Origin of the sequence: Caulobacter sp., from assembly GCF_965279145.1 — a bacterium.
In the GTDB taxonomy this organism is placed as follows: Bacteria; Pseudomonadota; Alphaproteobacteria; order Caulobacterales; family Caulobacteraceae; genus Caulobacter.
Map to the genome: position 1 here is coordinate 2,898,779 of NZ_OZ257139.1, position 57,671 is coordinate 2,956,449.

The window sequence follows — 57,671 nt, forward strand, 5'->3', positions numbered from 1 at the left end:
CCCGACGCCATCCGCGCGGGCCTCGCCAGCTTCGGCGGGGTCAAGCGCCGCTTCACCACCACCGGCGTGGCCAATGGCGTCCGCGTGGTCGACGACTATGGCCATCACCCGGTCGAGATCGCCGCCGTGCTCAAGGCCGCCCGCGCCGTCACGCAAGGCAAGGTGATCGCCGTGGTCCAGCCGCACCGCTTCACCCGACTGCGCGACCTGATGACCGAGTTCAGCTCGTGCTTCAACGACGCCGACACCGTCATCGTCGCCGACGTCTACACGGCCGGCGAAGCGCCGATCGAGGGCATCGATCGCGACGCCCTGGTCGAAGGCCTCAAGAAGTTCGGCCACCGCCGGGCCCTGCCGCTGGAAAGCCCCACGGCCCTGCCGCGCTTGATCGCCGCCGAAGCCACCAGCGGCGACCTCGTCGTGCTGCTGGGCGCCGGCGACATCACCACCTGGGCCTATGCCCTGCCGGGTCAGCTGGAAGCGCTGGCGAAGTGACATCCGCCTCGATCCCTCCCTTCTCCCCCTGCGGGAGAAGGTGGCCGCGCAGCGGCCGGATGAGGGGTCGCGTGGCGACGCCGAGAAACCCCTCATCCGTCAGCCTGCGGCTGACACCTTCTCCCGCAAGGGGAGAAGGGGAGACGTATCGATGACCTGGAAAGCCCATCTCCCCGCCGTTCGCGGCAAGCTGCTGTTTGACGAACCGCTGGGCCCGTTCACCTGGTTCCGCGTCGGCGGTCCGGCCGAGGTGCTGTTCCTGCCGGCCGACGCCGACGACCTGCGCGATTTCCTCAAGGCCGTGCCGCCCGAGGTTCCGGTTCAGGCGCTGGGGGTGGGCTCCAATGTCATCGTCCGCGACGGCGGCGTCGAGGGCGTGGTCATCCGCTGCGCCGGGCGGGCGTTTGGCGAGGTCACGGTCGATCTCGAGGAGAACCTGATCATCGCCGGTCCGGCCGCGCTGGACGCCTCGGTCGCCCGGGCCGCGGCCAAGGCCGGCCTGACGGGGCTGGAATTCTATGTCGGCATCCCGGGCACCGTGGGCGGCGCCCTGACCATGAACGCCGGCTGCTATGGCCGCGAGACCAAGGACATCCTGGTCAGCGCCTGGGGCTATGACCGGTCCGGCGAAATGCGGGTCTGGAACAACGAGGACTTCGGCTTCACCTATCGGCACACGGAAGTTCCACCCAACAGCATGTTCTGGGTGCAGGCGATGTTTCGGGGAACGCCCGACGATCCGGCCGACGTGCGCGACCGGATGGCCGAGATCACCGCTCGCCGCGAGACCACGCAGCCGATCCGCGAAAAGACCGGCGGCTCGACGTTCAAGAACCCGCCGGGCCACTCGTCCTGGAAGCTGGTCGACGAGGCCGGCTGGCGCGGCAAGCCGTTTGGCGGGGCGATGTTCTCGCCCCTCCACAGCAACTTCCTGATCAACACCGGCGAGGCCACGGCCGCCGACCTGGAAGGCCTGGGCGACGCGGTGCGCGCCGATGTTCTGAGCAAGACGGGCATCCAGCTGGACTGGGAAATCAAGCGGATCGGCAGAACGGCATAGTTCAGCGCATTGCTGACTTTTCCCGGCCGGCCGCGATGCTATGACAGGCGAAACCCAGGAGAGTCTCCGCGCATGTTCCGTTCCCTGCTGACCGCCGCCGCCGTTGCCGCCCTGATGGCCGGGACCGCCCACGCTCAAGACGTCAAGACGGCCGAGGGCCTGCGCGACAAGGCGCTTCGCGACTATCTGGCCTGGGACATCACCGAGGACCTGACCACCAATATCGGCCCGCGCCTGGTCGGCTCGCCGGCCATGGAGCGCGCCAAGGACTGGGGCGCGGCCAAGTTCAAGGCGCTGGGCTTCACCAACATCAAGGTCGAGGAATTCGCCAAGCCGTCCTGGACGCGCGGCGAGGAGAGCGCCGAGCTGGTCGGCCCTTATCCGATGAAGCTGGCCATCGTGGGCCTGGGCCGCACCCTGCCGACGCCGGCCGGCGGCATCGAGGCCGACGTGGCGCTGTTCAAGACCTATGCCGACATGATCGCCGCGCCGGACGGCGCGCTGAAGGGCAAGATCGTCGTCATCACCCAGCCCATGGTTCGCGCCCAGGACGGCGCCGGCTACGGCGTGGCGGGCATCTCGCGCCGCTCGGGTCCGGTCGAGGCCGCCAAGCGCGGCGCCGCTGCTCTGCTGATCCGGTCGATCTCGACCTCGGACTCGACCGTGCCGCACACCGGCGTCACCGCCAACGGCGAGGGCGTGGTGACCATCCCCGCCGCCGCCCTGGGCGTGCCCGAGGCCGAGCAGCTGGAACGCCTGGCCGCCAAGGGTCCGCTGCGCATCAAGCTGAAGCTGGCCTCGACCTTCGATCCCAAGGACGTGGCCTGGAATATCTCGGGCGAGATCAAGGGCTCTGAAAAGCCCGACGAGGTGATCGTCATAGGCGGCCACCTCGACAGCTGGGATGTCGGCACTGGCGCGCTGGACGACGCCACGGGCGTGGCCATCACGACGGCCGCCGCCAAGCTGATCGGCGACCTGCCCAAGCATCCCAAGCGCACGATCCGCGTGGTGATGTTCGGCTCGGAAGAGAGCGGCGGCTCGGCCGAGGCCTATCTCGACGCCCACAAGGCCGAGGTTCCCAAGATCGTTCTGGCCGGCGAGAGCGACAGCGGCGCCGATCGCATCTACGCCCTGAAGCTGCCTGCGGGCGGCGGCGCCCATCCGCTGGCCGGAACTGCGGCGGGCGTGCTGGCCCCGCTCAAGATCTATCTCGACCGCGAGCCCTCGACCCACGGCGGCGCCGACATCGCCGGGCTGGAAAGCGCGGGCGTGCCGTCGATCAGCCTGGAGCAGGACGCCAGCCGCTACTTCGACTACCACCACACCATGGACGACACCCTCAACAAGGTGGACCCGGTCCAGCTGGCGCAGAACGTCGCGGCGTGGGCCAGCTTCATCTATCTGGTGGCCGACAGCGACATCGACTTCCGGGCGCTGAAGGCGGCGGTCCCGGCGGCGGCGAGCCACTGACCTCACTGTCATCCCGGCTGGGCGCGCTACGCCGCGGCCGGGATGACAAGGAATATTGGCAGGGGCGCTCGGTCTGACTAGGAGTGGCTCATTCCCTCCTTCGTCGAGCCCCTCCATGACCCTGCCTCTCTCCGGCCGCCATATCGCTGTCCTGCTGGGCGGACCGTCTTCGGAACGCGAGGTCAGCCTCGTCTCGGGGCGCGAGTGCGCCGACGCTCTGGAGCGGCTGGGGGCCAGGGTCACCCGCGTCGATCCGGGCAGGGATGTCGCCCAGGTGCTCACCAAGGTCGCGCCGGACATGGTCTTCAACGCCCTGCATGGCGAATGGGGAGAGGACGGCTGCGTCCAGGGCGTGCTTGAGACCCTCAAGCTGCCCTATACCCACTCAGGCGTGCTGGCTTCGGCCCTGGCGATGGACAAGGCCAAGGCCAAGGCCGTGCTGGCCGCGGCGGGCGTCATCGTGCCCGGCGGCGGGCTGTTCAATCGCCACGACGCGGCGCGCGAGCACGTGATGGCGCCGCCCTATGTGGTCAAGCCCAACGCCGAGGGATCGTCGGTCGGCGTGTTCCTGGTCTTCGAGGGCGCCAACCGTCCACCCGAGGAACTGGCCGCGCCGTCCTGGACCTTTGGCGAAGAGGTGATGGTCGAGCCCTACATCCGCGGACTGGAGCTGGCGGTCGCCGTGATGGGTGAGGCAAATGGTCCGAGGGCCCTGGCGGTAACCGATATTCGCTCGTCCACAGGTTTTTACGACTACGAAGCCAAGTACTCCGAGGGGGGTTCTATCCACGTTTTGCCGGCCCCAATCCCCGATGGCGTAAGGGATAGGGCCATGCGCATGGCCGAGCTGGCGCACACAGCTCTTGGTTGCCAAGGTGTAACCCGATCTGACTTCCGTTATGACGACATTAACGACCTTCTGGTCCTTCTAGAGGTCAACACGCAGCCTGGCATGACACCGACTTCGCTCGCCCCCGAGCAAGCCGACCACGTTGGGATTTCGTTTGATCAACTAGTGCTCTGGATGGTGGAGGACGCTTATGCCCGCTGTAGTGCGGGGGGGATCGCCTAAGCCTAGGCGCCCTCGGGCCGAAGCGCCCGCAAGTCCGAAGAAGACGGGTTCGGCTTCGCGCAACGCCGCGCAGCCGGCCGCGAAGTTGCGCGCCGCCAGGGGTGTGGGTTTGTCGCCCGCGTTCGCATTGGGGGTCGCCGGCGCGGCTCTCGGCCTTGGGCTTGTGGTGATGCTCGCGACCGGCCATCGGGCCGAGCGCCTCGTCACGGCTGCGCGCCAGGGCGTGGACAGCGAGTTCGCGACCGCCGGTTTCAAGCTCAGGACCGTACACATCCAAGGCGCCTCCGGGCCGGCCCAGGCCGACATCATGCGCGCTTCGGGCCTTTATCTCGACCAGCCGACCCTGGGCCTGAGCCTGGCCGACATCCGCCAGCGCGTGGAGACGGTGGGCTGGGTCAAGGAAGCCAAGGTCGTGCGGCTGCTGCCCGACGCCGTGGTCATCGCCGTCAAGGAACGCCCCGCGATCGCCGTGTGGCAGAGCGGCGGCCGCATGCGGGTCATCGACGCCGAGGGGCGGGTGATCTCCGAGGCGGACGCCGCGCGTTTCCCGCAGTTGCCGCTGGTGGTGGGGCAGGGCGCCGATCAGGCCGCCGGCGCCATCCTGCCCGCCGTCGCGGCCCGTCCGCGTCTGCGCGATCGGCTCGAAGCGATGGTGCGCGTCGATGATCGCCGCTGGGATCTGCGCCTGAAGGACGGCTCGCTGATCCAGCTACCGGCGATCGACGAAGAATCCGCGCTGATTCAACTGGATCAGTTGGACCAACGCCAACGAATCCTGGATTTGGGGTTTGCGCGTATTGATCTGCGCGACCCCGAGATGGTGGCGATAAGACCCCGCGACGCGGCTCTGCCTGGGCAGACCGTGGCCGGTGGGGCGTGAACGTGATGGTTTTGAGGTGACGATAGCGATGTCGCGAATGGAGGATCGAAAGCAGGCCCGTGATGGCTTGAAGGCGACGCTTGTGCGTCAGCCGGCCTTCGCTGCTGTCGATCTGGGGGCTTCCAAGGTCACGTGCTTCATCATGAAGGCGGACGGGATCCATCGCGACAACCGCACCCTGACCACGGCCGGCGTCGGCTATGTGCAGTCGCGTGGCGTGCGCGGCGGAGCGATCGTCAATCTGGACGAGGCCGCCCAGGCCATCGCCCAGGCCGTTGAACGCGCAGAGACCGTGGCCGGCGTCAACGTACAGGGCGTCAGCGTCTGCACGGCCGGCGGCCAGCTGGCTTCGCATCGCGTCCATACCCAGGTGTCGCTGGGCGCCCGGCCGATCGCCGACGGCGACCTGTCTCGGGCCATCGCCTCGGCCCTGGCGCAGGTCCGAATTCCCGGTCGCAAGCCGATCCACCTACTGCCGATCGCCTGGTCGGTCGACGGGCAGAAGGGCATTCGGGATCCGCGAGCCATGTTCGGCCGCGCCCTGGGCCTGGAGCTGCTGGTCGTCTCGGTCAACGAGAACATCTTTCACACCCTGGCCCACTGCGTTGAACGCGCTCACCTCTCGTTCGAAGGCGTGGTCGCCGCGCCCTTCGCCTCGGCCCTCGCGGCCCTGGAAGAGGACGAGATGGACCTGGGCGCCGTCTGCATCGACATGGGCGGCGGCTCGACCTCGGTGGCGGTGTTCAACAACGGCGCGCTTTGCCACGTCGACAGCCTGGCCGTCGGCGGCGGGCACGTGACTCAGGATATCGCCCGCGGCCTGCAGACCTCGGTCGCCGGCGCGGAGCGCATCAAGACCCTGCACGGCAGCGCCATCGCCTCGGCCAACGAAGATCGTGAAATGATCGAGGCTCCGCCCCGTGGTGACGATCCGGGCGCCGGTCCGGTCATCGCGCCGCGCAGCCTGCTGAAGGGCATCATCCAGCCGCGCGTCGAAGAGACGCTGGAACTGCTGCGCGAGCGCCTGAAGGCTTCGGGCGCGCCGGTCGAGCCGGGTGCGGGCATCGTCCTGACGGGCGGGGCCAGCCAGCTGGCCGGCGTGCGCGAGGTCGCCGTTCGAGTGTTCGACCGTCCAGTCCGCCTGGGGCGTCCGCGTCGGGTGCCGCACCTGGCCGACGCCGCCTCGGGGCCGGCCTTCTGCGCCGCCGCCGGCGTGCTGCATCGTTCGGCCTTCGGTCCTCGCGAAGTTGTCTCGCCCAAGGCCCTGGCCGCGGCAGCCCTGCGCAAGCGTCCGATCGACCCCAACGCTAGCCCGATGGCCAAGGCCGCCGCCTGGTTGCGCGACAACCTTTAACGGTTGTCGCCGCAGCGGCGCTCACCGCGCGTGGCTAAGCTAACAATCCGCCGCCAAATAGATCCCAGCGGCGTTCGGTCGCATCAACTGAGAATTCCCAGCGGAACCCTTGGAGTCCCAAGCGATTCTGTTGATGGAGCGCGATTTATGCTCCGGCGGCGCTCGACGTGTCCCCGACTCATATTATGCAGTTAACCGCCGATTAACGATGGTGGTTGTTTTGTTAACCCGATCGTCGAGGCGTTCCCGGCGATTGATCGCCGGGGTCCTGTTTGACGATTTCGGCGCTTAGGTCGCGAGGGTCCCAATGGCTATTTCTCTTTCCGCGCCACGCACCACTGAACTGAAGCCGCGTATCGTCGTGTTCGGCGTCGGCGGCGCTGGCGGCAACGCCGTCAACAACATGATCGAGGCGGGCCTCGAAGGTGTTGAGTTCGTGGTCGCCAATACGGACGCTCAACAGCTCCAGTTCGCCAAGACCGACCGCCGCATCCAGCTGGGCGTGCAGGTCACCCAGGGCCTCGGCGCAGGCGCGCACCCTGAAGTGGGCATGAGCGCCGCTGAGGAAAGCTTCCCCGAGATCGGCGAGCACCTGGATGGCGCTCATATGGTCTTCATCACCGCCGGCATGGGCGGCGGCACCGGCACCGGCGCCGCGCCGATCATCGCCAAGTGCGCCCGCGAGCGCGGCATCCTGACGGTCGGCGTCGTCACCAAGCCCTTCCACTTCGAAGGCCGTCACCGCATGCGTCTGGCCGACGCCGGCATCGGTGAGCTGCAGCGCTATGTCGACACCCTGATCGTCATTCCGAACCAGAACCTGTTCCGCGTCGCCAACGAGCGCACCACCTTCGCCGAAGCCTTCGGCATGGCCGACCAGGTCCTGCACTCGGGCGTTCGCTCGATCACCGACCTGATGGTCCTGCCGGGCCTGATCAACCTCGACTTCGCCGACGTCCGCACGGTCATGACCGAAATGGGCAAGGCGATGATGGGCACCGGCGAGGGCACCGGCGAAGACCGCGCGCTGATGGCCGCCCAGAACGCCATCGCCAACCCGCTGCTGGACGAAGTCTCGCTGAAGGGCGCCAAGGCCGTGCTGGTCAACGTGACCGGCGGCATGGACATGACCCTGCTGGAAGTCGACGAGGCGGCCAACGCCATCTCCGACCAGGTTGATCCGGAAGCCAACATCATCTTCGGCGCCGCCTTCGACCCGTCGCTGGAAGGCGTGATCCGCGTCTCGGTGGTCGCCACCGGCATGGACGGCGCCTCCATCGCCCAGATCGAACCCAAGCCTGTCGCCCGCAACACCACGGCGGCGCCGCTGATCGCTGAAACCGCCCGTCCCGCGCCGCAGCCCGAGCCTGCCCAGCGCGTGTCCTCGCGCTACGAAGCTCGTCCGATGGACCGTCCCTCGGCCCAGCCGACCTCTTACGCGCCCGAGCCCGCCTATGAGCCCGAGCCTCAGATCGTCGCCGAAGAGCCGCAGGCCGATCTCTACTACCAGGAGCCCGCCGTCGCCGAGGTGCAGCAGCCAGAGCCGCGCATCACGCAACCCGCGCCGCGCACCGTCACGCGCATCGTCGATCCGCTGGTCGAGGAAGCCGATGACGCGCCGCTCTACACCGAGCAGCACTATGATGACCGCCGGCCGCAAAAGTCCGGTGGCTGGATGAGCCTGTTTGGCGGTGGCCGCCAACGTTACGACCAGCAACCCGCGCAACAGCCGCAGGCTCGCACGACGTCCAGCGCCCGCCCCGCCATGCAGCCGCTGGAATCGCAGCAGATCGACGAAGGCGAGGATCTGGAGATACCCTCGTTCCTGCGTCGCCTGGCGAACTGAAAAGCTCGATAGGCTCGTGAACTTCGAAACGCCCCGGAGGAAACTCCGGGGCGTTTTGCGTTGATCCTCACTGAAGGGGACGGATTGCTATATCGTGCCAATATCGCCTGAGAACCGGTCACGATGAAGCTCACCCGCGCCGATCGCAAGATTCTGCAGATCCTCCAGGAGGACGGCAAGATCTCCAATGTCGACCTCGCCGAACGGGTCGGGCTGTCACCCAGCCCCTGCCTGCGACGGGTAAAGCAACTGGAGGCGTCGGGCCTGATCTCCGGCTATGTGGCCCTGCTGGATCGCCGCAAGGCCAGCCTGGATCTGCTGGCCTATGTCGAGGTGCAGGTCGATCGTCACAGCGAAACCGCCGCCGAAGCCTTCAAGGAAGCCGTGTTGCGCGAACCCCTGGTGGTCGGCTGCTACGCCATGACCGGCGGCTACGACTATCTGCTGCGCGTCGTGGCGCCCAATCTGGACGCCTATGCCGACTTCACCATGAAACGCCTGCTAAAGATGCCCGCCGTCAAAGGCATCCAGTCGAGCTTCGTGCTGGATACGATCAAGGACTCGCCCGCCCTGCCGCTGGACTACATCGACTGACCGAACAGGTAGGTGGCGTCGCGTGCGAGGTCGATATTGGCATAATGTGACGGCGATGGGGGTTCTCTCGGTCATCATCGACAGGTTCTGACTTTCCTCTCACGCTAACCTGACCGCTGTTCATTCGAGGAGCGGTATTCATGCTGGTTGTGGACCAAAAGCCCCTCGCGTCCGCGATGCCGTCGCCCGTCCGCGCCGCGCTGGAGACCGTCCAGGCCTACAAGGCCGGCATGACCCTGGCCGAAGCGGGGCGTCGCGCGGGCCGCAGCGATCTGTCGAAACTGGCGAGCAACGAGAACCTGCTGGGCGCCAGCCCCACGGTGGCTGACGCCGTCCAGGCCGCGCTGGCGTCGCCGGAAATCTACCCCGACCCCTACTGCGAGACCCTGCGCGACGCCCTGGGCTTGCATCTGGCGGTCGATCCGGCGCGCATCGTGGTGTCGCCTGGGTCCGAAGCCCTGATCGACTACCTGTTCCGCGCTGTGATCTCCCCGGGCGAGACGATCCTGTTGTCGACCCCGACCTTCCCGGCCTACGAGATCTTCGCCAAATGCGCCGAGGCGGCCATCGTCGATGTGCCGCGCCTGGCCAATTTCGACCTCGACGTCGAGGCCTTCAAGGTCGAGGCGGCCAAGGGCCCGAAGCTTCTCGTGCTGTGCACGCCCAACAATCCGACCGGTAACGCCCTGACAGGCATCGATATCGGTGAAATCCTGGCCGTCACCCCGCGCTCGACGATGGTCTTCATCGATGAGGCCTACCGCGAGTATCACGAGGCGTTCAACACCTTCGCCCTGCTGGAGGCCTGGGGCGGGCCCTGGGTGTCGGCGCGGACCTTCTCCAAGGCCTATGGCCTGGCCGGCATGCGCGTGGGCTATGGGATCGCCTCGTCGGCCGAGCTGGTCGGCTATCTGGATCGCCTGCGCCCCCCCTTCAATGTCACGGCCATTTCGCAGGCCGCGGCTCTGGCTGTCCTGGCGGATGTCGAGCATCTTGAGCGCACCGTCGCGCTGACCATCGCCGAACGAGGTCGGGTCGAGGCGGCGCTGGACGTTCTGGGCGTCGAGCGCACCAGCAGCCAGGCCAATTTCGTCTTCCTGCGCTCGCCGGCCGGGCCTCAGGCGACGACGGAGCGTTTGCTTCGGGACGGGCTTATCATTCGTCCGACGCCCGTCGCCGGCGGATGGGTTCGCATCACCATCGGCCGTCCGGCCGACAATGACCGCCTGATCGCCGCCCTGCCGGCGGCGCTCGCTCGCTGAGTTCTGGGAGTTTCTCGATGTCCATGACCGCCCAAAACCCGCTCGGCCTCGACGGCTTCGAGTTTGTCGAGTTCACCAGCCCCGATCCCGCCGCCATGAAGGCGCTGTTCGAGGCGCTGGGCTTCGTGCCCGCCAGCACCCATCCGACCAAGGCCGTGACCCGCTACAAGCAGGGCCGCATCAACCTGCTGGTCAATGAGGAGGCTACCGGCCAGGTCGCCGAATTCCGCGCCGCCCACGGGCCCTCGGCCAATGGCATGGCCTTCCGCGTCGGTGACGTCGAAGCTGCCTATGCGGAAGCCCTGAAGCGCGGCGCGGTCGCCGCCGACGCCGGCAAGACCGTGCTGGGCGAGGGCGCGCGGGTGCTGGAGGGCATCGGCGGCTCGATGCTATATCTGGTCGAGCGCCATGGCGATCTGGGCACGATCTATGACAGCTGGGACCAAGTGCCCGGCGCGGCCCTGGCCGAGGCCAAGAACAATGTCGGCCTGGATCTGCTGGATCACCTGACCCACAACGTCAAGCGCGGCCAGATGCGCACCTGGTCGACCTTCTATCGCGATGTCTTCGGCTTCGAGGAGCAGAAGTATTTCGACATCAAGGGTCAGGCGACCGGCCTGTTCAGCCAGGCGATGATCGCGCCCGACAAGGCCATCCGCATCCCGCTGAACGAGAGCCAGGACGACCAGAGCCAGATCGAGGAGTTCATTCGCCAGTACAATGGCGAAGGCATCCAGCACCTGGCCCTGACCACGCCCGATATCTACGAGACCGTCGAGAAGCTGCGCGCCCGGGGCGTCAAGCTGCAGGACACTATCGAGACCTATTACGAGCTGGTCGACAAGCGCGTGCCGGGCCACGGCGAGGATCTGGAGCGTCTGAAGAAGAACCGCATCCTGCTGGACGGCAATGTCGGCGAGGAAGGCCTGCTGCTGCAGATCTTCACCGAGAACCTGTTTGGCCCGATCTTCTTCGAGATCATCCAGCGCAAGGGCAATGAGGGCTTCGGTAACGGCAACTTCCAGGCCCTGTTCGAGAGCATCGAGCTGGACCAGATCCGCCGCGGCGTGATCACGGTCGAGGCCTGATCAAGGCTGGTGGACGGGAGCCCGTTTCCCGTCCCACAATCCCGCTCTCCCCGGCGAAAGCCGGGGCCCAGGTGAAACCCACGAACCGCTCCGGATGAATCTGGATCCCGGCTTTCGCCGGGAAGAGCGGAGGTGGGGGAGGATGCACGTGACCGATAGCGACGCGCTCAGGTACCAATCCGGCTTCGGCAATCACTTCGCCACCGAGGCCGTCCCTGGCGCCCTGCCGGTGGGGCAGAACTCGCCGCAGCAGGTTCCGTTCGGCCTCTATGCCGAGCAACTGTCGGGCACGGCCTTCACCGCGCCCCGTCATGAGAACCGCAGGAGCTGGCTCTATCGCCTGCGGCCCAGCGCCGGCCATGGCCGCTACGAGCCCTACGCTCAACCGACCCTGGCCAGCGGACCGTTCGACGGACCGATAACGCCCAATCGCCTGCGCTGGGACCCGATCGGGGTTCCGGTTACGCCGACGGACTTCGTCGACGGTCTTCGGACCCTGGCCGGCAATGGCGATGTGGCCACCCAGGCCGGGATCGGTATCCACCTCTATCTCGCCAACACGTCCATGAAGGACCGGGTGTTCCAGAACGCCGACGGCGAACTGCTGATCGTGCCGCAGCAGGGCGTGTTGACGATTGTCACCGAACTGGGCGTTCTGACCGCCGGTCCGGGCGAGATCGCCCTGATCCCGCGCGGCGTGCGGTTCCGGGTGGAGGTCTCGGGTCCCTCGCGCGGCTATGTCTGCGAGAACTATGGCGCGGCCTTCAAGCTGCCGGACCTGGGACCGATCGGCTCCAACGGCCTGGCCAATCCGCGCGATTTCCTGACCCCCGTCGCCGCCTTTGAGGATGTCGAGGCCCCGACCCAGGTGATCCAGAAATTCCAGGGCGGCCTGTGGTCGTCGCAATGGGATCACAGCCCGCTGGACGTGGTGGCCTGGCACGGCAACTTCGCGCCCTGCAAATACGACCTGAGCCGGTTCAACACGATCAACACGGTCAGTTTCGACCATCCCGATCCGTCGATCTTCACCGTGCTGACCTCGCCCAGCGAGATCCCGGGCACGGCCAATTGCGACTTCGTGATCTTTCCGCCGCGCTGGATGGTGGCCGAGCACACGTTCCGACCTCCATGGTTCCATCGCAATGTGATGAGCGAGTTCATGGGCCTGGTCACCGGCGCCTATGACGCCAAGGCCGGCGGCTTCTCGCCGGGCGGCGCCAGCCTGCACAACGCCATGAGCGATCACGGCCCCGATCTGGCCAGTTGGCGGGGGGCGACCGAGGCCGAGCTGAAGCCCCACAAGATCGAGAACACCCTGGCCTTCATGTTCGAAAGTCGATGGGTGATCCGCCCCACGCGATTTGCTCTGGAGCATTGCGCGCTTCAGGCGGACTATGACGCCTGCTGGTCGGGCTTCCCCAAGGCCGTCCTGCCTTAACGATAACGATAAAGAGGAAGCGCCCATGAAGCTCGCGTCTCTCAAAGGCGGCCGGGACGGCCGGCTGGTGGTGGTCTCCAACGACCTGGCCTGGTTCACCGACGCGGCGACTATCGCCCCGACGATGCAGGCGGCGATGGATGACTGGGGACATTGCGAGCCTCTGTTGCGCGGCCTGGCCGAAAGCCTGGAGCACGGCGCGGTGCCCAAGGAGCGCTTCCACGAGCATGACGCCGCCAGTCCGCTGCCCAGGGCCTATCAGTGGCTGGACGGCTCGGCCTATGTGAACCACGTGCAGCTGGTCCGCCAGGCGCGGGGCGCCGAGATGCCCGAAACCTTCTGGACCGATCCGCTGATGTACCAGGGCGCGTCCGACGGCTTCCTGTCGCCGCGCGAGGACATCCCGCTGGCCGACTCCGCCTGGGGCTGCGACCTGGAAGGCGAGATCGCGGTCATCGTCGGCGACGTGCCGCTGGGCGCGACCCGGGACGAGGCCCTGGCCGAGATCCGCCTGGTCATGCTGTGCAACGATGTCTCCCTGCGCAACCTGATCCCGGCCGAGCTGGCTAAGGGCTTTGGCTTCGTTCAGTCCAAGCCCGCCAGCGCCTTTTCGCCGGTCGCCGTGACGCCGGCCCTGCTGGGCGACGCCTGGAAGGACGGCAAGCTGCACGGCGCCCTGCTGGTCGGGCTGGACGGCGAGGACTTCGGCAAGGCCGACGCCGGGGTCGACATGACCTTCGACTTCGGAACCCTGGTGGCCCACGCCGCCAAGACCCGCGCCCTGTCGGCCGGCACGATCGTCGGCTCGGGCACGGTGTCCAACCGCGGCGCCGATGGCGGACCGGGGCGAGCGATCGCCGACGGCGGCGTCGGCTATTCGTGCCTGGCCGAGCTGCGCACGGTCGAGACGATCCTGCACGGGACGGCCAAGACGCCGTTCCTGCTGCCGGGCGACACCGTCCGCATCGAGATGAAGGACGCCAAGGGGCATTCGATCTTCGGGGCCATCGAGCAGACGGTCGAGCGGATTTGAGCGACGAGACGATCCCCGCCGGCCCCGTCGGTCTTGCTGGACGGGTCTGGACGACGCCGGCGGGGGTGACGCTTGGGCCTCTGGAGCTGATCGCCGAAGGCGGCGCCCGCAACTTCGTGCTGCAGATCGGCGACAATCGCTTTCATGGGTTCGTGGTGCGGCGGGGCGAGCAGGCCTTCGGCTATGTCGACCGCTGTCCGCACGCCGGCCTGCCCCTGGCGCAGAAGCTGGACCAGTACCTGACCCCGGACGGCGACCTGATCGCCTGCTCGTGGCACGGGGCGATGTTCACGGTGGAGGAGGGCGTCTGCGTCGGCGGGCCCTGCGTGGGACGCCGCCTGACGCCCTGGCCCGTCGAGGTTCGCGAGGGGCGGATCCTAACCGCATAGCTCAAGGCGCTTGTCATCCCGGCCGCAGCGAAGCGGAGAGCCGGGACCCAGGGGCAATCGCATCGCGGCGGCCCCTGGGTCCCGGATAGCCTCTGCGAGGCTTCCGGGATGACAAGTTGTATCAAGCCTGGGCCACCGCCCGTTCCTTCATGTGCTTGACCATGCCGATCGCGGCCAGGCCGTAGTGCAGGCCGGCCCAGGCGTAGAAGCACAGCGAGACGATGATCCCCTGCTGGCTGGAATGGGCCAGCACGGTGCGACAGTGGGCCACCGCCTCGGCCGGCGAGCCCTTGGGCGCGACGCCGCCGGGGCAGCTGGCCGCGAAGCTGGCGCCGTCATGGGCCCCGAACGATCCGACCAGGGTCGAGACCAGGCCGCCGGCATTGGGGTTGTTGAAGTTGAACTGGGCCAGGTGGTCGATCAGCCAGCCGGTGAAGACCGGTCCGCCGCCCAGGGCGATCAGGTTCAGGAAGAAGAACAGGATGGCCGTGGCCGTGGCGCGGCGACGGGGATCGACCGAGTTCTGAACCACGCCGAAGGTCGGGGCCAGATAGACATAGTGGAAGATGCCCGGGACCAGCAGGATCAGGGCCGTGGCCTCCCAGCTGGTCTGCAGATAGGCGGCGATATAGATCGGGGTGCAGATCAGCAGGCCGATGGCGGGCGTCAGGGCGTACCATTTGGCGCTCTTCTTGCCGGCCCAGTCGCTGAGAAAGCCGCCGACCAGTGTGCCGACGCCGGCAGAGAAGCCGCCGATCAGGCCGGTGATCAGGCCCACCTGGGCCAGGCCCAGGCCGAAATTGCGGACGAAATAGGAGGGCACGAAGGCGCCGGATCCATAGGAGCCGAATGAGGCGATGGTGACGCCCAGCACCATGTGCAGAACGGGCCACTTGCCAAACAGGATCTTGATGACCGCGCCGATCTCGCGAAACTCGCTGGTCAGGGAGAAGGGCGGCTTGGGCGGCTCGACCACCAGGTCCTCGGCCTCCAGCGGATGCTCCTTGGCCTCGGAATGGCCGCGCGGCGGCTCCTTGATCACCAGCTTGACGATCACGGCCAGCAGGATGCCGGGCAGGCCGACGATCACGAAGGCGACGCGCCAGGAAAACTCCTGGGCCAGCCAGCCGCCGGCCACCGCGCCGAACATCGTGCCCAGGGGAATGCCGAACGAGTAGATCGACAGGGCCGTGGCCCGCTGCTTGGGCGCATAATAGTCGCTGATCAGCGAATGGCTGGGGGGCGAGCAGCCCGCCTCGCCGATGCCGACGCCAAAGCGGTAGGCGGCCAGTTGCACGAAGCTGGCGGCGCTGCCGCACAGGGCGGTGAAGCCCGACCAGATCACCAGCGAGACCGAGATGATGGTCACCCGGTTCCAGCGCTCGGCCATCCGGGCGATGGGGATGCCCAGCAGGGTGTAGAGAAGGGCGAAATACAGCCCGCCCAGCAGGCCCAGCTGGGTGTCGGTCAGCTTGAGGTCGACCTTGATGGCCTGACCAATGGTGGCGATGATCGTCCGGTCGATGAAGTTGAAGGTGTAGGTGGCGAGCAGCAGCCCCAGCACCGAGGCCTTGTAGCCGTTCGAATACAGCGGTTTGACCCCGCCGGACGCAATCGCGTCAGCCATCCTGACTCTCCCTTCAAACATTTGTTCTAATTCTTGAGGGGACTGTAGACGTAAGGGAAGTCGGAGCGCCAGAGGGGAAATTCCAGGCTCAGCCACTGGCCCCCTACGGGCTGCTGCGCAGCCGTCTTCCCCCGGAGGGGGAAGATGAACCGCGCTGACCCCATCTTCCCCCTCCGGGGGAAGACGACCGCGAAGCGGTCAGTAGGGGGCAAGTGTCAGCGACCTCGCGCCGAAGCTGCGATGGTGATGGGAAGGGTCGCGGAGCGTCCGGGCCTCGCCCGGAATGTGTGAGTTCTAAGTACCGTTTCGACGAAGACAGACGCTCCGCGTGATCGTTATCCCTCTGGCCGGGGCGCGCGGGTCTCGTTCAACCCTTCACCCCCATCCGGGAGCTCCTCCTCGCGACGGACCCAGCCTTGGGCTGCAGCCACGCCGATTCCGGAGGACCCGGAACGTACCTTCGGACGGGCGGGGACCTCCGACGAGAGTTCCCCGATAGGCGGATTTACGTCCCCCGCCTTCCTTTAAGCCCAGCCCGGTCCCGCTCACGCGACTCCGGTGGCCCCGCTCGATCACCCCTGACAGCCGCCTCTGGTCGCCGGCCGGACGCCCTTCCCGTGCTGTCAGGTGAGACTGATTATGCGGGCGGTTTGAACGCGGAGGATTGGCGCGATCGTTTTATTTTTAGCGCGTTGATTTCACTAAGGTCTGCCTCGAAAGGCATGGGGATAGAGCGCCGTCTATCCCCGTGGTCCCTGGCGATCAGGCCACCATGTCCTCGCGGATCGTCTTGCGCGCCTGCCAGAACAGCGCGAACGACACCAGGCCCAGCATGGCCGAGATGATCAGGGCCCAGCGCACGCCCTCGGCCTCGCCCAGGCCGACCGGGCCGGCCAGCACGTCGCTCAGGGCGCCGACGGCGACGGGGCCAAGGCCCAGGCCGATCAGGTTGATGACGAACAGCAGGACGGCCGCGGCCGTGGCGCGCATGTGGGGTTCGACGATGCTCTGGGCCGTGGCGTAGACCGGGCCGTACCACAGCGTTCCGAGCAGCAGCGGCACGGCCAGCAGGAACAGGGCCGGCATGATGGTCGGCAGGTTGATGGACACGATGTAGAACGGGATGCCCAGCAGCGAGGCGATCGCCGGCACCACGACATAGGCGCGCAGGTCCCGCGCCCCCAGCCTGTCGGCCAGCAGGCCGCCCAGCCAGGCGCCGATGACGCCGGCCGTGCCGCCGATCAGGCCCAGGGCCAGGCCCAGGAAACCCGCCGACTTCAGGCCGAACACCGCCGCCAGGCTGGCCAGTTCGGCGGTGTGGTTGCGGAAGAAGAACGAGGCCGCGAACGGCGCCTGGCCATAGCCGATGAAGGCCTTGATCGAGGCGGCCAGGGCCACCAGCCAGAAGGTCTTCTTGGCGGCCAGGACCGCCAGGGCCGCGCCGAAGCTGATCTGCTGGGCGGTGCGGGCGGCGATGTCGGCGGCCAGCTGCCGGCGCGGCTCGATCAGGGTGAAGGCGGCGACCAGGGCGAAGATGACGCCGGGGGCGCCGGCCACCATGAACGCCACGCGCCAGCCATAGGCGTCGGCGACGAGCCCGCCCATGGCCATGCCGGCCAGGGTGCCTAGCGGCGTGCCGATCGAATAGAAGGCGATCGAGCTGGCCCGCTTTTCCTTGGGCACATAGTCCATGATCAGCGAGTGGGCGGGCGGGGTGCAGCCGGCCTCGCCGACGCCGACGCCGATGCGGGCCAGGATCAGCTGCCAGAAGTTCTGGGCGAAGCCGCAAAGCAGGGTGAAGGCGCTCCACGCCGCCACCGAGGCGCCGATGATGAACGGCCGGTTCTTGCGCTCGGCCAGCCGGGCGATCGGAATGCCCAGCACGGTGTAGAAGATGGCGAAGGCCAGGCCGCTCATCATGCCCAGTTGCCAGTCGGCCAGCCCCAGGTCGCGCTTGATCGGCTCGGCCAGGATGTTGACCACCTGCCGGTCCAGGAAGTTCAGGGTGTAGATGATCAGCAGCACCCACAGGGCGTAGCGGCGATAGGCCGTCGATACAGGATTGATGACCGGCGACGGGGTGACCGTTTCCGCCATGAGCGCTCTCCCTCGAACAGTTGTTCTAATTGTTGTGGCGACTTTAGGCGCACGCTAAGCGGGATGACCACCCCATCCGTCCTGGAAGGTTCGCCCATGGAACTGATCATCGGCACCAAGCTCTGGTCCACCTGGTCGATGCGCCCGTGGCTGGCGCTGAAGCGCGCGCGGGCCCCGTTCACCGAAACCCTGGTCGAACTGCGTCAGGCCGAGATCACCGCGGCCGAACTGGCCAGGCGCTCGCCCAGCGCTCTTGTGCCCGCCCTGAAGGACGGCGACCTGGTGATCTGGGACTCGCTGGCGATCTGCGAGTACCTGGCAGAGACCTTTCCCGACGCCAGGCTGTGGCCCGAGGACCCGGCCCTGCGCGCCCTGGGCCGTTCGGCGGCGTCGGAAATGCACGCGGGCTTCCAGGCGCTGCGCGGCGAATGCCCGATGGCGCTGGACGAGACGCCTCGCCAGGTCGAGCTGTCAGAGGCCACGCAAAAGAACGTGCGCCGCATCACCACGCTGTGGAACGACCTGCTGACCCGTTCCGGCGGTCCGTTCCTGCTGGGCGACTGGTCGATCGCCGACGCCTTCTACACGCCGGTGGCGACACGGTTCCGGACCTATGGGGTCGCCTTGTCGGACTATGGCGACGCCGGAGCGGCCCAGGCCTATGGCGAGCGGTTGCTCAGGACGCCGGAATATCTGGAGTGGGAGCGGGACGCGCTGGCGTAGACGTTCTCATGGAGAACGGGTGGCGACGACGATCTTCCACAGGCTGTGTTCCGGCGGTCACTCGCCTTCTGGCGGCTTTGCTGCCAAGCTACGCGCCTGCGCCTTAAAACCTTTGGCGCGGAGGCGTATGGGGGCGTGCGTGGACGACGTAGAGAGCATTCGGGCGGGGTTCTGGCGCCGGATTTTAGGATTCCTGATCGACGGCATCGTGCTCGGCTTAACCGGCATCGCACTGGGGACCTCGCTCTACGATGAACTGGCCAACCTGGCGGGGCCGACGCGTCTCATCGGTCTGGCGATTGGCGCGGTCTATTTCGGCGTTACGACCAGTGCCATCGGCGGCTCGCGCACCTTGGGCATGAGGGTGACCGGCCTGAAGGTCGTGTCGGTCAAAGGTGGTCCACTGAGCCTCCCAACAGCGCTGTGGCGGGCGATCCTGCTTCAGGCGCCGTTCATGCTGAATGGCATGATCGTCAGCCTCACCGATCCGGTCTGGCTGAAACTCTACGGGGTGGTGGTTGGGACGATCGTCTTCGGTGCCGGCCTGGCGCAGATTCTTCTGCTGTTTTTCAACCGCGCTTCGGGGCGTCTGGTGCACGACCTGCTTTCGGGCGCCGCTGTGGTTCGCGTGGAAGCGAGGACCGCGCCCGAGCGCGACGCGCGGGGCGCGATGGTGGCGGCCGGCCTTGCCGTGTTCGTGTCCTTCGCGGCGATGGCGGGCCTTACGCAATACGGGTCCAAGTTTCTGCCCGAACCGCTGACGACGATGAGCGCTTCCAGAGAGGCCGTCATGACGGTGCCGACCGTGCTGGGGGCTTGGGTGCAGGACAATACGATGACCAATCTTTCAGGCGCCGGCCGTCAGACGACGCGCACGCTGATCGTCACCGCCAAGTTGCGAACCTGGCCAGACGAACCACAGGCCTTGGCCGATCAGGTCGGGGCTGCGGCCCTGTCGCGATACAAGCTAGCCCCGGGCCAGCGGGTGAGGGTTGTTCTCAGTCGGGGCTACGACATCGGGATCGCACAGGCGTCCAACAGCCGGACATTGGACTATCAGCCACCTGCGGCGAGGCCTTCGACCTAGCGATTGCAGGAGCGCTAACCCCACCGGCCCCGTTCACAATTAACCGGGATTCACCACGCCTCGCGACCCGGCCTTAACCAAGCGCCGCCATTGTGTTCCGAAACGGGATAGGAATGGACATGGCGCAGCACGTCGAGACCCTGGTGATCGGAGCAGGCCCCGCGGGCCTCACCACCGCTTACACCCTGGCCAAGGCCGGGCGGGGCGTGACGGTGCTGGAGATGGACCCGGTGTATGTCGGCGGCATCAGCCGCACGGTCGACTACAAGGGCTTCAAGTTCGACATCGGCGGTCACCGGTTCTTCTCGAAGAGCAAGGAGGTCGTCGACCTCTGGAACGAGATCCTGCCCGACGACTTCATCGACCGGCCCCGCCTGTCGCGCATCTATTACCGCGAGAAGTTCTACGCCTATCCGCTGAAGGCCTTCGAGGCCTTGGGCAATCTGGGCGTCTGGACCGCGACCAAGTGCATGGCCTCGTTCGGCTGGGCCAAGTTCAAGCCGATCAAGGCGCCGACCACCTTCCACCAATGGGTGCGCAACCAGTTCGGCGAGAAGCTGTTCTCGATCTTCTTCAAGACCTACACCGAGAAGGTGTGGGGCATGAGCTGCGACGAGATCTCGGCCGACTGGGCCAGCCAGCGCATCAAGGGCCTGGACCTGGCCGCCGCCATCATCGACGGCGTCAAGCGCTCGCTGGGCATCCGTCCCAAGGTCGGGGCCGAGGGCGCGCCGAAGACCCTGATCGAAAGCTTCCGCTATCCCCGCAAGGGCCCCGGCATGATGTGGGAGGCCTGCGCCGAGAAGATCACCGCCCTGGGCGGCGTGATCCACATGGGCCGCAAGGTCGATGGCCTGCACTATGACAAGATCGCCAAGCTGTGGACCGTCAGCGTCACCAGCAGCGACGGCAAGACCGAGATCTACACCGCCGACGATGTGGTCTCCTCGGCCCCGCTGCGGGAGCTGATGCAGGCGGTGTCGCCCACCCCGCTCAGCCTGTTCCACGCCGGCGAGCTGATGTACCGCGACTTCATCACCGTGGTGCTGATGGGCAAGCCGCAGAAGGAACTGCCCGACAACTGGATCTATATCCACGACCCGTCGGTGAAGGTGGGCCGGGTGCAGAACTTCCGCTCGTGGTCGCCCGAGATGATCCCGGACGGCGTCTCGACGTGCCTGGGCCTGGAATATTTCTGCTTCGAGGGCGACGGGCTGTGGACCTCGAGCGACGAGGACCTGGTGGCCCAGGCCAAGCGCGAGATCGCCAAGATCGGCCTGATGAACCCCGACGAGGTCTATGACGCCTGCGTGGTGCGCCAGCACAAGGCTTACCCCGTCTATGACGACGCCTATGCCGAGCACATCAAGATGATCCGCCTGGACCTGAAGATGCACTTCCCGGGCCTGCATCTGGTCGGCCGCAACGGCATGCACAAGTACAACAACCAGGACCACGCCATGATGACCGGCCTGCTGACGGCCGAGAACATCGTCGCCGGCGAGACCCTGCACGACGTCTGGGACGTGAACGAAGACGCCGAATATGGCGAAGCCGGCGTCTCGGGCGCCCGCGAGGCCCTGAGCAGCGTCCGCGCCGTGCCTCAGAAGGTCGCCGCCTGAGCATGAGCCTGGTCCTCGATCTCTGGCGCCGCCTGCCGGTGGGGCTGCGGGAGCTGGGCCTGTACGGCCTGGCCAGCGCCGCCGCCCTGGCGGTGGACTGGGGTCTGCTGGTGGTGCTGACCGACCTGGGCGTCGACTATCGCATCGCCACCGCCGTCGGCTTCTCCGCCGGCATCGCGGTGACCTATCTGCTGAGCATTTCGGTGGTGTTCCGTCATCGGCCGGTCGCCGATCGCCGGCGCGAGTTCGTCGGCTTTCTCGGCGTCGGGCTGGCCGGTCTGGTCCTGACCCAGGTTCTGATGATCCTGTGGGTCGAGCGCCTGGGCCTGGAGCCGGGCCTGGCCAAGATCCCGACGGCGGGGATTGTCTTCATCTTCAATTTCACGGTCCGCCGGGCGCTGCTGTTCCGCGCGCCCGAGGCCGACAACGCCGCGCCTTGATCGCCCGGCTGCGCGCGGGGCTGGAGCGGCTGGGGCAGGGGCCCTGGCTGGCGCTCGTCGCCACGGCGGCGCTGTTCGCCCTCAGCCGCGCCTATCAGGGCGTTCGCCACGACGCCCGCCTCTATGTCGGCGACGCCTTGGCCAAGCTTGATCCCGCCGGAGTCGGCCGCGACCTGATGTTCGTGCATGACGGCCAGTTCGGGTTCAGCCTCTATACCCCGCTGCTGGGGCGACTGGTCGGCGCTCTGGGGCTGGCCAACGCCTCGCTGATCACCGTCGCCGCCACCTTGCTCCTGTGGTTCGCGGGGCTGGTCCTGCTGACCCGCGCCCTGACCGCCGGTCGCTCGCCCGCGGTGCGCTGGGCGGTGCTGGTCTTCGTGATCGCCCTGCCGCCGTTCTATGGCCCGCTCAACGTCATCAGCTTCGGCGAGCCCTTCGCCGTGCCCCGGGGGCTGGCCGAGGCCGCAGGCCTGGCCGGCATGGCGGCCTATCTGTCGGGCCGGCGGATCACCGCCCTGGCCCTGTTCGCGGTGGGGATGCTGTTCCATCCGATCATGGGCCTGTGCGGTCTGGCCGCCGTCTATCTGGCCCTGTGCCTGGAGGATCGCCGCTGGCTGATCCCAGGCCTGGCCGGCGGCGTCGCGGTGCTGGCGGCGGCCGCCCTGGGCCTGCCGGTCGCGGGACGCCTGCTGACGGTGATGGACCCGACCTGGCGTCATCTGGTCGAGGCGCGCAGCCCGATCCTGTTTCCCGCGCTGTGGCCCCTGCAGACCTGGACCCGGCTGGCCGTCCACGCCGCCACCCTGGCGATCGGCGCCAGCCTGCTGCAAGGCCGCGCCCGCACCCTGGCCCTGGGCGCGCTGGCGGCCGGACTGATCGGCGTCGTCGCCGTGGCGGTGCTGGGCGACAAGCTCTCGCTGCTGCTGATCCTGCAGGTCCAGCCCTGGCGGATGCTGGAGCCGGTGGCCCTGCTGGCCGCCGCGTGCATGGCCCTGTGCGTGATCGACCTGCCGCGACGCGGACCGGCCGGACTGCTGGCCCTGGCGGCCCTGGTCATCGGATGGCTGTTCATGAACCGGGGCGTGACGGGGATCACCGCCGCCGGCGCCGCTCTGGCCCTGGCCTGGCTGGACGTCCGCGTCGCCTGGAGCGCGCCCGGGCGGGTTCGGATGGCGGCGCTGGTCGTTCTGGGCCTGACGGTGCTTGTCTACGCGATCCTGCAGGGCGCCGCCCTGGCCGCCGCCCTGGCCGCCATGCCGCCGGCCTGGCCGTTCAGCCTGGGCCTGGTCTGGAACAGCGGTCTGCCCGGCCTGCTGGCCGCGCTCGTCGTGGGCGTCTGGGTCGCCCGAGGCTGGGCGAGGCCCAGGCCCCCCGTACTGCTGGGACTGGCCGTGGTGCTGGTCGGCCTGGCGGTCGGCCTATGGGACGATCGACCCGCCTATGTGCGTTTCCGCGACCAGGGCGGCGATCCGGCGCTGCGGTCGATCATCGCCTCGCGTCCGGGGGAGGTGCTGTGGCTGGCGGGCGACATGGAGCCCTGGGTCCTGGCCGGCCGTCCCAGCTGGGCCAGCAAGATGCAGGGTGCGGGCGTCGTCTTTTCCCGCGATCTGGCCGTCTCGCTGCAGGCCCGCGTCGAGCGGCTGGCCAAGGCCGGTCTGGTGGGAGGCGACTGGGCCGAGCCTCTGACCGTCGATGATTCGCGGCCGCCTTTCCCTACGGCGCAACGCCTGGGCCGCTTCTGCGCGTCCGACGACGCGCCGGCCTGGATCGTCGCGCCGATCACCGATCCGGCGCCGCTGGATCCGGCGCTCCACGCGAAGACCTGGGCGCCGCCGACCCCCTATGTCCTGGAACTGGTGGGCCATGACGGCGGGGGCTGGCTGACCGCGTCGCGCTACGCCGTGATACCCTGCGGCGGCGCGGGCCGGGGTTCCTGAGCCTCGAGATCGTGCGGCGAGCGCAGGGATCTCGCCCCGGCGCAGACGGCGTGCACGAACAGGTCGATCAAACCGATCACGGCCGCGACCGCGAAAATTCCCGATACAAGGATGATCACAGGCGTCATTTCAGCTCTCCCCAGCTGAAGGAATGAACCCTGCGAGAGACAGTTCGGTTCCGGTCTGGTAGCGCTATCAGAGGGCGCAACTTCGAGCTTCCTATTGACAACGTTGTCACGGATCGAAGGAATGCGCACGCTCGGTGAAGACAGAGCCCGCGAAGACGGACAGGGAGTGGAAGAATGACAGGCAAGGGTTTCGGCGCGCCTCGGGGCGGGGCGTCTGTGAACGGTGAAGCGAGGGCCGCGCGATGAGCGACGCCGCCACGCCCGCCAAGAAGACCGGCGGCTTTGGACTGGCCGTGGTCTATGTGACCTGCCTGTTCTTCATCTGGGCCCTGGTCACCAACCTGCTGGATCCGTTGCTGAAGACCATGAAGACGGTCTTCACCCTGACCCCGGTCGAAGCCAACCTGACGGGCTTCGCCTTCTTCATCGCCTATGGCGTGATGTCGCTGCCCTCGGCGGCGTTCCTGTCCAAGATCGGCTACGCCAGATCGGTGATGGTGGGCCTGGGCGGTATCGTCGCCGGCTGTTTCATCGCCATCCTGGCGGCCAAGCTGCACACCTTCGGCATCTTCCTGGTCGGCCTGTTCGTGATGGCCTCGGGCGTCACCCTGCTGCAGGTGGCCGCCAACCCGCTGATCGCCTCGATGGGCAAGCCGGAGGATTCGTCCTTCCGCCTGAACCTGTCGCAGGCCTTCAACTCGCTGGGCGCGGCCTGCGGCCTGTGGTTCGGCGCCAATTTCCTGCTCAAGGGCGACATCTTCAAGCATGACGTCGTGATCACCGACGCCCTGCGCGAACAGGCCCTGGGCTTTGTGTCCAACGTCTATCTGGCGATCGGCCTGGGCCTGGCCCTGTTCATCGTCGCGATCTATCTGGTCCGCCACAAGATCACCGAAGCCGCTCCCAAGACCGGCCACTTTGTCAGCCCGTTCTCGGCCCTGACGTCGAAGTGGGCCAATCTGGGCGCGATCGGCATCTTCCTCTATGTCGGCGCCGAAGTGGCGATCTCGCTGAACCTGCTGCTGTTCATCGAGCAGAGCCACGTGCTGAACATCCCGGCCGAACAGGCTGGCAAGCTGACGACCTTCTACATGGTCTTCGCCATGATCGGCCGCTTCGCCGGCTCGGCCCTGCTGAAGGCGGTGAAGGACTATCTGCTGCTGACGGTCGTGGCCCTGGGCGCCATCGCCCTGTGCCTGGTGGTGATCCTGACCAAGGACATGAACCCGAGCGCCCACACCGGCGTCGTCAACCTGCTGATCGCCCAGGCTCCGCTGACCAGTGGCCTGATCCCGGCCTTCGCGGCGCTGCTGATCGGCCTGTTCAACTCGATCATGTTCCCGACCATCTTCACCCTGACCCTGCAACGGTCCTCGGCGCCCACCTCGGCGACCTCGGGCCTGCTGTGCATGGCCATCGTGGGCGGCGCGTTCCTGCCGCTGATCTTCGGCGCGATCGAACAGGCGACGGGCTCGAAGGCCCTGGCCTTCGCCGCGCCGCTGCTTTGCTACGTCTATGTCCTGTGGTTCTCGTTCGCCGCCAAGTCGGCGCCCGTGCACGAAATCACCGAAGACGTGGTCTCGGCCCACTAGACCAAGGCCCGCCGGCGCGCTCAGGGCGCGTCGGCGGGGGACTTGGGGGTTCGGCGAGAGGCCGTGTCCGGGCTGGGGGCATCAGCTTTCCTAAACCCCACATCGGAAAAACCATGCTGGCAAATCCCACCTAGCCGCACGACATTAGCGTCCAGAACAGATTTCAGGATCGATCATGGCCGCCGCGACTTCCAAGAACCGCTTCATCAGCGGGTTCGGCTTCCAGGTGCTCATCGCCATGGTGATCGGCCTTGGGCTGGGGCTGCTGGCCCGCGAGCTGGGGCCGGAAAAAGGGCAGGGCGGTTTCGTGCTGGCCGAGACCCTGCGCCAGATCGGCTCGATCTTCGTCCAGCTGCTGCGCACCCTGGTGCCGCCGCTGGTCTTCACCGCCATCGTGGCCAGCATCGCCAATCTGGCTGAACTGCAGAACGCCGCGCGGCTGGTCTGGCGCACGCTGTTCTGGTTCGCCCTCACCGCCCTGATCGCCGTCCTGATCGGCATCACCCTGGGGCTGGTCCTTCAACCCGGCCTGCACACCACCGTCGCCGCCGCCGAGGCCCACGCGCCCAAGACCAATGGCTCGTGGCTCGACTTCCTGACGGGCCTGGTGCCATCCAACATCCTGGGCCTGAACGCCTCGACCTCGATCAATGACGCCGGCGCGGCCAAGACCTCGCTGTCGTTCAACGTGCTGCAGATCCTGGTGATCTCGCTGGTCACGGGCGTCGCGGCCCTGAAGGCCGGTGAGGCGGGCAAGGGCTTCCTGGCCTTCAACGCCTCGGCCCTGGTGGTGGTGCGCAAGGTGCTGTCGTGGGTGATCCGCCTGACGCCGATCGGCACCATCGGTCTGCTGGGCAACGCCGTGGCGCAATATGGCTGGACCACCCTGGGCCAGCTGGGCGCCTTCACCGGCGCGATCTATGTCGGTCTCGCCCTGGTGCTGTTCGTGGTCTATCCCACCCTGCTGGCGCTGAACGGCCTGAACCCGGTGAAGTTCTTCGCCGGCGCCTGGCCCGCGATCCAGCTGGGCTTCGTCTCGCGCTCCTCGGTCGGCACCCTGCCGGTGACCGAGGCGGTGACCGAGCACAGCCTGGGCGTGCCGCGCGCCTATTCGGCTTTCGCCGTGCCGCTGGGCGCGACCACCAAGATGGACGGCTGCGCGGCCATCTATCCGGCCATCTCGGCGATCTTCGTGGCCCAGTTCTTCGGCCTGCACCTTGGCCTGACCGACTATTTCCTGATCGTCTTCGTCTCGGTGATCGGCTCCGCCGCAACCGCCGGACTGACCGGCGCGACGGTGATGCTGACCCTGACCCTGTCGACGCTTGGCCTGCCGCTGGAAGGCGTGGGCCTGCTGCTGGCTATCGACCCGATCCTCGACATGGGCCGCACGGCGGTGAACGTCGCCGGCCAGGCCTTGGTGCCGACCATCGTCGCCAAGCGCGAGGGCATTCTCGACCTGGACGCCTATAACGCCGGACGTACGCCGGCCGATGCGCTGGCGACGGCGGCGGAATAGCTGCCGTTCCAGAATAGATCTCCGTTCTCCCCGGCGAAGGCCGGGGGCCAGATTCAGCCAGAGCGTCTGGGGATGACGCGCCTTTGACCTAGTCAGGATAGCCAGGCTCTCTGGGTTCGATCTGGGTCCCGGCCTTCGCCGGGAAAACGGAGAGGGATTGCGGGGACGCGAGTTCCCGCCCCGACAAACCCCACAAGCGAGCCCGGTTGCGTGTGTCGCCTTTAGCGGCGAGGTTGCGCGCCTCCAGGCGCGTAAAGGGAATCGATGGTGTCGAAGGCGAGTGAAGACGGCCGGTCAGGGCCGAGCCGTCGGTCCATGCTCGCCAGTGTGGCGGCTTTCGCGGGTTTCGCGGTCACGTCGCCCGCCGGCGCCGTCAACCGGGCCTCCGACCGGATCGAAGGCCTGCTCGCCGCCATGACTCTCGAGGAAAAGGCCGGGCAGCTCAGCTGTTTCGCCGACATGATCCGTCCGCCGATCGCGGACATGAACCCGCTGGTCAATATCCGCAACGCCCAGACCCTGATCGCCGAGATCAAGGCCGGACGTATCGGCGTGCTGATGAATGGCGTGGGCACGGCCGGCGCGTTGGAGGCCCAGAAGGCGGCGGTCGAGGGCTCGCGCCTGAAGATCCCCCTGATCTTCGCCGCCGACGTCGTCCACGGCTTCCGCACTGTGTTTCCGATCCCGCTGGGCGAGAGCGCCAGTTTCGATCCGCATCTGGCCGAGCGCACCGCGCGTGGCGCGGCCTCGGAGGCCAGCGCCTCGGGCCTGCACTGGACCTTCGCGCCCATGGTCGATGTGGCCCGCGACCAGCGCTGGGGTCGGGTGGCCGAAGGGGCCGGCGAGGACGTCTATCTGGGCGAGGTGCTGGCCGCCGCCCGGGTGCGCGGCTTCCAGGGCAAGGACCTGAAGGACGAGGACAGCATGCTGGCCACGCCCAAGCACTTCGCCGCCTATGGCGCGGTGACGGCGGGGCTGGAATACAACTCGGTCGAGATCTCCGACGCCACCCTGCGCGAGGTGCACCTGCCGCCGTTCCAGGCCGCCTTCGCCGCCGGGGCCCTGACCACCATGTCGGCCTTCAACGACATCAACGGCGTGCCCGCCACCGCCAACCGGCGCCTGCTGAACGACATCCTGCGCGGGGAGTGGGGCTTCAAGGGGGTGGTGATCTCCGACTACACCGCCGACCAGGAACTGGTGGCCCATGGCTACGCCCAGGACGATCGCGACGCCGCGCGTCTGGCGATCCTGGCCGGCGTCGACATCAGCATGCAGAGCGGCCTCTATATCCGCTACCTGCCCGAACTGGTGGGCTCGGGCGCCGTGCCGATGGCGGTGGTCGACGCCTCGGTGCGCCGGGTGCTGGCGTTGAAGGAAGCGCTGGGTCTGTTCGACAATCCCTATCGCTCGATCAACGACAAGGTCGAGGCGATGCGGACGGCGACGCCCGCCCTGCGCGCGCTGAGTCGCGAGGCCGGCGGCCGCTCGATCGTGCTGCTGCGCAACGAGGGCGCGATCCTGCCGTTGCCGCGCGCCGGCAAGCGGCTGGCCCTGATCGGCCCGTTCGCCGACGACCGCGACAATGTGCTGGGCGCCTGGGGCGGCTTCTTCGCCGACCGAAGCCTGAACGTCGATCTGGCCAGCGGCCTCCGCGCCGCCATGGCCGATCCGGCCAGCCTGATCGTCGAGCGCGGCTGCGAGGTCGAGACCACCATCGCCGGCGGCTTCGAGCGCGCCGTGGCGGCGGCCCAGGCCGCCGATATCGTGCTGCTGGCCGTGGGCGAGAGCCAGGACATGACGGGCGAGGCCAAGTCGCGCACCGACATCGGCATTCCGCCCGTGCAGCAACGCCTGGCCGAAGCCATCGCCGCCACCGGCAAGCCCGTCGTGGTGCTGCTGCGGCACGGACGCGCCATCGCCCTGGAAGGCGTCGTGCGCGACGCTCGCGCGATCCTGGCCACCTGGTTCCTGGGCAGCGAGATGGGCAACGCCGTCGCCGACGTGGTGTTCGGCGCGGTCAATCCGTCGGCCCGCCTGCCGGTCAGCTTCCCGCAGGAGAGCGGCCAGGAGCCGTTCTTCTACAACGGCCGCAGCACCGGCCGGCCCGCGCCGACCGATCCCAACGCCCAGGAGTACAAGTCCCGCTGGCGCTCGATCCGCAACGAGGCGCTGTACCCGTTCGGGTTTGGGCTCGGCTATACCAGCTTCGCGCTCAGCGACCTGAAGCTGAGCGCGGCCCAGCTGGGCTGGGGCGACACGCTGCATGTGACGGTCCGGGTGACCAATACCGGCTTGGTCCACGGCGAACACGTGGTCCAGCTGTATGTCCGCGACCGCGTGGCCAGCCGCACCCGTCCGGTGCGCGAGCTCAAGGGTTTCCAGCGCGTGTCGCTGGCCCCCGGCGCCAGCCGCGAGGTCAGGTTCGAGCTTCGCCGCGAGAACCTGATGTTCGTCGGCGAAGGCGACCGCTGGACGGTGGAGCCGGGCATGTTCGATGTCTGGGCGGCCAACTCGTCGGTCGATGGCCTGCAGGGCGCTTTCGAGCTGCTGAAAGGGTAGGGCCGCTCGAAGCGCTTCCAGACTTTCGAGGATTGGCGTTCTGAAACGCCAGATATCGGGCGGCGACCAACGGGCAACAAGCCAGACACGCCCCCGCCACCCAGCCCCTTTAGGCCTTCGACGGTTCTCGTGAAGGTCTCTTTATGCTGCGCAAGCTCCTCGTCGCCACGGCCGCCGCCGCCCCCATGCTCGCCTGCGCGGGCGCCGCCGTGGCGGAGGTGGAGGTCACCAGCAGCACGCGCACCACGGCCATCACCACGGCGTCGCCCAACGGCGGGACGGCCGATAATGTGAAGATCACCGCCGACGGGGTGATCACGCTCAGCGTCACGGGTCCGATCGTCACGCTCAACAGCGACAACACGATCACCAACAATGGCGGCTTGGCCAGCGTGGACCAGTCCGACTCGGTCGGCGTCCTGGTGCTGGGCGGCTACAAGGGCACGGTTCTCAACAGCGGCTCGATCAGCCTGACCGAGGACTACACCTATGCCGACGACGACGAGGACGGCGACAACGACGGACCGTGGGCCAAGGGCACGGGCCGTTACGGCATCCGGGTGACAGGCCCTGAAACCTTCACCGGCGACATCACCAGCGACTCGTCGGGCTCGATCTATATCGAGGGCGTCAATTCGGCCGGCGTCAGCCTGGAAACCGCTCTGGTCGGCAACCTGACCACGGCGGGCAGCGTCACGGTGGTGGGCGACAACAGCTATGGCGTCCACGTGGCCGGCGGCGTGACGGGCAAGGTCACGGTCGAGGGCTCGGTGGCGGTCACCGGCGGCGGTTCCACCGGCGTGGCGATCGACGCGCCCATCGACGGCGCCTTCGTCATCCAAGGCTCGGTCTCGGCCCTCGGCTATCGCTACACCAGCCGGATCACCGACCCCGACGACCGGGCCCTGCTGGACGCCGACGACACGCTGGAGAGCGGCTCGGCCGTGCGGGTGACCGCCAATGTCAGCGGCGGCGTCCTGCTGGACACCGCGCCCACCGACACCAATGACGACACCAGCGACGACGAGGACGGCGACGGCGTCACCGACAGCAGCGAGGGCACGGCCTCGGTCACCGTCTATGGCGGGGCCCCGGCCCTGAAGATCGGTTCGGAAAGCAACACCGTCACGCTGGGCGCGGTCGGGACGGGCGACAACGCCTATGGCCTGATCATCAAGGGCTCGGTCGGGGCCTATGGCTCGCTGGACAACATCCCCGCCACGGCCGTGCAGCTCGGCGGCGACGCCGGCTACGCCACCTTGGTCACCGGCGGCGTCCGCAATGACAGCGCCCTGTCGGCCAGCGCCTACGAGGCCCAGGCGACCGCCCTGCGCCTGAAGGCCGGCGCCATCGCCGACACGCTGTGGAACACCGGCTCGCTCGTCGCCTACACCACGTCGGAGGGCGACTATTCGGCCCGCGCCCTGGCGATCGAGGCGGGCGCGTCGATGACCAGCCTGCTCAACGCCGGGACCATGACCGCCACGGTGGCCGGCGAAAAGGGGTCGGCCTACGCCATCCTCGACAACAGCGGCGGCCTGACCAGAATCGTCAACAACGGCTCGATCGCCGCCTATGTCTCGGCCACCGACGACGACTACGACCTGGATGACGACAATACCGACGCCGCCGACGAGACCGTGACCGGCAAGGCCATCGCCATCGACGTCAGCAAGAACACCACCGGCGTGACCATCACCCAGGCCGGCGTCGATGATGGCGACGACGGCGATGACGATGTGGCCGACACCGACACGGACGGCGACGGGGTCGATGACGGCGACGAGCCCTCCATCGTCGGCAAGGTGCTGTTCGGTTCGGGCAATGACAGCTTCAAGATTCTCAATGGCGCCATGGTCGGCGACATCGACTTCGGGGTCGGGGTCGACAGCCTGGTCATAGACGGCGGAGCCACGGTGCTGACCAAGCTGTCCGACAGCGACGGCCTGCTCAGCGTCTCCGTCGGCTCGGGCACGCTGGGTCTGACCAACACCGGCGACATCAAGGCCACCAGCCTGACCCTCGGCTCCAGCGCCAAGCTGATCTTCAGCGTCGATCCGGACGCGGGCACGGCCACGCGGTTCGTCGTCGACACGGCCACGATCGCGTCGGGGGCCAATCTGGGCCTGGTGCTCAACAATCTGCTGACCGACGCCGCCACCTATGAGGTGATCAAGGCCGGTTCGCTGACGGCGGGAACGATCAGCCAGGACCTGCTGGGCGACGCGCCCTATCTCTATGTCGCCAGCGCCTATAAGGGCGGCGACAGCGTGTATGTGGACGTCCGCCGGCGCACGGCGGTCGAGGCCGGCATGACCGCCAGCCAGGGCTCGGCCTATGATGCGGTGTTCGCGGCGCTGGGCCAGAACAGCGACATCGCCGGAACGTTTCTGAGCCAGAACACCCGCGACGGCTTCTACAACCTCTACAACCAGATGCTGCCCAGCCAGGGCGAGGGGCTGTTTTCGGCCCTGCAGTCGGTGAACCAGCAGATCTCGGCCGCCACGGCCATCCGTCCGGATCTGGGCGAGCGCTACGGTCCTGACAGCGTCTGGGTGCAACAGATCAACACCCTGGTGCACCGCGAGGACGGCGAGACCCTGGGGTCCGACACCCAGGCCCTGGGTTTCGTCGCCGGCTACGAGGCGATGGGCGAGGCGGGCGGAGCGCTGGGCGTCACCCTGGCCGTGGTCGCCATCGAGGAACACGACACCTACGCCAAGGTTGGTGAGCAGACATCGTCATCGTTCGTTCAGGGCGGAGTCTACTGGCGGCGGTCGATCGGCGGCTGGCGGATCAATCTGGGCGGCGGCGGCGGCTATGGCTGGCTGGCCGGCGACCGCAGCTTCATCAGCGAGGACGCCGACAGCGACGGGACGGCCGACGTGATCGTCAAGAATACCGCCCACTGGGCCGGCGCGACCGCCAACGCCTTCGCGGGCCTGGCCTATGAGCAGCGCCTGGGCCGTTTCTACGCCCGTCCCGAGGCGCGGGTGGACTACACCTATTTCAGCGAGGGCAAGCGGAGCGAGAGCGGGGGAGGCGACGGCTTCGACCTGATCGTCAACGCCCGTCGGTTCAGCAATCTCAGCGGCGACGCAGGCGTCGTCTTCGGCGCCCAGTTCGGTCAGGACGTCTGGTGGCGGCCCGAGGTGCGGGTCGGCTATCGCCAGACCCTGGCCGGCGATGTGGGCGACACCGTCGCTCACTTCCGGGGCGGAACGCCCTTCACGATGTCGGCGCTCAATGACAAGCAGGGCGCGGTCACCCTGGGCTTCGCCATCCGGGCCGGCTCCTCGATGTCGTACCTGGCGCTGGAGGGCGGGGCCGAGGCCGCGCGCAAGCAGACCCGATACAACATGCGTCTTTCCGGAAGGGCCATGTTCTAGGGACAGGGAAGCCAGGCCGCGCGCCACATTCCAGCCATTGTTTCAAGCGCGTTTCATTACAAACCCGGCGGAAATGAAATCCCGGCGCCAAGCGTGACTGTTATCCAGGATATCTCCTCGGTATCAAAAGCGTTTCACCCCGTGCGACAAAGAATTCTTCTGCTCGATCCTGATCAAGAGGCGCGCTCATCGCTGGGTGATCTGCTGTCACGGCATGAATACGAAGTGGTCGTGGCCTCGTCTGGTCGGCAAATGGATCGGATACTCAGCGAGATCGAGGTCGACATTGTCGTGCTCGACATCATGCTGCCCGACGAGGGCGGCCTGTCCGTCTGCGGACGGCTGCGTAACCGCACCCCGTCCCCGGGTGTGGTGGTGGTCAGCGCCTTCGCCGAGGAGAGCGACATCGTGGTGGGCCTGGAGATCGGCGCCGACGACTATGTGGCCAAGCCCTACCGGCCGCGCGAACTGCTGGCCCGCATCCGCTCGGTGCTGCGGAGACGCCGAGACTGCGGCCGTGCGGGGCGGGACGACGACCGCTCGACCGTCTACCGCTTCAACGGCTGGCGGCTCAGCGTCGCGACGCATCAGCTGTTCGACCCCTATGGCGGCGCCGTCGATCTTTCGTCGGCCGAGTTCACATTGCTGTGGACGCTGGTCTCCCGCCCCCAGCAGATCCTGACCCGCGCCCAGCTGATGCAGGGTCCCCGGGGGGGCGAGGCTCGCGCCGGCGCGCAACAGATCAACGTCACCATGAGCCGCCTGAGGTCGAAGCTGAGCCATGTCGAGGGCGGGCCCCAACTGATCCGTACAGTGCGCTATGAGGGCTATCTCTTCGCCGCCGCCGTCGAGCGCGTGTCGGCGGACTGAGCAGGATCGGCTTTGACTGAATTTGGCCCATATCTTCGCTCCGGGCCGAATCACTCCATCTGACAAAACTACGCCGAGCGGCGACGGCAGGCGGATTTTGAAGTCCTGGCGGGTTCTCGTCACAGGCGAAAACTTGCGCGGGGTTCGGATCATCGCGACGAAGGTCAAGATTTTAAGTTATTCTATTACAGTCGCTTAGCGATGTGCGCGCGGGCGCGGGTCCGGGCTGTCAAGTAGTGTCTCAACCGTCGAGCCGCTGCGTCGGGATGTCCCGTTGAAACCTCTTGGAAAGAAAATAAGGTTATCGGGAACTGAACCGTAAAAGGTTGAGTCGCGTCCGCGTATCTGGGGCGTTCCCAATATCAACTGCGTTGAGTGACGCGCGATCCGCGCGAGCCCTTGGCTAGGACATTTGAATGTCGATCTCGAGCCTCTCCGCCGCTCAAATCTCGGCCCTTCCGGCCAGCGCGATCCAGGCGCTGAGCACCACCGAGATCCAGTCGCTCAGCTCGACCCAGATCGGGGCGATCAGCACCAGCGGCATCGAGGTCCTCAGCTCGACCCAGGTCGGCGCGCTCACGGCCACCCAGGTCAAGGCGCTCGCGACCACCCAGATCCCGAAATTCGCGCCCAACGTCGTCTTCGATGTCAGCCAGCTTACAACCCTCAGTGGGCAGCAGGTCGCGGCCCTGACCTCGACCCAGATAGCGGCGCTCGACACCTCCCACATCCAGGTTCTCAGCGCGACGCAGGTCAGCGTGCTGTCGGCCACCAGTTTCTCGTCTCTGAACTCCACTCAGGTCGGTACGCTGTCCACAACCCAGATCAAGGGCGTCAGCGCCACCCAGATCAAGGGTCTGACCAGCACGGACGTCGGCGAGTTGACGGCGGCGCAGGTTGGCGCGCTGTCGGCCGCCCAGCTGGGCATCTTTACCGCGGGGCAGGTGTCGGACCTGAACTCGACCCAGGTCGGCGGCCTGACCACCGGCCAGATCAGCAGCCTTAGCGCCACCCAGCTGAAGGGTCTGTCGACGACGGACATCGGCGAGCTGTCGGCCACCCAGGTCGGCGCGCTGAGCTCGGTCCAGCTGGCCAACCTGTCGGCGACCAACATCTCGGCGCTCAACTCGACCCAGACGGCGGCTCTGACAGTGACGCAGGTCAAGGGCCTGACGACGACCCAGCTGCAAGGTCTGTCGACGACGGACATGGGCGAGCTGACCTCGACCCAGGTCGGCGCTCTGACCACGGCTCAGCTGACCGCGCTGTCGGCGACCAACATCTCGGCGCTGAACCAGACCCAGATCTCGGCCCTGGCCGGCACCCAGGTGGCGGCGCTGAGCTCGACCCAGCTGAAGGGTCTGTCGACCACCGACATCGGCGAACTGTCCTCGACCCAGGTCGGCGCTCTGGCGGTCGCCCAGATCGGCGCTCTGTCGGTGACGAACGTGCAATCGCTGTCGACCACCCAGGTCGGCGCGCTGAGCGCCTCGCAGATCGGAGCGCTGTCGACGACGAACTTCGCGGCGCTGAACAGCACCCAGGTCGGCGCGCTGAGCAGCACGCAGATCAAGGGCGTGACGACGGCTCAACTGCAGGGTCTGAGCACCACGGACGTGGGTGAGCTGACCTCGACCCAGGTCGGCGCTCTGACCACGGCCCAGCTGACCGCGCTGTCGGCGACCAACATCTCGGCGCTCAACTCGACCCAGACGGCGGCTCTGGCCGGCACGCAGGTCGCGGCCCTGACGGCCACCCAGCTGAAGGGTCTGTCGACGACGGACATCGGCGAGCTGTCGGCCACCCAGGTCGGCGCGCTGACCACGGCGCAGCTGACCAACCTGTCGGCGACCAACATCTCGGCGCTGTCGAGCACCCAGACGGCGGCTCTGACGGTGACCCAGGTCAAGGGCCTGACGGCGACCCAGCTGCAAGGCCTGTCGACGACGGACATGGGCGAGCTGACCTCGACCCAGGTCGGCGCCCTGACCACGGCCCAGCTGACCGCGCTGTCGGCGACCAACATCTCGGCGTTGAACCAGACCCAGATCTCGGCCCTGGCCGGCACCCAGGTGGCGGCGCTGAGCTCGACCCAGCTGAAGGGCCTGTCGACCACCGACATCGGCGAACTGTCCTCGACCCAGGTCGGCGCTCTGGCGGTCGCCCAGATCGGCGCTCTGTCGGTGACGAACGTGCAATCGCTGTCGACCACCCAGGTGGGTGCGCTGAGCGCCTCGCAGATCGGGGCGCTGTCGACGACGAACTTCTCGGCGCTGAACAGCACCCAGGTCGGCGCGCTGAGCAGCACGCAGATCAAGGGTGTGACGACGGCTCAACTGCAGGGTCTGAGCACCACGGACGTGGGTGAGCTGACCTCGACCCAGGTCGGCGCTCTGACCACGGCGCAGCTGACCGCGCTGTCGGCGACCAACATCTCGGCGCTCAACTCGACCCAGACGGCGGCTCTGGCCGGCACGCAGGTCGCGGCCCTGACAGCCACCCAGCTGAAGGGTCTGTCGACGACGGACATCGGCGAGCTGTCGACCACCCAGATCGGCGCGCTGACCACGGCGCAGCTGACCAACCTGTCGGCGACCAACATCTCGGCGCTGTCGAGCACCCAGACGGCGGCTCTGACGGTGACCCAGGTCAAGGGTCTGACGGCGACCCAGCTGCAAGGCCTGTCGACGACGGACATGGGCGAGCTGACCTCGACCCAGGTCGGCGCTCTGACCACGGCCCAACTGACGAACCTGTCGGCGACCAACATCTCGGCGCTGAACCAGACCCAGATCTCGGCCCTGGCCGGCACCCAGGTGGCGGCGCTGAGCTCGACCCAGCTGAAGGGTCTGTCGACCACCGACATCGGTGAACTGTCCTCGACCCAGGTCGGCGCTCTGGCGGTCGCCCAGATCGGCGCTCTGTCGGTGACGAACGTGCAGTCGCTGTCGACCACCCAGGTGGGTGCGCTGAGCGCCTCGCAGATCGGGGCGCTGTCGACGACGAACTTCTCGGCGCTGAACAGCACCCAGGTCGGCGCGCTGAGCAGCACGCAGATCAAGGGCGTGACGACGGCTCAACTGCAGGGTCTGAGCACCACGGACGTGGGTGAGCTGACCTCGACCCAGGTCGGCGCTCTGACCACGGCGCAGCTGACCGCGCTGTCGGCGACCAACATCTCGGCGCTCAACTCGACCCAGACGGCGGCTCTGGCCAGCACCCAGGTCGCGGCCCTGACGGCGACCCAGCTGAAGGGTCTGTCGACGACGGACATCGGCGAGCTGTCGACCACCCAGATCGGCGCGCTGACCACGGCGCAGCTGACCAACCTGTCGGCGACCAACATCTCGGCGCTGTCGAGCACCCAGACGGCGGCTCTGACGGTGACCCAGGTCAAGGGCCTGACGGCGACCCAGCTGCAAGGTCTGTCGACGACGGACATGGGCGAGCTGACCTCGACCCAGGTCGGCGCTCTGACCACGGCCCAGCTGACGAACCTGTCGGCGACCAACATCTCGGCGCTGAACCAGACCCAGATCTCGGCCCTGGCCGGCACCCAGGTGGCGGCGCTGAGCTCGACCCAGCTGAAGGGCCTGTCGACCACCGACATCGGTGAACTGTCCTCGACCCAGGTCGGCGCTCTGGCGGTCGCCCAGATCGGCGCTCTGTCGGTGACGAACGTGCAATCGCTGTCGACCACCCAGGTCGGCGCGCTGAGCGCGTCGCAGATCGGGGCGCTGTCGACGACGAACTTCGCGGCGCTGAACAGCACCCAGGTCGGCGCGCTGAACAGCACGCAGATCAAGGGCGTGACGACGGCTCAACTGCAGGGTCTGAGCACCACGGACGTGGGTGAACTGACCTCGACCCAGGTCGGCGCTCTGACCACGGCCCAGCTGACCGCGCTGTCGGCGACCAACATCTCGGCGCTCAACTCGACCCAGACGGCGGCTCTGGCCAGCACGCAGGTCGCGGCCCTGACGGCCACCCAGCTGAAGGGTCTGTCGACCACGGATATCGGCGAACTGTCGGCCACCCAGGTCGGCGCTCTGACCACGGCGCAGCTGACCAACCTGTCGGCGACCAATATCTCGGCGCTGTCGAGCACCCAGACGGCGGCTCTGACGGTGACGCAGGTCAAGGGCCTGACGGCGACCCAGCTGCAAGGCCTGTCGACGACGGACATGGGCGAGCTGACCTCGACCCAGGTCGGCGCTCTGACCACGGCTCAGCTGACCGCGCTGTCGGCGACCAACATCTCGGCGCTGAACCAGACCCAGGTCTCGGCCCTGGCCGGCACCCAGGTGGCGGCGCTGAGCTCGACCCAGCTGAAGGGTCTGTCGACGACGGACATCGGCGAGCTGTCGGCCACCCAGGTCGGCGCTCTGGCGGTCGCCCAGATCGGCGCATTGTCGGTGACGAACGTGCAGTCGCTGTCGACCACCCAGGTCGGCGCGCTGAGCGCGTCGCAGATCGGGGCGCTGTCGACGACGAACTTCGCGGCGCTGAACAGCACCCAGGTCGGCGCGCTGAACAGCACGCAGATCAAGGGCGTGACGACGGCTCAACTCCAGGGTCTGAGCACCACGGACGTGGGTGAACTGACCTCGACCCAGGTCGGCGCTCTGACCACGGCCCAGCTGACCGCGCTGTCGGCGACCAACATCTCGGCGCTCAACTCGACCCAGACGGCGGCTCTGGCCGGCACGCAGGTCGCGGCCCTGACGGCGACCCAGCTGAAGGGTCTGTCGACGACGGACATCGGCGAGCTGTCGGCCACCCAGGTCGGCGCTCTGACCACGGCGCAGCTGACCAACCTGTCGGCGACCAACATCTCGGCGCTTTCGAGCACCCAGACGGCGGCTCTGACGGTGACCCAGGTCAAGGGCCTGACGGCGACCCAGCTGCAAGGCCTGTCGACGACGGACATGGGCGAGCTGACCTCGACCCAGGTCGGCGCTCTGACCACGGCCCAGCTGACCGCGCTGTCGGCGACCAACATCTCGGCGCTGAACCAGACCCAGGTCTCGGCCCTGGCCGGCACCCAGGTGGCGGCGCTGAGCTCGACCCAGCTGAAGGGCCTGTCGACCACCGACATCGGCGAACTGTCCTCGACCCAGGTCGGCGCTCTGAGCACCTCGCAGATCGGGGCCTTCGCCACCACGGCCCTACAGGCCCTGACCACGACGCAGGTTGGCGGATTAAGCGCTTCGCAGATTGGGGCGCTGTCGACGACCGGCTTTTCGGCTCTGACCAGCACCCAGGTCGGCGCGCTGAACAGCACGCAGATCAAGGGCGTGACGACGGCTCAACTGCAGAGCCTGAGCACCACGGACGTGGGTGAACTGACCTCGACCCAGGTCGGCGCGCTGAGCACGGCGCAACTGACGGTGCTGTCGGCGACCAATATCTCGGCGTTGACCTCGACCCAGACGGCGGGGCTCAACACGACCCAGGTCAAGGGCCTGACGGCCACCCAGATCAAGGGCCTGTCGACCACCGATCTCGGCGAGTTGTTGAGCACGCAGGTCGCTGCACTGACGTCCAGTCAGGTGCAGGCTCTGACAACAACCGTCATCGGCGGCCTCAGCACGACCCAGGTCGGCTTGCTGCAGGGCACCCAACTGGCCTCGCTCACAACGACCCAGCTGGACAGCCTGTCGACGACCAATATCGCGGCCATGACCACCACCCAGGCCAACGCTCTGACCCCAACGCAGGTGCAGAGCCTGTCGGGTCCTCAAGTGGTGGCCTATCTCGGCGCCTCCTAGTAACAGTCTGGCCGGTGCCCTGGGGTAATCCCCGCGGCGCCGGCTTCAAGGCCTTCGGTCGCCGGCGATTTCTAAGCCTCGTGCAACGTGCGAACATCGCGCTGAGCGAGTCGGACCCGGTCCGGCTCGACCCACGCGCTTGAGAAGACCATGGCCGACAACGACGCGCTCGCCGTACTCCAGAAGATCACCTCCGAGGGGCTTTCGCTCGGCGACCTGATCAACGCCGCGGGCGGCTATATGGGCGCCGGCGATCTGGGGCTGGCCGAGCAGATCTACAAGATCTGGATCCAGTTCAATCCCGCGCATCCGCAGCTGTGCATCGCCCATTTCAATCTGGCGAGCCTGCAGTCGCAAATCGGTGACAACGCCTCGGCCATCGCCAATCTGGAGCGGGCGATCGCGCTGGATGCTGATTTCCAGCCGGCTTACGTCAATCTAGGCGGACTTCAGGAGCGGGCCGGCGGGCTGGAGCAGGCGATCGCCACCTGGAGCGAAGGCGCCAATCGGCCGATGCCGATCACCGGGGGGCGCGCCAGCTACGCCTTCACGGCGATGAAGCAGATCGCCCGCGCCCTGCTGGAAGCCCACCAGCAAAGCCGGGCCGAAGCCGCCCTCTGGCGCTGCGCCGACATCGACCCCACCCAGATGGACGCTATCGGCCAGCTGGTCGCCGTGCGCCTGAGCCAGTGCAAGTGGCCGCCCCTGCAGCCGTGGGACCGCGTGGACCGCCGCACCCTTCTGCTGGGCGCCAACCCGCTGTCGATGGCGGCCTATTCCGACGATCCGCTGCTGCAGCTGGGCGCCGCCAGCCGCTTCACCGAGCGCGAGGGCAGCTGTAAGGCCGAGGCCATCGTCGCCGAGCGCCGGGACGCCGACATCGACCTCAACGGCCGTCGCCTGCGGGTGGGCTATGTCTCGTCCGACCTGCGCGATCACGCGGTCGGCTACCTTATGGCCGAACTGTTCGAGCTGCACGACAAGGCGCGGGTCGAGGTCTTCGCCTATTACTGCGGACCGGCCGCCAATGACGCGCTGAACGCCCGCACCCAGGCCGCCGTCGAGCACTATGCCGACATTCGCGGCCTCAGCGATGACGACGCCGCGCGCCTGATCGCCAATGACCGGATCGACATCCTGATCGACGTCAACGGTCACACGCGCGACTCCCGCACGCCGGTCTTCGCGCGCCGACCGGCCCCGATCCTGGTCAACTGGCTGGGCTATCCCGGCACGATGGGCAGCCCTTATCACCACTACATCATCGGCGATCCGTGGATCATCCCGCCGCAGAACGAGCGCTTCTATTCCGAGGCCGTGCGGCGCATCCCCTGCTACCAGCCCAACGACCGGCGGCGCGTGGTTTCGGACGTTGTTCCCACCCGCGCCGACGCGGGCCTGCCGGACGACGCCTTCGTGTTCTGCTGCTTCAACGGCGCGCAGAAGATCACGCCTTTCACCTTCGACCGCTGGATGCAGATCCTGGAGCGCACGCCGGGCAGCGTGCTGTGGCTGCTGGACACCCATGCCGAGACCAACGCCCGCCTGCGCGAGCACGCCCAGGCCCGGGGGATCGACCCCGACCGCCTGGTGTTCGCGCCCAAGCAGCCCAATCCGTTCCATCTGGCGCGCTATCCGCTGGCCGACCTCTTCCTCGACACCGCGCCCTATGGCGCCCACACCACGGCGTCGGACGCCCTGTGGATGAGCGTGCCGGTGTTGACCCTGTCGGGCCGCAGCTTCGCTTCACGGGTGTGCGGCAGCCTGGTCAGCGCCGCGGGCGCGCCGGAACTGGTCTGCGAAACCGCCGAGGACTATGTCGAACGCGCCGTGGCCCTGGGCGCGGATCGCGCCGCCGCCGCCGCCCTTCGCGACAAGCTGCGGGCCGCGCGCGACACCTGCGTGCTGTTCGACATGGACCTGCTGGTGCGCAGCGTCGAGGACCTACTGCACGAGATGGTCGCCGAGTATCAGGCCGGCCAGCGGCCCACGCCCGACCTGACCAATCTGGAGGCCTATCTCGAGGTCGGCATCGGTCTGGACGTCGATGAGCGCGAGATGCTGACCCAGAGCGATTTCGAGAGCCTCTACAAGGCCGCCCTGACCCGCCGACATCTGACCCGCCCGTTGCGGCCCGATGATCGCCTCTGGACCGATCAGGACGTCGCGGCGGCGCAAGGGCGGGGCGCATGATCCGCGACAGCCTCGAGGCCTTGCGGCGCGAGGGTTATGCGCCCCGGTCCATGCTGGACGTCGGCGCCCATGTCGGCCATTTCACCCGCCAGTTTCTGGGCGTCTTTCCAGACAGCGCCCCGACCCTGGTCGAGCCCAACCCGCATTGCCAGCAAGACCTGGCGCGCCTGCCGTTCGAGCGGCATCCGTTGGCGGCCTCGAACACCGGCGGCAAGGGCGAGTTCTTCCTCAGCCGCGACTGGCTGCAATCGACGGGCGCCTCGCTGTATCGCGAGAACACCGAATATTTCGACGACGCCACCGTGCTGCGTCACGAGGTCGACAAGGCCAGGATCGACGACCTGTTCGCGGGCCGCCGGTTCGATTTCGTCAAGATCGACACCCAGGGCTCGGAAGTCGACGTGCTGGTGGGCGGTCAGGCGGTGCTGTCGCAGGCCGACTTCATTCTGATCAAGGTCTCGCTGATCGACTACAATACCGGCGGCGCCCTGGCCGAGGACGTCTTCGCGCAGATGGCCAGGATGGGCTTCCGGTGCTCCGACGTGGTCGAGTTCAACCGCATGCCGCAACTGCGCGACAACGCCCTGCTGCAGATCGCCGTTCTGTTCGAGCGCGCCGATCGCCTGCGCCGGCCCGAGACGCCGACGCCGGGCGCGCGCGTGGAAGAAACCTTCGCCCTGGCCGAGCGATTGCGCGGCGAGGGCAGGGCCGATGACGCCGCCCTGCTGTTCGAGCACCTGGCCAGCGAGGCCGCCAATCCCTTCGCGGCGCTGGTGGGCCTGTCCCGTTCGCATCTGGCCGCCGGGCGGGTGCTGGAGGCGCTGCGCGCCCTGGCCAGGGCCAAGACCTTCAGTTCCGACCTGGTCGCGATGTGGCCGCTGATCCGGGAGCAGACCGCGCTGGGCTCCGAGGCGTTCAACGCGCATCTGGCCCAGAACGAGATCGCCCTGGCCGAGCCCTATGCCTCGGTCATGTCCGAGCTGATGCCCGGCGGGGTCCAGATGATCGGGGCGGCGATGGGCTGCAACCTGACCCTGGACCGCACGGACGAGGCGCGGCGGTTCGCGCGGATGCTGGTCGCCGTGGATCCGGGCCATGTGGCGGCCCTGACGGTGCTGGCCGACGAGGCCCGGGCCGCGGGCGAGATCGAGGCCGAGATCCGCTATCGCACCGACCTGGCGATGTCGCCCGACGCCTCTATCCACCCGCTGGTGCGCCTGCGCGACTTCCATGAGGCCATGAGCCTGCTGCTGTGTCGACCGTTGTCGGACGCCGATCTTGACGTGTTGGCCAGCCTGGCCGCGCGCGTGGCTGAACTGGCCGCCGCCGACCTGCCCGTGGACAGCGAATGGGTCGCCTGGGTTCAGCACTATCGGGCCTTGCTGGGCGCGCTGGACATCGAGGCCATTCGGGGCCCCACGCCGACGCCCGAGCCTGATCCCGCGCCGCGTTACCTGACCGCGACAGGGCAGGCGCTGGACGACGCCGGCCTGCAGGCCCTGGCCGATCGCCTCGGCGTCCAGACCGTGTTCTTCGCCGCCGCCGACGAGAAATATGTCGACCAGTACGGCCGCTGGTACGCGCTGTCGGTGCTGCGCCACAGCGATGTATCCTGCCTGGTGGTGATCCACGTGATCGGCGGCGGTGAACGTCTGGCCCAGGCTGTGCGGACGGTGGGCGTCCATGACGAGCGGCTGATCTTCGTGGGCGACGACTTCGACGTCTCGACGGTAACGACCCGTTGCTATGACGCGCCGCCCAAGGGGCTGATCGCCCTGCCGGTGGCCCACTTCCAATCCGTGCGCTTCCAGCGCCTGGGGGGGCTTCTGAGCGCCCTGCGGCGGCCGGTCTTTGTGTCGGACATCGACCTGCTGCTGCAGCGCGGGGTCAGCGACCTGCTGGAGCAGTGGTCGGGGGCCGATGTGGTGTTCAACGAGAATGTCGCCAACACCGCCGCCGGCTCGCGCCTGACCGCCAACCTGCTGCTGGTCAATCCGACCGACAACGCCGCCCTGCTGCTGCGCTGGTTGCGCGTCTATCTCGACGATCGCCTGGGCCGCGAGACCGTGACGCGCTGGATTGACCAGGTGGCCCTGCTGCTGGGTCGCCACCACCTGCTGCGGCACGCGCCCGACGCGGTGCTGGGCTGTTTCGACACCACCAGCGACATCAACAACGTGATGTTCGGCAGCTATCAGGAGCACCCGTTCCGCTTCCTGTCGCTCTATCACGGCTTCGACACGTCCAGCCTTGAAAACGACCCCCGGGTGCTGGGCGCGGAGCCTAACCCCTAGAGCCTTTTCCGACCTGATGGCTTCATGAGGTCGGTCGAAAAGGGCTCTAAATCAAAAGTTTAGAGCATTTTTCGATCCGATAACCGTTTCACACTTATCGGAAAATGCTCTAGCGAGCGTTCAGGGCGTGACCCGCGTTCCGCTGGCGCCCGCCAGGACGCTGGCAACCTCGTCGAGCGCGCCGATCAGCGCGTCGCGACCCGTGGCCAGGGCGAACTGCCGGGCGGCCCGGACCTTTGGGCCCATCGAGCCCTCGGCGTAGTCGTGTTCCGAGCCGTCACTGGCGCGGATCTCCGCCAGCCGCGCGGCCCCGGGACCGCCCCAGTCGCGGTAGACGCCATCCACGTCCGTGAGGATGACAAGCCGGTCGGCGTCCAGATGGATGGCCAGCAAGGCCGCGACCAGATCCTTGTCGATGACGGCCTCGACCCCTCGCAGGTACCCGTTCGCGTCAAGCGTCACGGGAATGCCGCCGCCGCCGCCGCAGATCACCAGCGTTCCAGCGCTCATCAGGCTCTCGATGGTGTCCTGCTCGATCACCTGCTTCGGGACCGGCGAGGGGACCACCCGCCGCTGTCCCGCGCCGTCGGCGGCGAACGACCAGCCGTGCGCGTCGGCGAGGGCGAGGGTCTGGTCGGGGGGGTAGACGGGCCCGATCGGCTTGGTCGGGCGCTGGAAGGCCGGATCATCCGCATCGACCTGCGTCTGGGTCAGCAGGGCGGCCACCGCGCGCTCGGGGCGAGCGTTGCGCAGTTCCTGGGCCAGCACATAGCCGATCATGCCCTGCGACTCCGCGCCCAGCATGTCGAGCGGATAGGCCGGCGCGGCGTCATAGGCCTCCGCCTGCAGGGCGAGAAGACCGATCTGCGGGCCATTGCCGTGGACGAGGACGGTCTGGATCCCGTCGCAGGCCGCCGCGAGGCCGGCCGCGGCACGCGTGACATTGCGGCGCTGGTTCTCGGCCGAGGCGATCTCGCCGCGCCGCAGCAGGGCGTTGCCGCCAAGGGCGATGACCTGACGCATCAGCCCGGCCGCGCGGTCGCCGCCGGTCCACGCCCCAGCGGCTCCTGCTGGGTGATGCAGTGGATGTTGCCGCCGCCCAGCAGGATCTCCCGGGCCGGTACGGCGAGGATGCGGCGGGTCGGGAACAGCTGGGCCAGCAGCTCCAGGGCCGGGCCGTCCTGCGGATCGTCGAAGCTGGGGGCCACCACCACCGTGTTGGCGATGTAGAAGTTGACGTAGGAGGCGGCCATCCGATCTCCGGGCTCGCGCGGCAGGGTGCCCGCCACGTGGTCAACGCCGGCGGCCTCCTCGGGAGTGATCACCACGGGCTTCGGCTGCACCAGCTTGTGGACGCGCAGAGGGCGGCCCCGGGCGTCGCGATAGCGGGAGAGGCGCTCCAGAGCGGCGGTCGAGCGGGGGTATTGCGGGTCGGTCGGGTCGTCGGTCCAGGTCAGGATCACCTCGCCGGGAGCGACGAAGCGGCACATGTTGTCGACATGGCCGTCGGTCTCGTCGAGATAGACGCCGTGCTCCAGCCACAGCACCGCCTCGACGCCGAGATAGTCGCGCAGCAGCTGTTCGATCTCGATCCGGGTCTTGTCAGGATTGCGGTTGGGATTGAGCAGGCACTCCTCGGTGACCAGCACGGCGCCTTCGCCATCGACATCGATCGAGCCGCCTTCCAGAATGAAGTCGGGCGCGTAGCGATCGTCGCGCTCCAGCTCGATGACCTTCTCGCCGACCAGGTCGTCCTGGTCCCAAGGGAAGTAGAGGCCGCCCGCCAGGCCGCCCCAGGCGTTGAACTTCCAGTCGACGCCGCGCACCGCGCCCTGGTCGTTGACCAGGAAGGTGGGGCCGCAGTCGCGGATCCAGCTGTCATTGCTGGTCATTTCCACCACGCGCACGGTCGGGTCCAGCATGGCGCGGGCGACCAGATACTGGGCCGGCGAAACACAGACCGTCACCGGCTCGCCCTGGGCGATGGCGGCGGCGACGGCGGCGAAGGCGTGTTGAGCCGGCTTGGCCCCGCCGCGCCAGTTGTCCGACCGTTCGGGCCACAGCATCCAGCAGCCGATGTGCGGCTCCCATTCGGCGGGCATGCGAAAGCCGTCGGCGCGCGGGGTGGTGTCGAGGATCTTGGACATGATGGACCTTTAAGTCGGCGACGGCGGGGCGGGTGCGGTCAGTGCGGCGCGCTGGACGGCGCTCCGCTGCGGTTGGCCTTCATCACGCCGATGACGATCTCGCCCAGCGTCAGGGTCAGAGCGACGCCGGCCAGGATCGGGCCGGTCTTGCTCCAGTCCACCGCAACGCCGGGGACCCAGAGGAAGAACAGGATCGCCTGCAGGATGAACAGGGTGCAGACCACCGCCATGATCCCGGCGCCGACCGCGCCGCCCGGCACGCGATACGGGCGCGGGGTCGCCGCGTCGCGTCCCCGCAGGCGCAGGAAGGCTGGGAACAGCACCAGATAGGGCAGCAGGAAGATCACCGAGCTGAAGGCGAACAGCGACCAGAACAGGTCCTCGGCGCTGCGCGCGAACAGACCGTAGGCGACAATCACCAGGGTGGAGACGATGCCGGTGAGGATATAGGCCCCGATCGGGGTCTGGTTGGACTTGTGCAGAAGCCCGAACACCGCCGGCAGCTCGCCGTCGGCCGCCGCCGCCTGGGCCGCGCGATTGGCCCCCATCGACCAGGTGACGAGATTGGCCAGGATGGTGAACACCGCGCCGACGCCGATCACGGTGATGATCAGGTTCAACCCGGGAGCGCCGGCCAGCAGCGAGCGCAGGGTGTCGAGCAGGCCCTCGATCAGGCCGATGTCCTTGACCGGCAGGGCGACAAGGATGCCGAAGGTGGCCAGCAGATAGAAGCCGGAGATCAAGAGGCCGGCGGTGATCACCGCGATCGGCACGTCGCGGCCGGGGTTGCGCATCTCCTCGCCGGCGCCGGAGACCAGCTCAAAGCCCATGAAGTTGTAGACGATGACCGGCAGGAAGGCCAAGCCGGCGCCCCATTGCGGGATCAGCTTGGGCCAGGACAGGTCGTTGGCCGGCCCGCGGGCGATCAGCACATAGACGCCCGCCCCGCCGATCAGCAGCATGATCGCGGCCTTGATGACCGCGCCCACATTGGGCACCCACTTGGCGGTCGACAGGCTGGTGACGCCGATCAGGACGGTGAGCCAGGTCGCCCCCACGCCGATGGCGATCTTGCTCCACAGGCTCATCTCGACGCCGGCGATCTGGGCGATCAGGCCGGCTAGCAGGATGTAGCCGGACGGCATCCACAGGGCCACGTTCACCCAGTAGTACCAGGTGGTCCGCGCCGCCCAGCGATCGCCGAAGGCCCGCCGGATCCAGTGCTGGATGCCGCCCTCGCCGGGATAGGCCGAGCCCAGTTCGGCGGTGATCAGGCCGTAGGGAATGAAGAACAGCACGAAGGTGATCACCCACCACGACAGGGCCGAGGCGCCGATCGCGGCCGAGGCGGCCAGGGTGTCGATGACCAGGATGGCGCAGACGGTGAACAGGGTCACGTCGAACAGGCCCATGACCCGCTTGAAACGCGGCTTGGGGCTGGGCGCGGCGGCGGGCGTGGAAACGACCTCGGACATGGCGCTAGACCTTTTCCTGGACGGCCGGTGAGGGCGTCTCGGTGAGGGGGTGGTGTTTCAGGAAATCGGCGATGCGGCCGGCGTGCCATTGCGACAGCTCGGGCGAACGCGGCGTCAGATGCGGGCCGATGAAGGCGACAAGGATGGCCTTTTCGGCGTGAAGCCGGTTCTCGGACTGGTCGTAGATGATGGCGCGCGGTCCATCCATCACCGCGTCGGTCACCTCGACCCCGCGCGAGGCGGGCAGGCAGTGCATGAACCTGGCGTGGGCCGGTGCGTGGGCCAGCAGCGCCTCGTTGATCTGATAGCGCGGCATGAAGGCGGCGGTCCGATCGGGAATCTCGGCCTCCTGGCCGACCCACCACCAGAGGTCGGTATAGACGAAGTCCGCCTGCGCGACGGCGGCGGGCGGGTCCTCGCTGACCGTGAAGGTTCCGCCGGAGACAGCGCAATTGGCCCGCGCGATGGCCTGCCAGGCCTCCGGCGCCTGATAGCGCTTGGGCGCGCAATGGGTGAAGTTCATGCCCATCCGTGTGCAGATCATCATCAGCGACGAGCAGACATTGGTGGCGTCGCCCACGAAGGTGACGTGCAGGTCTTCCAGCGCCTTGTCCTTGGGCCGGTGCTCCAGCATGGTGAAGACGTCGCACAGGACCTGGGTCGGGTGATTGTAGTCTGTCAGGCCGTTGATGACCGGCACGGTGGCGTAGCGCGCCAGTTCGGTGACGGTGGCGTGCTTGAGCGTGCGCGCCTCGATGGCGTCGACCATGCGGCTGATGACCCGGGCGGTGTCCTTAAGGCTCTCGCGGACGCCCAGATGGATCTCTCCAGGCTTCAGATACAGGGCGTGACCGCCCAGCTTGGTCATCGCCACCTCGAAGGAGATGCGGGTTCGGGTCGAGGGCTCCTCGAAAATCATTCCCAGCGAGGCCCCCGCCAGCAGGGGGGGCAGGGCCCGCTGCCGGTCGGCGGCCTTGAGCAGACCGGTAAGCTCCAGCAACGACATGAGCTCGGCCTTGGTGAAGTCCTGCGTGTCAATGAAATGGCGCATGCGGGGTCCCCGGCGGGTCTTCTGAACCCAACCTTAGGTGGGGATGACAGACCTCGACGTGATAAAGATCAAGAACCTCCTCTTTTCAGACGGTCATAGTCGCCGTGGATCCGGACGGACGCCAGGCGGGTGTGGCTGGACAGCGGTGGCGAGGCGGCGAGCGATGCGAGTGATCTGGGCCAAGGGATGCCTGCGGGACGCGAGCCCGGTGCTGGAGCGGCGCCCGTCATGACGCCGCCGACGACGAGCCCATCCCCCCTGGGACCGGCGTCCCCCCAGCGCGCAGCTTGGCGGGGTTCGGTTCTTGGACGAGGCCTGGCGGCCGCGCAGCGCCTGGCGGTCTCGGATCTGTTCAAGGTGCTGTTCGCCGTCGGCGTGTTCGTCGGCGCGGTCTGGCTGCTGCGGCGACAGTTGCGCACCTCGTCGCTGACGGCGATCGAGGCGGCCTTTCGATCGACGCCGCCCTGGGCCCTGGCCGTGGCCGCGGCCGCGACCTTACTCAGCTACCTGTGCCTGGCCGCCTCGGAAAGCTGGGCGCTGGACTGCGTCCGGCGAAGATTGGCGACCTGGCGAATCCTGCTGGTGACCTTCGTGTCCTACACGCTGTCCAATGGTCTGGGGCTCAGCCTGGCCACGGGGGGAGCGGCGCGCCTGCGGTTCTATCGCGCCTGGGGACTGGGCGGGTCGGAGATCGCCGCCGTCACCCTGCTGGCGGGAACGGCGGTGACGCTCAGCGGCGCGGTGACGGCGGGCCTGGCCCTGCTGACGGTGCGCGACCTGCCGGCCGGCTTCTACGCCTTGGCCGCCCTGCTGATGGCGCCGGCCTGGCTGTGGTTGGGACGTCTGCCCCGCTGGGGGCGGCTGACGCCAAAGGTCGAACTGACCAACCCGCCTCTCAAGCGGCGCCTCGTCGCCCTGGCCGGCGGGGTTCTGGACTGGGGCCTCTCAGGTCTGGCCCTGTTCGTTCTCCTGCCCAGCGCCACGCCCGACCAGTTTCCCGGATTTCTCGCGGTCTTCATTCTGGGCAGCGTCGTCAGCGCCGCTTCGGGGGTGCCCGGCGGCGTCGGCGTGTTCGAAGCCGTCGTTCTGACGCTCAGCCATCGCTTCGCGACCCCGCACGAGACCGTCGCCGCCCTGATCCTCTATAGGCTGATCTACACCATCGGCCCCCTGAGCCTGACCGCCCTGGGACTGGCCGCGCACCAGGGACATCAGTGGACAAGGACCCGAGGCGGCGATCGCCTGCACTCGACTGTCCAGGCCCTGGCCCCACCCGTGATGGCCGGACTGGTGTTCGCGGTGGGCGCGGTCCTGATCCTCGCCGCCGCCAACCTGCCGCTGCATTTGCTGACCGCGCCGCGGCTGCTGCCGGAATTCCCCGCCTCGGGCCTGTTTTCGAGCCTGTTGGGCGCGGTGCTGTTGATCGCGGCGGTCGCGCTGTGGCGGCGGCTGGAGGGGGCCTATTTTCTGACTTTGTTGTTGCTGGTCGGCGGCGCCGGGTTCGAGATCTGGCGTGGGTTTGGGCTGTTCAGCGCCGCGCCGCTGTTGGGCCTGGCGGCGGTGCTGGCGCCCTGCCGCTTCGCCTTCCACCGCCGCTCGGCGGCGTTCCGCGACGCCGCGTCCGCCCCCTGGCTGATCGCCTGCGGCCTGTGCGGCCTCTCGGCCCTGGTGCTGGCCCTGTCGGTTCGATACGGCGACAGCAGCGCCAGAGCCAGTTGGTGGACTCTGCTCAAGGTGTCGAACGCCGGTCCGCTGGGAGTGGCCGGGGGACTTTCATCGTTGGGGCTGCTCTTCGGGCTGGGGCGTCTGCTCGGCCCCAGCCGGCGCCCCGTCGCCCTCGCCGACGCGGCGCAAAGGGCGCGAGCTCTGGCGATCATCCAGTCAGCCAAGACCGTAGCCACGGACGCCTATCTGGCCCTGCTCGGCGACAAGGCGCTTGTGTTCACGCCATCGGGCCAGAGTTTCGTGATGTTCGGCGTGGTCGGCGCGCACTGGATCGCGATGAGCGACCCCGTGGGGCCGGAGCAGGATCGGGCGGCGGCCATAGACGCGTTTGTCGACGCCGCCGCCGAGGCCCAGGCGCAGACGGCGTTCTACGCCCTGAGCGAGGACTCGCTGGCCGACATGATCGATGCCGGCTTCCTGATCACCAAGGTGGGCGAGAGCGCCTTCGTTCCGCTCGTCGATTTCGATCTCGTCGGCAAGGCCCGTCAGGACCTGCGCTATGCGGTGAACCACGCCGAGAAGGCCGGCCTGAGCTTCGCGGTGTTGCCGCCGGACGATCCCGACACCCCTTGGTCGGCGCTTGAGGCGGTGTCGGACGCCTGGCTGGCGATCCACGCGGGCGGCGAACTGAGCTTCAGTCTCGGCCGTTTCGACCGCGACTATCTGCGCCATTTTCCGATCGCCGTGCTGCGGGGGGAGGAGGGCGTGATGGCCTTCGCCAACCTGCTGCTGACGCCTGATCGGCGCTGCGTCGCCGCCGATCTCATGCGCCATCGGCCCGACGCCCCGCACGGGGCGATGGATGCCCTGTTCGTCCAGATCATGATCTGGGGGCGAGACCAGGGCTATGGCGAATTCGAGCTTGGCATGGCGCCGCTGTCGGGCCTGGAGATCACCTCGGTGGCGCCCCTGTCGCGACGGCTGGAGGCCTGGGTCTACGGCTCGGCCGAGCGCCTCTACGGCTTCAAGGGCCTGCGGGCCTACAAGCAGAAGTTCGCGCCGACTTGGCGGCCGGTGTTCCTGGCCACCTCGGCGGGGATGGGGCCGGTGGCGGGCCTCGCCGATGTCGGCCTGCTGACCCGCGGCGGACGCAGACGCGCCTAGCGGCGTGGCCTGGCCGGGTGGACTGGCCCACCCAGCCGGCCGATGGCCGCGGTCTTGAGGCCTTCGGCGCAGACCAGATAGATGGCGACAAGGGCCGCCAGGGCCAGGGAAAGGCCAAGGGGCGGCGTCTGAAACCCGAACCAGGCGCCCGCCGGCGTGAACGGCAGGACCATCGCGACCGCCAGGGCGGCCAGTGAGGACATCGCCAGCAAGGGGCGGGGCAGATCGCGCCAGGGGCGGCCGTTGGTGCGGATGATGAAGATCACCAGAATCTGGGTGGCCATGGATTCCAGGAACCACGCCGTGCGGAACTCCGGCGGCGAGGCGTGGAAGAGAGCGATCAGGCCGGCGAAGGTGAGGAGGTCGAACAGGGAGGACAGCGGCCCCATCACCGCCGCGAACCGGATCAGGGCGCGCATGTCCCAGACCTGGGGCCGCGCCACCGCCTCGGGGCGAACCGAGTCGAAGGGGATCCCGATCTCCGAGATATCGTAGAGCAGATTGTTGAGCAGGATCTGGGTCGGCAGCATCGGCAGGAAGGGCAGGAACAGGGAGGCGACGGCCATGGAAAGCATGTTGCCGAAGTTGGACGAGGCGCCCATGCGCACATATTTCAGGATGTTGGCGAAGGTGCGCCGGCCCTCCTCGACGCCGTCGGCCACGACCTCCAGGTCCGAGGCCAGCAGGATCATGTCGGCCGCCGCCTGGGCGACGCCTGTGGCTCCCGACACCGACAGCCCGACATGCGCCGCCTTCAGGGCCGGGGCGTCGTTGACCCCGTCACCCAGATAGCCGACCACCTCGCCGCGGGCCTGCAGCGCCCTGATCAGCCGGGCCTTCTGGTCGGGCGTCAGCCGGCCATAGGCGTCAACGGACTGGGCCTGCACCGCCAGGGCGTCGTCGCTCAGGGCCGTGATGTCGGCCCCCGACAGCACCCTGTCCACGTTCAGCCCGACCAGCGCCGCCAGACGCTTGACGACCACGGGGTCATCGCCCGACAGAATCTTCAGCCGGATCCCGGCGGCGGCCAGGCGGGCGATCGCCGCGGGGGCGGTGGCCTTGGGCGGATCGGCGAAGGCGCAGAAGCCCTCGAACACCAGTCCGGTCTCGTCGGCGGAGTCCAGGCTGGCCTGGGTCGCGGGGCAGGATTTCGAGGCGATCGCGATCGCACGCAGGCCCTGGCCGGCCAGGATCCGCACCCGCTGCAGTTGCGCGTCCCGCTGGGAGGCGTCCATCGGCGCCAGGGCGTGGCTGTCGCGCGCGGAGACGCACAGGGCCAGCACGGCCTCCGGCGCGCCCTTGGTGATCAGCAACCGGCCCTCGGCGCCGTCCGCCAGCACCGAGCCCAGGCGGCGATTGAAGTCGAACGGGTGGCGGGCGGCCAATGTCCAGCCCGTGATCGCCTCGGGCGCGCAGTTGGCGAGCGCCGCGTCCATCGCTCCGCGATCACCGGCCAGGCTCGCGGCGATCGCGCCCAGCATCGAAGGGCGCGGATCATCGGCGCCTGAAGGTCCCAGGCTCTTGGCCAGGCTGATCTCGGCCGAGGTCAAGGTGCCGGTCTTGTCGGTGCAGAGGACGGTCATGGCGCCCAGGTCGTGGATGGAGGCCAGCCGCTTGACGATCACCTTGCGCGCGGCCATCCGCACCGCCCCGCGTGACAGCGTCACCGTGGTGATCATCGGCAGAAGTTCGGGAGTCAGGCCGACGGCGAGGGCGACGGCGAACAGCAGCGACTGCAGGACCGGGCGGCCAAACAGCACGTGGGCGGTCAGCACGATGAGCACCAGCGCGATGGTCATGCGGGCGGTCAGCAGGCCGAAAGCCCGCAGATCGCGCTCGAAGGGCGAGGGGGCGGTCGGCTCGTCGAGGGCGGCGGCTCCGGCGCCGAACAATGTGGCGGGCCCGGTGGCGGCCACCAGGGCCACGGCCTCTCCGGTCAAGGCGACGGCGCCTCTGAACAGCGCGTTGGACGCCTCGCTCGCGGTCAGCGCCAAGACCGAACCCGGGCGCTTCTCGACCGGATAGGGCTCGCCGGTCAGCGCCGCCTCGTTGGCGGTGAAGGCGGCGCTCTCCAGGACCAGGGCGTCCGCCGGGATGATGTCTCCAGCCCGCACGCGGATCAGGTCGCCGGGCGTCACCGCGTCGATCGCCACCTCGACAAACCGATCGCCGCGCTTGACCTCGGCCTTGAGGGCCACCGATCGCCGCAGCATCTCGGCTGTCCGCGCGGCGCGGCCCTCCTGCAGGGTGTCCAGGCCGATAGACAGGCCCAGGATGACGACGATGATGGTTCCGCCCGTGACGTCGCCCGTTCCCGCCGAGACCAGGCCGGCGGCCAGCAGGATCAGCGACAGGGGCTCCAGCAATCGCCGCGCCAGGGTCCGCGCCAGGCTGGCGCGCTTGACCACGGCGTCCGCGTTGGGGCCATAGCGGAGGCGGCGGGCGCGGGCCTGGGCCTCGCTGAGTCCGGCGCCGTCGCAGTCCAGCGCCGCGCAAAGGGTCGATGGCGACTGCGTCCAGAAGGGGTGGGGCGGGACCTTGCCAGTCGTCATTGTCTGCCCCTTGGCCCGCCTGCGGGATCGATACCACGTCCCGTCGGCGGGAGCGCCGCGCTTGTCCCGCGCTGGATGTCAGACCGCGCTGACAATGCGACCGTCGAGCATGTGGATCTGGCGGTCGGCCGCCTCGGCGAAGCCCGTGTCGTGGGTGACGCAGACAACGGCGCGATGCTCGTCGTGCGCCAGTCTTTGGAACTCCTCGATCACCAAACGGGTGTTGACGCTGTCGAGATTGCCGGTCGGCTCGTCGCTGAGCAGGATGGCGGGGTCGTTGGCCAGGGCTCGGGCGATGGCCACGCGCTGACGTTGGCCGCCCGACAGCCGATCGGGACGACGGTCGGCTTCGTCCGACAGGTCGAGCTTGCCGCAGAGCAGATCGACACGGGCGTTGATCTCCGTGGCGTCCAGCCGTCCCAGCCGCCGCATGGGCAGGGCGACATTGGCGCGGGCGGTCAATTCCGGCAGCAGGAAATGAAACTGGAAGACATAGCCGATGCGCTCGAGCCGGAGCCGGGTTCGCGCCGCGTCGTCGAGATCGCCGGCGCTGGCCCCGTCGATCAGCACCTCGCCCCGGTCGGGTCGGTCCAGCAGCCCCAGAAGGTAGAGCAGGGAGGACTTGCCGCATCCGGACGGGCCGACGATGGCGACCAGCTCCCCGGCCCGGATCTCCAGCGACACATCATCGACCAGGGTGAAGGGCTCGGGATCGGTCAATATGCGGGTCAGGCCGCGCCCTTCCAGCAGCACGCTCATGCCGCGCCCCGCAGGATCGACACCGGATCGACACTAGCGGCCTTGCGGGCCGGCAACCAGGCGGCCAGCAGGGCGGCGGCCATCGAGGCTCCGCCGGCGATCAGGTACTGGCCGACGCCACGGTCCAGCGGAAGCACCAGCGGCTTGCCGCCCATGGTCAGCGGCAGTCTGGCCAGAATCTCCAGCAGCGCTGTTCCGACCCCGAAGCCCAGCATCGCTCCCAGCACCGCCACCAGCACGCCCTCGATCAGGAAGATGGTCTGCACGTCGCCCGCGGTGAAGCCCATGGCCCGCAGAATGGCGATGTCGCGCCGCTTGTCGGCGACGCTGGTGGACACCGCCGTGTAGATGCCGAAGCTGGCCACAGCCAGGATGGCCAAGATCACCGCGTACATGATCACATTGCGCACCACCAGGAGGTTGAGGATGTCGGCCGAGCGCTCCTGCCAGGACTCCCACTTGTAGCCCCACCGGGCCTCCAGGCGCGCGGCCTGGCGCTGGGCGTCGTCGGGTGTGGGCAGGCGGACATGCAGCTGGTTGACGATGTTGGGCCGGGCGAACAGCACCTGGGCGGTGCGCAACAGGCCATAGGCCACGGCGTCGCCGGCATAGAAGCCCGAGCGGGCGTCCGGCTCGATCAGGGCCAGGATGCGCATGCGCTGCAAGGCGCCGCTGGGGGCGGTGACGATCAGCGTGTCGCCCAGCCGGGCGCCCATCCTCTGGGCCAGCGGTCGGCTGATGATCAGTCCGTCGGGGCGCGCCTCGAGATCGACCAGCCTGCCGCCGGTCAGGGTTTCCTCGATCTTGGTCAACTGGCCTTCCAGGCGGGGATCGACGCCGTTCAGCGCCACGGCGGCCGTCCGGCCGGCGAAGCCGATGGTCACCGCTCCGGTGATCGACGGCGAGACGATCGCGCCGGGAATGGCGCGGGCGTCGGCCAGCATGGCCGGCCAGTCCTTAAGGCCGCGAACCTCTTCCTGCGGGCGCAGGTCATAGATGCGCACGGCTGCCCCTGGAAACCTGTCCAGCACCGGCTGGCGGCTGGGATCGCGCCGTTCGTCGCGGACGACGATATGCGGCGCCGTGTCGACCAGGGTGCGGATGAAGTCCTTCTGCGACCCGACCATCATCCCCGACACCGCCAGGAAGAAGCCGACGCCGATGGCGACGCCCAGCATCGCCACGACGGTCTGCCGGGCGCGCACCAGCAGATGGGCCAGGGCGATGTCCATCAGGACGCGAAGGCCGGACATCATCGGCCTTGCGCCGGTCGCACCCGGGCGCCTTCGCGCAGACCCGCGGGTGGGTCCAGCACCACCTGGGCCCCGGCCGGCAGGCCGCTGGTGATTTCGGTCTGGCTGGCTGCGGACGCGCCCAGTCGGACGGCATGGCGGTGGGCGCGCCCGGCTTCCACGCTCCAGACGGCGGCGTCGCGGACGGCGGACGAGGGGACCAGAACGGCCTGGTCGCGGCGCGCGGTGATCAGATTGGTCTCCACCGTCATGCCGGGAGCCAGGGGCGTCGAGGCGGGGAGGGCGAGGCGAACGCGAAACACCCGTCCGGTGGCGTTGCCGGCCGGGGTGATCTGGGCGACGCGGGCGTTGAAGGTCTGGTCGACGAAGGCGTCGGCGCGCACCAGGGCCAGTTGCCCGACCTTCAGTCGGCCAACGTCGCGCTCATCGACATCGGCGGTCACGCGAATCGCCCCGGGGTCGGCGATCAGGAACAGGGTGGTCCCGGCAACGGCCAGGTCGCCAGGTTCGGCGTCGCGGCGCAGCACGCGTCCGGCCAGGGGAGCGACCAGACGATAGTCCGCCAGCCGCGCCCAGGCGCTTTGCGCCGCGCCCTCGGCCGCCCGGCGCTGGGCCTGGGCGTCATCGTTGGCGGCCCGCGCCCCGAAGCCGGCGTCAAGCAGGCGCTGGGTCCGGGCCGCGCCAGCCCGAGCCATGGCCGCCTGGGCCTCCAACTGCAGGGCCGTGCCCCGTTGGGGACCGTCGTCCAGCTGAGCCAGCAGCGCGCCGCGAGCCACCAGATCGCCCTCGGCGGCGGCCACCTGGCGGATCGGCGCGGTGGTCACCGGCGCCACATGGGCCTGGCGCACATATTCGACCACGCCCGAGGCGTAGACCACGTCGATCGCCTGGCCCAGATGGGCCTGGCCGAGCTTGACCGGCGTTGGCCGCAAGAACCAAGCCGCCGCCATGGCGACCGCCGCGGTCGCCATGGCGAGCGCCGTCCAACGGGTCACGCGCCAACCGCGTCGTGGCCGATGGCCCACAGGTCCCGCGGGCGCGGGCGGGACGGGCCTTGATGGTTGGGCGGTTGGCTGGTCCATGTCGCCTCGAGAGATCGCCCGTGACCGCTCACGGCCCCTGAGGGGCGACGCCGGCGGGCTGGATTATCGATGGCGGGCCTAGCGTCGCGGGGCCTTGCGCTGGATCAAACCGGTGCGGGTGACTTGATCCCCATCAAGGTCGACCGCGCGCGCTCACCGGCGTCGCCAGGCGCGGGGTCTGGACCTGTCGGGGGACTTGTTGACCGGGATCAAGCCGGGACGGCGACCGGGGCGCCATGATGCGACAGCGCCGTCCGGCGCGGTTTCAGCCAAGGTGGATTGGCCCATGACTGTTCAACACAACAGGTCGTTTCCGCTGGCGGCCATTCAGCCGGTCAAGCGCCCGTTCGGGTCTCCGAAGCGGGAAATCGACCGAGGGTTCCGCCGCGTGTCCCGGTGGCCGGAGGCGGCCACGCTGGCCGCCCGCGTCTGACCATGCTGGCCATGGTTCTCGAGAACGGACGCCTTTCGCCCGTTCTGCGTCCCGCCCCCGCGCCCGGCCCGGGCGAGATCCTGCTGCAGGTGCGCGCCTGCGGCGTCTGCCGCACCGACCTGCACCTGCTGGACGGAGACCTGCCCACCCATGGTCCCGTGGTTCCTGGCCATGAAATCGTCGGCGTGGTCGCCGCCCTGGGCCAGGGCGTCGGCGGCTTTTCGGTGGGGCAGAGGGTCGGCGTTCCCTGGC

40 protein-coding genes and 1 pseudogene (2 of these 41 running past the window's edge) are annotated in these 57,671 nt (G+C 68.2%); 30 read left to right on the forward strand and 11 right to left on the reverse strand.

Annotated elements, in window-relative coordinates:
• The 15 genes and pseudogenes from murC to ACQY9P_RS13605 form a co-directional block, all read left to right on the forward strand.
• Window positions 1–495: the 3' end of a UDP-N-acetylmuramate--L-alanine ligase gene (gene murC / locus ACQY9P_RS13535; protein ID WP_421738759.1), read on the forward strand. It extends 924 nt beyond the left edge of the window; the window shows 495 of its 1,419 coding nt (coding positions 925–1,419); its start codon lies off the left edge, out of view; the stop codon is at window positions 493–495.
• A gap of 151 nt (window positions 496–646) precedes the next feature.
• Complete coding sequence (murB, locus tag ACQY9P_RS13540) at window positions 647–1,555, forward strand: UDP-N-acetylmuramate dehydrogenase (RefSeq protein ID WP_421738758.1); 909 nt, start codon at window positions 647–649, stop codon at window positions 1,553–1,555.
• A 72-nt stretch (window positions 1,556–1,627) separates the two neighbouring features.
• The gene (locus tag ACQY9P_RS13545) at window positions 1,628–3,028 is read left to right on the forward strand and encodes a M20/M25/M40 family metallo-hydrolase (protein WP_421738757.1); all 1,401 of its coding nucleotides are present in this window, start codon (window positions 1,628–1,630) and stop codon (window positions 3,026–3,028) included.
• Between the two features lie 115 nt (window positions 3,029–3,143).
• Window positions 3,144–4,100: a D-alanine--D-alanine ligase gene (locus ACQY9P_RS13550; RefSeq protein ID WP_421738756.1), complete on the forward strand. Its 957-nt coding sequence runs from the start codon at window positions 3,144–3,146 to the stop codon at window positions 4,098–4,100.
• Window positions 4,069–4,980: a cell division protein FtsQ gene (gene ftsQ, locus ACQY9P_RS13555; protein WP_421738755.1), complete on the forward strand. Its 912-nt coding sequence runs from the start codon at window positions 4,069–4,071 to the stop codon at window positions 4,978–4,980. The genes ACQY9P_RS13550 and ftsQ overlap by 32 nt, the downstream gene beginning before the upstream one ends.
• Window positions 4,981–5,008: 28 nt before the next feature.
• Window positions 5,009–6,334, forward strand: a complete 1,326-nt coding sequence (gene ftsA / locus ACQY9P_RS13560; RefSeq protein ID WP_421738754.1) for a cell division protein FtsA — start codon at window positions 5,009–5,011, stop codon at window positions 6,332–6,334.
• Window positions 6,335–6,542: 208 nt separating this feature from the next.
• Window positions 6,543–6,626 (forward strand): hypothetical protein, encoded by an 84-nt coding sequence (locus ACQY9P_RS13565; protein WP_421740096.1) that lies wholly within the window; start codon window positions 6,543–6,545, stop codon window positions 6,624–6,626.
• 15 nt (window positions 6,627–6,641) lie between these two features.
• Entirely contained in the window at window positions 6,642–8,180 is a 1,539-nt protein-coding gene (gene ftsZ, locus ACQY9P_RS13570; protein WP_421738753.1) for a cell division protein FtsZ, read from the forward strand.
• A 123-nt stretch (window positions 8,181–8,303) separates the two neighbouring features.
• Entirely contained in the window at window positions 8,304–8,774 is a 471-nt protein-coding gene (locus tag ACQY9P_RS13575; protein ID WP_421738752.1) for an Lrp/AsnC family transcriptional regulator, read from the forward strand.
• Window positions 8,775–8,914: 140 nt separating this feature from the next.
• Window positions 8,915–10,036, forward strand: coding sequence for a pyridoxal phosphate-dependent aminotransferase (locus ACQY9P_RS13580; RefSeq protein ID WP_421738751.1), 1,122 nt, complete (start codon window positions 8,915–8,917; stop codon window positions 10,034–10,036).
• A 17-nt stretch (window positions 10,037–10,053) separates the two neighbouring features.
• Window positions 10,054–11,124, forward strand: coding sequence for a 4-hydroxyphenylpyruvate dioxygenase (hppD, locus tag ACQY9P_RS13585; protein WP_421738750.1), 1,071 nt, complete (start codon window positions 10,054–10,056; stop codon window positions 11,122–11,124).
• A gap of 142 nt (window positions 11,125–11,266) precedes the next feature.
• Entirely contained in the window at window positions 11,267–12,565 is a 1,299-nt protein-coding gene (gene hmgA, locus ACQY9P_RS13590; protein WP_421738749.1) for a homogentisate 1,2-dioxygenase, read from the forward strand.
• Window positions 12,566–12,590: 25 nt separating this feature from the next.
• Entirely contained in the window at window positions 12,591–13,598 is a 1,008-nt protein-coding gene (locus ACQY9P_RS13595; protein WP_421738748.1) for a fumarylacetoacetate hydrolase family protein, read from the forward strand.
• A complete protein-coding gene (locus ACQY9P_RS13600; RefSeq protein WP_421738747.1) occupies window positions 13,595–13,987 on the forward strand; it encodes a Rieske (2Fe-2S) protein in 393 nt (130 codons plus the stop codon). Before ACQY9P_RS13595 ends, ACQY9P_RS13600 begins: the two co-directional genes overlap by 4 nt.
• Window positions 13,984–14,073: pseudogene (locus ACQY9P_RS13605) on the forward strand (hypothetical protein); the annotation flags it as partial. The gene ACQY9P_RS13600 and the pseudogene ACQY9P_RS13605, both read left to right, overlap by 4 nt.
• 35 nt (window positions 14,074–14,108) lie before the next feature.
• Here the strand turns inward: ACQY9P_RS13605 and ACQY9P_RS13610 are convergent.
• Window positions 14,109–15,614: a spinster family MFS transporter gene (locus ACQY9P_RS13610; RefSeq protein WP_421738746.1), complete on the reverse strand. Its 1,506-nt coding sequence runs from the start codon at window positions 15,612–15,614 to the stop codon at window positions 14,109–14,111.
• A 762-nt stretch (window positions 15,615–16,376) separates the two neighbouring features.
• Window positions 16,377–17,711 (reverse strand): spinster family MFS transporter, encoded by a 1,335-nt coding sequence (locus ACQY9P_RS13615; RefSeq protein WP_421738745.1) that lies wholly within the window; start codon window positions 17,709–17,711, stop codon window positions 16,377–16,379.
• 96 nt (window positions 17,712–17,807) lie between these two features.
• Between ACQY9P_RS13615 and ACQY9P_RS13620 the strand changes: the two genes are divergently transcribed.
• The 5 genes from ACQY9P_RS13620 to ACQY9P_RS13640 all read left to right on the forward strand — a co-directional run bounded on the left by ACQY9P_RS13620 (window position 17,808) and on the right by ACQY9P_RS13640 (window position 23,520).
• Window positions 17,808–18,434, forward strand: coding sequence for a glutathione S-transferase family protein (locus ACQY9P_RS13620; RefSeq protein WP_421740095.1), 627 nt, complete (start codon window positions 17,808–17,810; stop codon window positions 18,432–18,434).
• Window positions 18,435–18,573: 139 nt separating this feature from the next.
• Window positions 18,574–19,521 (forward strand): RDD family protein, encoded by a 948-nt coding sequence (locus tag ACQY9P_RS13625; protein WP_421738744.1) that lies wholly within the window; start codon window positions 18,574–18,576, stop codon window positions 19,519–19,521.
• 119 nt (window positions 19,522–19,640) lie between these two features.
• Complete coding sequence (locus ACQY9P_RS13630; protein ID WP_421738743.1) at window positions 19,641–21,143, forward strand: NAD(P)/FAD-dependent oxidoreductase; 1,503 nt, start codon at window positions 19,641–19,643, stop codon at window positions 21,141–21,143.
• A 2-nt stretch (window positions 21,144–21,145) separates the two neighbouring features.
• A complete protein-coding gene (locus tag ACQY9P_RS13635; RefSeq protein WP_421738742.1) occupies window positions 21,146–21,583 on the forward strand; it encodes a GtrA family protein in 438 nt (145 codons plus the stop codon).
• Window positions 21,580–23,520: a hypothetical protein gene (locus tag ACQY9P_RS13640; protein ID WP_421738741.1), complete on the forward strand. Its 1,941-nt coding sequence runs from the start codon at window positions 21,580–21,582 to the stop codon at window positions 23,518–23,520. Before ACQY9P_RS13635 ends, ACQY9P_RS13640 begins: the two co-directional genes overlap by 4 nt.
• Here ACQY9P_RS13640 and ACQY9P_RS13645 read toward each other — a convergent pair.
• On the reverse strand, window positions 23,478–23,648 hold the full coding sequence (locus tag ACQY9P_RS13645) for a hypothetical protein (protein ID WP_421738740.1): 171 nt from the start codon (window positions 23,646–23,648) through the stop codon (window positions 23,478–23,480). The two genes, ACQY9P_RS13640 and ACQY9P_RS13645, sit on opposite strands and share 43 nt — an antisense overlap.
• Window positions 23,649–23,890: 242 nt before the next feature.
• Between ACQY9P_RS13645 and ACQY9P_RS13650 the strand changes: the two genes are divergently transcribed.
• The 8 genes from ACQY9P_RS13650 to ACQY9P_RS13685 all read left to right on the forward strand — a co-directional run bounded on the left by ACQY9P_RS13650 (window position 23,891) and on the right by ACQY9P_RS13685 (window position 43,838).
• On the forward strand, window positions 23,891–25,240 hold the full coding sequence (locus tag ACQY9P_RS13650; RefSeq protein WP_421738739.1) for a sugar MFS transporter: 1,350 nt from the start codon (window positions 23,891–23,893) through the stop codon (window positions 25,238–25,240).
• A 175-nt stretch (window positions 25,241–25,415) separates the two neighbouring features.
• On the forward strand, window positions 25,416–26,759 hold the full coding sequence (locus tag ACQY9P_RS13655; protein ID WP_421738738.1) for a dicarboxylate/amino acid:cation symporter: 1,344 nt from the start codon (window positions 25,416–25,418) through the stop codon (window positions 26,757–26,759).
• Between the two features lie 264 nt (window positions 26,760–27,023).
• A complete protein-coding gene (locus ACQY9P_RS13660) occupies window positions 27,024–29,321 on the forward strand; it encodes a glycoside hydrolase family 3 N-terminal domain-containing protein (RefSeq protein WP_421738737.1) in 2,298 nt (765 codons plus the stop codon).
• A 143-nt stretch (window positions 29,322–29,464) separates the two neighbouring features.
• Complete coding sequence (locus tag ACQY9P_RS13665; RefSeq protein ID WP_421738736.1) at window positions 29,465–32,710, forward strand: autotransporter domain-containing protein; 3,246 nt, start codon at window positions 29,465–29,467, stop codon at window positions 32,708–32,710.
• Between the two features lie 141 nt (window positions 32,711–32,851).
• On the forward strand, window positions 32,852–33,580 hold the full coding sequence (locus ACQY9P_RS13670) for a response regulator transcription factor (protein ID WP_428150251.1): 729 nt from the start codon (window positions 32,852–32,854) through the stop codon (window positions 33,578–33,580).
• Window positions 33,581–33,996: 416 nt separating this feature from the next.
• On the forward strand, window positions 33,997–39,351 hold the full coding sequence (locus tag ACQY9P_RS13675; RefSeq protein ID WP_421738734.1) for a beta strand repeat-containing protein: 5,355 nt from the start codon (window positions 33,997–33,999) through the stop codon (window positions 39,349–39,351).
• A 150-nt stretch (window positions 39,352–39,501) separates the two neighbouring features.
• Complete coding sequence (locus ACQY9P_RS13680) at window positions 39,502–41,544, forward strand: N-acetylglucosamine transferase (protein ID WP_421738733.1); 2,043 nt, start codon at window positions 39,502–39,504, stop codon at window positions 41,542–41,544.
• Complete coding sequence (locus ACQY9P_RS13685; RefSeq protein ID WP_421738732.1) at window positions 41,541–43,838, forward strand: FkbM family methyltransferase; 2,298 nt, start codon at window positions 41,541–41,543, stop codon at window positions 43,836–43,838. The genes ACQY9P_RS13680 and ACQY9P_RS13685 overlap by 4 nt, the downstream gene beginning before the upstream one ends.
• A 120-nt stretch (window positions 43,839–43,958) precedes the next feature.
• Here ACQY9P_RS13685 and ACQY9P_RS13690 read toward each other — a convergent pair whose 3' ends face one another.
• The 4 genes from ACQY9P_RS13690 to ptcA are packed head-to-tail and all read right to left on the reverse strand — an operon-like array spanning window position 43,959 to window position 48,511.
• Complete coding sequence (locus ACQY9P_RS13690; protein WP_421738731.1) at window positions 43,959–44,861, reverse strand: carbamate kinase; 903 nt, start codon at window positions 44,859–44,861, stop codon at window positions 43,959–43,961.
• Window positions 44,861–45,985 carry an agmatine deiminase gene (gene aguA / locus ACQY9P_RS13695; protein ID WP_421738730.1) on the reverse strand — a complete coding sequence of 375 codons (1,125 nt, stop codon included), beginning with the start codon at window positions 45,983–45,985 and terminating at the stop codon, window positions 44,861–44,863. Before aguA ends, ACQY9P_RS13690 begins: the two co-directional genes overlap by 1 nt.
• Before the next feature lie 38 nt (window positions 45,986–46,023).
• The gene (locus ACQY9P_RS13700) at window positions 46,024–47,460 is read right to left on the reverse strand and encodes an APC family permease (RefSeq protein ID WP_421738729.1); all 1,437 of its coding nucleotides are present in this window, start codon (window positions 47,458–47,460) and stop codon (window positions 46,024–46,026) included.
• A gap of 4 nt (window positions 47,461–47,464) precedes the next feature.
• A complete protein-coding gene (ptcA, locus tag ACQY9P_RS13705; protein WP_421738728.1) occupies window positions 47,465–48,511 on the reverse strand; it encodes a putrescine carbamoyltransferase in 1,047 nt (348 codons plus the stop codon).
• A 228-nt stretch (window positions 48,512–48,739) separates the two neighbouring features.
• Between ptcA and mprF the strand changes: the two genes are divergently transcribed.
• Complete coding sequence (gene mprF, locus ACQY9P_RS13710; RefSeq protein ID WP_421738727.1) at window positions 48,740–51,340, forward strand: bifunctional lysylphosphatidylglycerol flippase/synthetase MprF; 2,601 nt, start codon at window positions 48,740–48,742, stop codon at window positions 51,338–51,340.
• Here the strand turns inward: mprF and mgtA are convergent.
• The 4 genes from mgtA to ACQY9P_RS13730 all read right to left on the reverse strand — a co-directional run bounded on the left by mgtA (window position 51,337) and on the right by ACQY9P_RS13730 (window position 56,875).
• A complete protein-coding gene (gene mgtA, locus ACQY9P_RS13715; protein WP_421738726.1) occupies window positions 51,337–53,892 on the reverse strand; it encodes a magnesium-translocating P-type ATPase in 2,556 nt (851 codons plus the stop codon). The genes mprF and mgtA overlap by 4 nt on opposite strands.
• 78 nt (window positions 53,893–53,970) lie before the next feature.
• A complete protein-coding gene (locus ACQY9P_RS13720) occupies window positions 53,971–54,651 on the reverse strand; it encodes an ABC transporter ATP-binding protein (RefSeq protein ID WP_421738725.1) in 681 nt (226 codons plus the stop codon).
• Complete coding sequence (locus tag ACQY9P_RS13725) at window positions 54,648–55,904, reverse strand: ABC transporter permease (RefSeq protein WP_421738724.1); 1,257 nt, start codon at window positions 55,902–55,904, stop codon at window positions 54,648–54,650. Before ACQY9P_RS13725 ends, ACQY9P_RS13720 begins: the two co-directional genes overlap by 4 nt.
• Window positions 55,904–56,875, reverse strand: coding sequence for an efflux RND transporter periplasmic adaptor subunit (locus ACQY9P_RS13730; RefSeq protein ID WP_421738723.1), 972 nt, complete (start codon window positions 56,873–56,875; stop codon window positions 55,904–55,906). Before ACQY9P_RS13730 ends, ACQY9P_RS13725 begins: the two co-directional genes overlap by 1 nt.
• Before the next feature lie 546 nt (window positions 56,876–57,421).
• Here ACQY9P_RS13730 and ACQY9P_RS13735 point away from each other — a divergent pair.
• Window positions 57,422–57,671 carry the start of a zinc-dependent alcohol dehydrogenase family protein gene (locus ACQY9P_RS13735; protein WP_421738722.1) on the forward strand. The gene runs 746 nt beyond the window's last position, so only the first 250 of its 996 coding nucleotides appear in the window; its start codon is at window positions 57,422–57,424; the stop codon falls past the right edge of the window.

What these genes read in the sequence shown, in the direction of transcription:
- murB (WP_421738758.1), top strand. Translation starts at nt 647, where the DNA reads ATGACCTGGAAAGCCCATCTCCCCGCCGTTCGCGGCAAGCTGCTGTTT.
- ACQY9P_RS13545 (WP_421738757.1), top strand. Translation starts at nt 1,628, where the DNA reads ATGTTCCGTTCCCTGCTGACCGCCGCCGCCGTTGCCGCCCTGATGGCC.
- ACQY9P_RS13550 (WP_421738756.1), top strand. Translation starts at nt 3,144, where the DNA reads ATGACCCTGCCTCTCTCCGGCCGCCATATCGCTGTCCTGCTGGGCGGA.
- ftsQ (WP_421738755.1), top strand. Translation starts at nt 4,069, where the DNA reads ATGCCCGCTGTAGTGCGGGGGGGATCGCCTAAGCCTAGGCGCCCTCGG.
- ftsA (WP_421738754.1), top strand. Translation starts at nt 5,009, where the DNA reads ATGTCGCGAATGGAGGATCGAAAGCAGGCCCGTGATGGCTTGAAGGCG.
- ACQY9P_RS13565 (WP_421740096.1), top strand. Translation starts at nt 6,543, where the DNA reads ATGGTGGTTGTTTTGTTAACCCGATCGTCGAGGCGTTCCCGGCGATTG.
- ftsZ (WP_421738753.1), top strand. Translation starts at nt 6,642, where the DNA reads ATGGCTATTTCTCTTTCCGCGCCACGCACCACTGAACTGAAGCCGCGT.
- ACQY9P_RS13575 (WP_421738752.1), top strand. Translation starts at nt 8,304, where the DNA reads ATGAAGCTCACCCGCGCCGATCGCAAGATTCTGCAGATCCTCCAGGAG.
- ACQY9P_RS13580 (WP_421738751.1), top strand. Translation starts at nt 8,915, where the DNA reads ATGCTGGTTGTGGACCAAAAGCCCCTCGCGTCCGCGATGCCGTCGCCC.
- hppD (WP_421738750.1), top strand. Translation starts at nt 10,054, where the DNA reads ATGTCCATGACCGCCCAAAACCCGCTCGGCCTCGACGGCTTCGAGTTT.
- hmgA (WP_421738749.1), top strand. Translation starts at nt 11,267, where the DNA reads ATGCACGTGACCGATAGCGACGCGCTCAGGTACCAATCCGGCTTCGGC.
- ACQY9P_RS13595 (WP_421738748.1), top strand. Translation starts at nt 12,591, where the DNA reads ATGAAGCTCGCGTCTCTCAAAGGCGGCCGGGACGGCCGGCTGGTGGTG.
- ACQY9P_RS13610 (WP_421738746.1), bottom strand. Translation starts at nt 15,614, where the DNA reads ATGGCTGACGCGATTGCGTCCGGCGGGGTCAAACCGCTGTATTCGAAC.
- ACQY9P_RS13615 (WP_421738745.1), bottom strand. Translation starts at nt 17,711, where the DNA reads ATGGCGGAAACGGTCACCCCGTCGCCGGTCATCAATCCTGTATCGACG.
- ACQY9P_RS13620 (WP_421740095.1), top strand. Translation starts at nt 17,808, where the DNA reads ATGGAACTGATCATCGGCACCAAGCTCTGGTCCACCTGGTCGATGCGC.
- ACQY9P_RS13630 (WP_421738743.1), top strand. Translation starts at nt 19,641, where the DNA reads ATGGCGCAGCACGTCGAGACCCTGGTGATCGGAGCAGGCCCCGCGGGC.
- ACQY9P_RS13635 (WP_421738742.1), top strand. Translation starts at nt 21,146, where the DNA reads ATGAGCCTGGTCCTCGATCTCTGGCGCCGCCTGCCGGTGGGGCTGCGG.
- ACQY9P_RS13645 (WP_421738740.1), bottom strand. Translation starts at nt 23,648, where the DNA reads ATGACGCCTGTGATCATCCTTGTATCGGGAATTTTCGCGGTCGCGGCC.
- ACQY9P_RS13650 (WP_421738739.1), top strand. Translation starts at nt 23,891, where the DNA reads ATGAGCGACGCCGCCACGCCCGCCAAGAAGACCGGCGGCTTTGGACTG.
- ACQY9P_RS13655 (WP_421738738.1), top strand. Translation starts at nt 25,416, where the DNA reads ATGGCCGCCGCGACTTCCAAGAACCGCTTCATCAGCGGGTTCGGCTTC.
- ACQY9P_RS13660 (WP_421738737.1), top strand. Translation starts at nt 27,024, where the DNA reads ATGGTGTCGAAGGCGAGTGAAGACGGCCGGTCAGGGCCGAGCCGTCGG.
- ACQY9P_RS13665 (WP_421738736.1), top strand. Translation starts at nt 29,465, where the DNA reads ATGCTGCGCAAGCTCCTCGTCGCCACGGCCGCCGCCGCCCCCATGCTC.
- ACQY9P_RS13675 (WP_421738734.1), top strand. Translation starts at nt 33,997, where the DNA reads ATGTCGATCTCGAGCCTCTCCGCCGCTCAAATCTCGGCCCTTCCGGCC.
- ACQY9P_RS13680 (WP_421738733.1), top strand. Translation starts at nt 39,502, where the DNA reads ATGGCCGACAACGACGCGCTCGCCGTACTCCAGAAGATCACCTCCGAG.
- ACQY9P_RS13685 (WP_421738732.1), top strand. Translation starts at nt 41,541, where the DNA reads ATGATCCGCGACAGCCTCGAGGCCTTGCGGCGCGAGGGTTATGCGCCC.
- ACQY9P_RS13690 (WP_421738731.1), bottom strand. Translation starts at nt 44,861, where the DNA reads ATGCGTCAGGTCATCGCCCTTGGCGGCAACGCCCTGCTGCGGCGCGGC.
- aguA (WP_421738730.1), bottom strand. Translation starts at nt 45,985, where the DNA reads ATGTCCAAGATCCTCGACACCACCCCGCGCGCCGACGGCTTTCGCATG.
- ACQY9P_RS13700 (WP_421738729.1), bottom strand. Translation starts at nt 47,460, where the DNA reads ATGTCCGAGGTCGTTTCCACGCCCGCCGCCGCGCCCAGCCCCAAGCCG.
- ptcA (WP_421738728.1), bottom strand. Translation starts at nt 48,511, where the DNA reads ATGCGCCATTTCATTGACACGCAGGACTTCACCAAGGCCGAGCTCATG.
- mprF (WP_421738727.1), top strand. Translation starts at nt 48,740, where the DNA reads ATGACGCCGCCGACGACGAGCCCATCCCCCCTGGGACCGGCGTCCCCC.
- mgtA (WP_421738726.1), bottom strand. Translation starts at nt 53,892, where the DNA reads ATGACGACTGGCAAGGTCCCGCCCCACCCCTTCTGGACGCAGTCGCCA.
- ACQY9P_RS13720 (WP_421738725.1), bottom strand. Translation starts at nt 54,651, where the DNA reads ATGAGCGTGCTGCTGGAAGGGCGCGGCCTGACCCGCATATTGACCGAT.
- ACQY9P_RS13725 (WP_421738724.1), bottom strand. Translation starts at nt 55,904, where the DNA reads ATGTCCGGCCTTCGCGTCCTGATGGACATCGCCCTGGCCCATCTGCTG.
- ACQY9P_RS13730 (WP_421738723.1), bottom strand. Translation starts at nt 56,875, where the DNA reads ATGGCGACCGCGGCGGTCGCCATGGCGGCGGCTTGGTTCTTGCGGCCA.